Source organism: Lysobacter changpingensis (genome assembly GCF_017308985.1).
Taxonomy (GTDB): Bacteria; Pseudomonadota; Gammaproteobacteria; order Xanthomonadales; family Xanthomonadaceae; genus Lysobacter_J; species Lysobacter_J changpingensis.
The window spans coordinates 1-56,953 of sequence record NZ_JADWPE010000007.1 but is presented as its reverse complement, the minus strand read 5'-3'; the positions used below and the strand labels follow the sequence as shown (position 1 = coordinate 56,953).

The window sequence follows — 56,953 nt, the reverse complement described above, 5'->3', positions numbered from 1 at the left end:
GCCAGTTGCGCGCGCGCTTCCCCGACCTGCTGCTGCTGTGGGCGCCGCGCCATCCCGAACGCTTCCGTCCCGTCGCGGAGTTCGCGCGAACCGCGGGCTGGTCCGTGTCCACGCGCTCCCGCCAGCAGTGGCCGCAGGCCGACGATGCGGTCTTCGTCATCGACACGCTGGGCGAATTGATGAGCTTCTACGCCTGCGCCGACGTCGCCTTCGTTGGCGGCAGCCTGCAGGCGATCGGCGGGCACAACCTGCTCGAACCCGCGGCGACCGGCACCGCCATCGTCACCGGCCCGCACCTGCACAACTTCGTCGAGATCGCGCAGCGCCTGGAGGACGCCGGCGCACTGTGCGTCGCGCCGGACGCGGAGCACGTCGAGCGCGCGCTGGCCGAACTGCTGGGCAATCCACAGCGTCGGCAACGCATGACCGAGGCCGGTCGCGCGCTGGTGGAAACCGGTCGCGGGGCGCTCGCCCGCACGATCGAACTGCTCGCGCCGCTGCTTCCGCCGGCGACCTGAGTCCGCGGCTTCTTCCGATTCCTCCGATGGTGCGGGCCCGCGTGCGCCGGCACACTTCACGGCCCGTCAACGCCCGGTGATGCATCTGGCGACGGAGATCACCTGAAGGAGCAAGTGACGTGGGCCAGTCCTCCGGAAAGCACCTGCCGCATGGCATCGCGTCACTGGCGACGTCGGCGATCGCAATCGCGGCGACCTTCGCACTGTCTGCCTGCGCGACGAAGCCGGCGACGCAGACGGAGGCCCCATCGATGCTTCCGGCCGCGACGGCGCCTTCGATCGCCGAAGCCGTGCCGGAAATCCGCCCGGGGATACTGGCGGGCTATCTCGGGCGCGACCTGCCCAACAGCCTGAAACTGCTGCCCGCGCCGCCGGAGGAAGGTTCGCCGGCCTTCAAGCAGGACCAGGCGGTCAGCCGCGCGTCGCAGAAGCTGCGCGGCACCGCGCGCGACACGCTGGCGACCTTCGATGCGGATCTGGGCTTCCCGCACGTTGCGGGCGCTTTCTCGTGCGCGCTCGGGGTGCCGGTGTCGCAGCAGGGTTCGCCGCGGCTCTATCAACTGCTCCGCCGCACGGCGACCGACGCGGGGCTCGCCACGTATGCGGCGAAGGACCACTACAAGCGCACGCGGCCCTTCGTCTTCTACAAGGAAGGCACGTGCGCGCCGAAGGACGAGGCGGCGCTGCGCAACGATGGTTCGTATCCGTCCGGACATACCTCGATCGGCTGGATGTGGGCGCTGGTGCTGACGCAGATCGCGCCCGACCGCACCGACGCATTGCTTGCGCGCGGACGCGCATTCGGCGAGAGCCGCCTGGTGTGCAACGCGCACTGGCAGAGCGATGTCCTGGCCGGGCGCACGATCGCCTCCGGCACGTTCGCGAAGCTGCAGTCCAACGCCACCTTCCAGGCCGATGTCGCCGCCGCGACGCAGGAAGTGCAGTCGATGCGCGCCGCAGGACAGGCGCCTTCGGAAGATTGCGGCGCCGAAGCGGCGGCGCTGGGCATTCCGATCGACGGGCTGCTTTAAGACTTACACCACGCTACGTCCATCACTGGGCAGAGCGGGCAACTGCTTTTGGGAACGGTCGTTGCCATCCGTGGCGGTTCGTAGTCGGCGACCGAGCGCCTTGCCCGGCCATCCATGGCCGGGCGTTCGGCAGGCCACGCGGCAGCGCCGCGTAAGCGGCCTACCTCACCCCGGAACATCGCCCGGCGACAGCTGCGACTCGGTGTCCGCGGTGAGCAGGCGGTTCACGTCCTGCACGTCGGCGACGTCGAGCGTGCCGGCGGCCTGTTCCAGCAACAGGCGGCTCTGCAGGTGGTTGTAGCGCGCGCGGGCGAACTCGAGCTGCGCGGTGAACAGGTTGTTCTGGTTCTGCAGGACGTCCAGCACCGTGCGCGTACCGACTTCCAGGCCGACCTGCGACGCGTCGTACGCGGCCTGCGCCGAGACCAGCGCGAGGCGTCGCGCCTCGACTTCGCTGATGCTTGCCACCAGCGTCTGGTAGGCGTTGCGCGTGTTGCGCACGAGCAGGCGCTTCTGCTGTTCCAGCTCATCCTGCGCGACGTCGCGGCGCGCCAGCGCCTGGCGCACGCCCGACTGCGTGGCGCCGCCGGAGAAGATCGGCACCGACAGCGTCAGGCCGACCGACGGGCCGAAGGTGCGGCCGTCGATGTCGCGCGTGGCGTCCAGGATCTCGCGTTCGCCCCAGGTTTCGGAGTCGCCATAGGAACCGTTGAGGTACAGGCGCGGCCAGTGGCCGGCGCGCGCGGTCTCGACGTCGGCCTCGGTGGAGGCGACCTGCAGTTCCTTCGCGCGCAGGGCAGGGTTGTTCTCGATGGCGGTCTGCACCCAGCCGTCGGCGTCGCGCGATTCCGGAAGCGAGGGCTGGTAGTCCTTCGGCAGGCCACGCACGTTGCGGATCTGCTGGCCGGTGATTTCCGCCAGCGCCTGGTACGAATCCTCGACCGCGTTGCGGGCCAGGATCGTGTTGGCGCGCGCGCTGTCGTACTGGGCGCGGGCTTCGTGCACGTCGGTGATCGGCGCCAGGCCGACTTCCAGTCGCTTGGACGCGTAGTCGAACTGCTTCTTCAGCGCGGTTTCGGCGGCTTCGGCGGCGGCCAGCGATTCCAGCGCGATCAGCACGTTGAAATACGCTTCCGACGTACGCGTGATCAGGTCGTTGCCCGACGCGGCGAGCTGGAAATCCGCCGCCTGCGAGAGCGCCTTCGCGCTCTTGTGGCGGGTGAAGTTCGCGCGGTCGTAGACCATCTGGCTGAGGTTCACGCCGGTGCTGCGCGTGGTGCTCTCGGTGTCGCTGTCGCCGGTGTTGATGCCGCCGTCGGGATCGATCGACGTGTTGCCGCGCTGGTAGCTGCGACCCTTGGTGATCGAGGCCGAGCCGTCGATCTGCGGCAGCATCGCCGCGCGCGTCTGCACCGCGCCTTCGCGGATGGCCAGGCGGTTGGACTCGGCCGCCGCGAGTTGCGGATCGGCGGTACGTGCCAGCTCGTAGGTCTGCAGGAGGTCTTCGGCGGAGGCCGTGGCCGGCAACAGGGCCGACAGGCTCACGGCAGCGGCGAGGGCGATGACGAGCGGGCGGCGGATCATGCGATGTCCTTGTCCGTTTTGCGTTCTTGTTGAGCCGCCCGCGTTCTGCAGGCGTGTGGGGGGTACTGCGTCAGAACTTGAACGCCGGGGCGGGGGCCGCGCCGGCAAGATAGGGAAGATCGGTTTCGAACAACGATTGGATGCGCGGCGCGTTGACATCGTTGCGCACCAGCACCGCTTCCATCGCCGGCGAGCGACCGCGCACGATGAACATGCGGCCGTTCGGCTCCAGCCAGTCGATGAAACGCTGCGGGATGGTGTCCACCGCACCGGCGACCAGGATCGCGGTGAAGCGGCGATCGGTCGTCCAGGCGAAGGCGTCGGCGACGATGACGTGGGCGTTGTCCACGGCCTGCTCGGACAGCGCGGCGGTCGCGGCCTGCGCGAGGTCGGCGTGGCGCTCCAGCGCGACGACATCGCGCGCGAGGCGGCCTGCGCAGCCGGCCAGGTAACCCGTGCCGGCGCCGATCACGAGCACGTCGTCGGCCGGATCCAGCGCGAGCGCCTGCAGGGCGCGGCCCTGCAGCACCGGCTTCATCGTGAACTCGCCATGGCCCAGCGGCAGCGCCAGGTCGCCGTAGGCGAGATTGCGGTGCGCCACCGGCAGGAACGCCTCCCGCGGCAGCGCCGCCATCACGTCGAGCACGCGGCCGTCGAGCACGTCCCAGGGACGTACCTGCTGCTCGACCATCAATTCGCGTGCCTTGCTGTAATCCATGGGGGTGCTCATTACGTGACTCTCGCGCGGAAGACCGCGAATTGTACCGGGAATGCCGCTGCCGGCCGTCGCGGGCGCGGCGCACAGGATGGCGGCGCCCCCGGAAGCGACTGAGTGCCAGAAGTAACCAAGACCGATGTCATCGGCGCGACCGTCCTGCGCCGGCAGGTTTGCCCGGCGCGGCGTCCCGCACCTGGTAGGCGCGCAGGAACAGGTCCACCGCCGCGGCCAGGTGCGCCTGGATTTCCGCATCCGCCGGCCCCGGGCCGCCGAACACCAGGCAGGCGTGCGGCTCGCCCTTGAGCAGGCTGAAGAACTGTCCGGCGGCGCGTGCGACATCGGGCACTTCCAGCTCGCCGGCCTTGATGCGCCGCTGCAGCAGCGCCGCGAAATCGGCCTGCACGCGCATCGGGCCGGCCTCCCAGAACAGCTTCGGCAAACCGGAGTTCGACATCTGCGGGGAGCACAGCATGCGATGGCCGGCGATCGCCTCCGGAGCGGTCACCATCGAATAGAACGCGCGGGCGATGTCCATCAGCCGATCGCGCAACGGCGTGTCGGGCGAGGGCTCGAACAGCGAGGACGGCAGGGACAGATCGCAGTGCGATTCGACCGCGGCGAGGAACAGCGCGTCCTTGTCGCCGAAGTGGCTGTAGACGGTGAGCTTGGAGACGCCGGCTTCGGCCGCGATCTGGTCCATGCTCGCGCCGTCGAAGCCGTGCTGAGTAAACATTCTTTTCGCCGCCTCCAGGATGGCGGCGCGCTTGCCCATGTCCTTCGGACGGCCGGGGCCGGCCGGTTTCGCGGGAGCGCCCGCCTTGTCAGGAGCGGCCGGCGGGCTGGCGGCGCCCGTGCGGGGCGCGGCGGGCTGGCGTGAAGCGGTCATGCGGCAATACTAGACTAATCAGTTTGATATTTATACAGTACTCACAGGTACATTAATTAACCGCAGGGACCCCCGCAATGCGCAGTTCCCCTTCCATTGCGTTCCGACTCGCCGCATGGACGCTGCTCGGCTGTACTCCCTTCCTGATGGCCGCCTGCGGCCAGGGCGACGCGGTCGAGGAAGCGCCGCGCCCGGTGCTGGTGACCCGCCCGACCGCGTCCGACCACACCGCCAGCGCGTTCGCCGGCGAAGTCCGGGCGCGTGAGGAAAGCCCGCTGTCGTTCCGCGTCGGCGGCAAGCTCGTGCAGCGCAACGTCGATGTCGGCGACCACGTGCGCGCCGGGCAGGTGCTGGCGACGCTCGATCCCGGCGACCTCCAGGCCCAGGCCCGCGCCGCGCAGGCGCAACTCGCCGCCGCCGAGGCCGAACTCGGCCGTGCCCGCGCAGACCAGGCCCGTTTCGCGAAGCTCGCGAACGACCAGCTGGTGAGCCGTTCCACCCTCGACGCCCAGAACGCCGCCGCCACCGCCGCGCAGGGTCAGGTCAACGCCGCGCGCGCCGACCTGGAAGTCGCCCGCAACCAGGCCGCCTACTCGCAGTTGCGCGCCACGCGCGATGGCGTCATCGCCGCGCGCCAGGCCGAAGCGGGGCAGGTCGTCGCGGCGGGGCAGTCGGTGTTCACGCTCGCCGCCGACGGCGTGCGCGAAGTCGCCTTCGCATTGCCCGAAGGCATGATCGCGAACGTCCGCCCGGGACAGGCCGTGCAGGTCGAAGCCTGGTCGCGCCCCGGCCAGCGCTGGAACGGCCGCATCCGCGAGATCGCGCCGGCGGCCGATCCGGCATCCCGCACGTTCGCCGCGCGCGTGACCGTCGATGCGCCGGCCGGCGCGATCGACCTGGGCCAGAGCGCCCGCGTCTACCTGCCCACCAACGGCAACGGCTCGCTGAGCGTGCCGATCGCCGCGCTCCAGCGCGAGAACGGCAATGCCTCGGTGTTCGTCGTCGACGCGAAGACCTCGACGGCGAAGCTGCGCACGGTGCAGACCGGCGCGTTCGGCGAGGACCGCGTGCCGGTGAAGTCCGGCCTGCGGGCGGACGAATGGGTCGTCGCGGCCGGCGGACATCTGCTGCGCGACGGACAGAAGGTGCAGCCGGTCGACCGCGACAACCGTCCGGTCGCGGTCGCCCAAGCCGCCGCCGCGCGCTGAGGCCGCCATGCGCTTCAACCTTTCCGAATGGGCGCTGCGCCACCGCAGCCTCATCATCTACGCGATGCTGGTGATGGCCATCGCCGGCACGTTCTCGTACCTGCGGCTGGGCCGCAGCGAGGATCCCGCCTTCACGTTCAAGGTGATGGTGATCCGCACGCTGTGGCCGGGCGCGACCGCCGAGGAAGTCTCGCGCCAGGTCACCGAGCGCATCGAAAAGAAGCTGATGGAAACCGGCCAGTACGAGTTCATCCGCTCGTACTCGCGCGCCGGCGAATCGCAGGTGATCTTCGTCGCCCGCGATTCGCTGCGATCGAAGGACATCCCGCCGCTGTGGTACCAGGTGCGCAAGAAGATCGGCGACATCCAGCCGACGTTGCCCGGCGACGTCGTCGGACCGTTCTTCAACGACGAGTTCGGCGACACCTTCGGCAACATCTACGCGCTCACCGGCAAGGGTTTCGACTACGCCGTGCTGAAGGACTACGCCGAGCGCGTGCAGCTGCAACTGCAGAAGCAGCCCGACGTCGGCAAGATCGAGCTGTTCGGCGTGCAGGACGAGAAAGTCTGGATCGAACTGTCGAACGTGAAGCTCGCCACGCTCGGCATTCCCGCCGCCGCCGTGCAGCAGGCGTTGGACGAACAGAACGCGATGGTGCCCGCCGGCTTCTTCGAGACCGGGAGCACGCGCGTGCCGCTGCGCGTGGGCGGCAAGTTCAAGTCGGTCGACGAGATCCGCGAGTTCCCGATCCGCGTCGGCGACCGCACGTTCCGCCTGGCCGACGTGGCCGACGTGAAGCGCGGCTTCTCCGATCCGCCGGCGCCGCGCATGCGCTTCATGGGCGAGGACGCCATCGGTATCGGCGTGGCGATGAAGGAAGGCGGAGACATCCTCAAGCTCGGCAAGACGCTGGAGACGCAGTTCGCGCAGCTGCAGGAAACGCTGCCCGCCGGCATGCAGCTGCGCAAGGTCGCCGACCAGCCCGCCGCGGTCACCGAATCGGTCGGCGAGTTCGTGCGCGTGCTGTCCGAAGCCGTCGCGATCGTGCTGCTGGTGAGCTTCTTCTCGCTCGGCCTGCGCACCGGTTTCGTCGTCGCACTGTCGATTCCGCTGGTGCTTGCGATGACGTTCGCCACGATGGACCTGTTCGGCGTCGGCCTGCACAAGATCTCGCTCGGCGCGCTGGTGCTCGCGCTCGGCCTGCTCGTGGACGACGCGATCATCGCGGTGGAGATGATGGCCATCAAGATGGAGCAGGGCTTCAGTCGACTGAAGGCCGCCGCGTTCGCGTGGGATTCCACGGCGTTCCCGATGCTCACCGGCACGCTCATCACCGCCGCCGGCTTCCTGCCGATCGCGACCGCGAAGTCGAGCACGGGCGAATACACGCGTTCGTTGTTCGAAGTGGTGACCATCGCGCTGCTGGTGTCCTGGGTCGCGGCGGTTGCGTTCATTCCGTACCTCGGTGACAAGCTGCTGCCGGATTACGGGCACGCGGCCAAACCGCTGAAGCCGGGTTCGATCCCGTACCGCTGGCACGCGTTCCGCGAACGCATCGCCAGCCGCTTCCCGAAGCTGCACGACTACATCGCGCCCAAACCGCCCATCGACGGCCACGCGCACGATCCGTACGCGACGAAGTTCTACGTGCGGTTCCGCGAGTGGGTGACGTTCTGCGTGCGCCATCGCTGGCTGGTCATCGCGGTGACGGCGGGCGCGTTCGTGCTGTCGATCGTGATGTTCCGCTTCGTGCCGCAGCAGTTCTTCCCCGATTCCACGCGACCGGAACTCATGGTCGACATGGAACTGGCCGAAGGCAGTTCGCTGCGCGCGACCACCGAACAGGCGCAGCGCTTCGAAAAGATCCTCGCGCAGCGCAAGGACCTGGCGAACTTCGTCGCCTACGTCGGTACCGGTTCGCCGCGTTATTACCTGCCGCTCGACCAGCAGCTGCCGGCGGCGAACTTCGCACAGTTCGTGCTGACGCCGAAGGATCTGGAATCGCGCGAGGAGATCCGCAACTGGCTGATCGAAGACGTGTTCCAGCGTTTCCCGGAACTGCAGATGCGCGTGACGCGCCTGGAGAACGGGCCGCCGGTCGGCTATCCGGTGCAGTTCCGCGTGTCGGGCGAGCACATCGACCAGGTGCGCAAGATCGCCTACCAGGTGCGTGAGAAGATCCGCGAGAACCCGCACGTGGTGAACGTCAACCTGGACTGGGACGAGCCGAACAAGGTCGTGCGCCTGGTCGTCGACCAGGAGCGCGCCCGCGCGCTGGGCGTGAGTTCGGCGCGGCTGTCGCAGTTCCTGTCGAGTTCGCTGTCGGGCTCGCACGTCAGCACGTACCGCGAAGGCAACGAACTGATCGAGATGCTGCTGCGCGGCCCGACCGAGGAACGCCTGCGCCTGGACATGCTCGGCAGCCTGATGGTGCCGACCGAAAGCGGGAAGAGCGTGCCGCTCACGCAGATCGCCACGCTCGATTACGGCTTCGAGGAAGGCATCATCTGGCATCGCGACCGCCAGCCCACGATGACCGTGCGCGCCGACATCTACGACGGCACGCAGCCGGCGACGGTGACCGCACAGATCTCGCCGACGCTCGACGGCCTGCGTTCGATGCTGCCCTACGGCTACTCGATCGACATCGGCGGCAGCGTGGAGGACTCCGCGCGCGGCCAGAAGTCCATCGCCGCCGGCATGCCGCTGTTCGTGTTCGTCGTGTTCACGCTGCTGATGCTGCAGCTGCGCAGTTTCTCGCGCAGCTTCATGGTGCTGCTCACCGCGCCGCTGGGATTGATCGGCGTGACGCTGTTCCTGCTGGTGTTCCGCGTGCCGTTCGGCTTCGTCGCGATGCTGGGCACGATCGCGCTGGCCGGCATGATCATGCGCAACTCGGTGATCCTGGTGGACCAGATCGAACACGACATCGGCGAAGGCGCCGCACCGTGGCAGGCGATCGTCGAAGCGACGGTGCGGCGCTTCCGCCCGATCGTGCTGACCGCGCTCGCCGCGATCCTCGCGATGATCCCGCTGTCGCGCAGCGCGTTCTTCGGGCCGATGGCGGTGGCGATCATGGGCGGCCTGACCGTCGCCACGTTCCTCACGCTGCTGTTCCTGCCGGCGTTGTATGCGGCGTGGTTCCGGGTGAGGGCGCCGGAGACGGCGTGAATCCGGACATGAAAAGGGCGCCTCGCGGCGCCCCTTTCTTACTTCTTCGGCGCGACGCTCCACGGCGGAGGCGGCGCGGGGATCGGATGTTCCAGGTCGAACTCGATGCGCACCTCGCGGCCGGGCCGCGTGAGTTCGTAGACGAAGCGTTCGTGCGGTTCGATCTCCATCGCCCACACGTTCGAGACCGAAGACGCGCGGTCCTCGCGCTGGAACAACGCCTTCGATGCCGCATCGGCCGGGAATTCCTGCCGCTCCGACGTGCCGACGTCGACCGTGTCGCCGCCGTACTGGCTCAGCGCGCCTTCCGTGCCGTCCTGCAGGCGATGGTCGTGCTTGAGGCGCAGGCCGCTCGCGGTGCGGGTGAGCACCCAGGTGCGCGAACGGTCGCTGCCGACGTAGAACGGAATCCGGATGGTGTCGCGGCTGCATTCGCGCACGTGCATGATCAGCGCCTTGCCGGCGAGCGGATCGCCTTGCGTCGGCGGGCGATCCACCGCGATGCGACCGGCAAACGCCTGCCCGCACAGCCCGGCCACATGGTGGAAGAACGCGTCCTGCGGCGCCATGGCGTCGTCGTCGGGCGTGGAGGAACACGCCGCAAGGCAGGCGGCGAAGGCGATGGCAAGGGCAGGGCGTGGGCTCATGGGCGCCCACGCTAGCCCGAACCGCGTGAAGTCGGCAATGCGACCCTGGCCCAGTGCGGTTCAGTCGCGCATCACCACCGGCTGGCATTCCAGTTCGAGTTGCTCCAGCACCGCCGCCGCGGCCGCCTGCGTGGACACGCCGCGGCCGTCCACGGCGAGGTCGGCGGTGAACACGCCCGCCGCGAGCGCGCCATCGACCGCCTTCTCCACGCAGCGCGCCTCCGCTTCCAGGTCCAGCGAATGCCGCAGCAGCATCGCCGCGCTGAGGATCGTCGCGTACGGATTGGCGATGCCGCGGCCGGCGATGTCGGGCGCGGAGCCGTGGATCGGTTCGTACAGGCCGACGCGCCCCTCCCCGAGCGACGCCGACGGCAGCAGGCCGAGCGATCCGGCCAGCATCGACGCTTCATCGGTCAGGATGTCGCCGAACATGTTCTCGGTGACGATCACGTCGTACTCACGTGGTCGCGCGAGCAGGTGCATCGCCATCGAATCGACCAGCTGGTGTTCGAGTGCGATCTCGGGAAACTCGTCGCGGACGACGCGCGTGGCGACGTCGCGCCATAGCCGTGAGGTTTCCAGCACGTTGGCCTTGTCGACGGACGTCACGCGCCCGCGACGTCCGCGCGCGAGCATGCAGGCGCGACGCATCACGCGTTCGATCTCCTCGACGGTGTATTCGCACAGATCGCTGGCCGACGTCGCCGTGCGCTGCTTCTGGCCGAAATACACGCCACCGGTGAGCTCGCGCACGACCAGCAGGTCGACGCCGGTGAGCAGGTGCGGCTTGATCGGCGAGGCACCCAACGCCGCCGGATGCGGCTTCACCGGACGCAGGTTCGCGTACAGCCCCAGCGCCTTGCGGATCGCGAGCAGGCCCTGTTCCGGGCGCACTTTCGCGCCAGGATCGGACCACTTCGGTCCGCCGACCGCGCCGAGCAGCACCGCGTCGGCGCGACGCGCGGCGTCCAGCGTCCGCGCCGGCAACGGCTCGCCGGTGGCGTCGATGGCGGCGCCGCCGATCAGTTCCTGGGTGAAGCGAAAGGCGTGCCCGTAGCGCTGCCCGACGGCGCGCAGCACCTGCACCGCCGCATGAGTGACTTCCGGACCGATGCCATCGCCCGGCAGAACGAGGATTTCAGCTTGCATGACGGAACTCCCGGGTTTGCGATGCCTGCGCGTCGCGCGCGGATTCGAAGCGGGCGATCGCGTCGCCCTGTTTCAGCAGATAGCCCAGCTGGTCGACGCCTTCGAGCAGGCAGGTCTGCGCGAACGCATCGAGCGGGAACCGCACGACACGCCCATCGGGCAGCGTGAGGCTGCGCTGGGCCACGTCGATGCGGAGTTCGACGCCGGGCTGTTCCAGCAGGTCATCGACGATGCGTTCGTCGAGCACGATCGGAAGCAACCCGTTCTTCAGCGCGTTGCTGCGGAAGATGTCGGCGATCTCCGCGCTGATCACCGCGCGCAGGCCGAGGTCGGTCAGTGCCCACGGCGCGTGCTCGCGCGAGGAGCCGCAGCCGAAATTGCGGCCGGCGACGAGGATGCGGGCGCCCGCATTCTCCGCGCGATTGAACGGGAATTCCGGGTCCGGCGAGCCGTCGGCCAGCGTGCGCCAGTCGTTGAACGCGTGTTTTCCGAGGCCCTTGCGCTGTGTCGTGGTGAGGAAGCGTGCGGGAATGATCTGGTCGGTGTCGATGTTGCGTTCGCGCAGCACGATGGTGCGCGATACGACTTCGGTCAGCGGCTGCATCAGGCGGTCTCCAGCTCGGCGGCGGCGTGCGGCGCGGGCAGCGTGGTGAGGTAGGGGCGCGGGTCGGTGATCTCGCCGGCGACCGCGCAGGCGGCAGCGGTGGCCGGCGAGGCGAGCACGGTGCGCGCGCCCTTGCCCTGTCGGCCTTCGAAGTTCCGGTTGCTGGTGGAAACGGCCAGCTGGCCCGCGCCGACGATGTCGCCGTTCATCGCGATGCACATCGAACAGCCGGGCTCGCGCCACTCCGCGCCGGCCTCGCGCACGATGCGGTCGATGCCTTCGCGCTCCGCCTCGCGCTTGACCTGTTCGGAACCGGGCACGACCAGCATGCGCACGCGTGGATGCACCCGGCGTCCGCGCAACACGCCCGCCGCTTCGCGCAGATCGGACAGTCGCGAGTTGGTGCAGCTGCCGACGAACACCACGTCCACCGGCCGGCCGGCGACGGCGGCGTTCGCGTCCCAGCCCATGTAGTCGCGCGCCTTCGCTTCATCCGCATCGTCGCTTCCCGGAACGTGCGCGGACACGGCGGCGACCTGTCCCGGATGCGTGCCCCAGGTGACCGTGGGCTGGATGTCGCGTGCATCGATGCGCACTTCGCGATCGAACGTCGCGCCTTCGTCGGTGCGGAACGCCTTCCATCGCGCAACGGCCGCGTCGAACGCCTCGCCCTGCGGGACGCGCGGACGGCCGCGCAGATAGTCGAACGTGACATCGTCGGGCGCGATCAGGCCCGCGCGTGCGCCGGCTTCGATCGACATGTTGCACACCGTCATGCGCTGCTCCATCGACAGCGAACGGATGGCCGAACCGCGGTATTCGATGACGTGGCCCGTGCCGCCATTGACGCCGATCACGCCGATGACGTGCAGGATCAGGTCCTTCGCGCCGACACCAGGACCGAGTTCGCCATCGACCGTGATCGCCAGCGTCCTGGGCTTGCGCTGCAGCAGGCACTGCGTGGCGAGCACGTGGCCGACCTCGCTGGTGCCGATGCCGAAGGCGAGCGCGCCGAATGCGCCGTGCGTGGCCGTGTGGCTGTCGCCGCAGACGATGGTCTGGCCGGGTTGGGTCAGGCCGAGCTCCGGTCCCATCACGTGCACGATCCCGCGCTGCGGGCTGTCGTAATCGAACAGCTCCACGCCGAAGCGTGCGCAGTTCGCGCGCAGCGTGTCGACCTGCGCACGTGCTTCGTCGTTCACGTACGGACGCTGCCCGTTGGCAGTGACCGGCAACGTCGGTGTGGAGTGGTCGAGCGTGCCCTTGGTGCGGTCCGGACAACGCACCGGCAGACCGCGCGCGTCGAGTTCGGCGAAGGCCTGCGGCGAGGTCACTTCGTGGATCAGGTGCAGGTCGATGTAGAGGATCGCTGGCGCCGCCTCGGATTCGGGCGTGACGACATGGGCGTCCCACAGTTTGTCGAACAGGGTTTTCGGTTGGCTCGTCATTGACTTGGCTTTCTGGAATGAGGTCAGGCGATCGCAGCGGCGCGCGTGTCTGCGGCCTGCGCGCGCGTGCGCTGCAGGCGGTTGGCGATGTCGAGCCACGCGAGCGCGCTGGCTTCGAGGATGTCGGTGCTGGTGCCCGAGCCGGTGAACTCGCGCCCGTCCACGCGCGCGATCACTTGCGCCTGGCCCTGGGCGTCGTCGCCGGTGGTGACGTTGGAGACCTGGTAGCTGTCGATCTCCAGCGCGATGCCGGTGGCGCGCGCGAGCGCCGCGAACAGCGCATGCACGGGGCCATCGCCGACGGCAGCCTCGCTCACCGATGCGCCCTCGGCATCGACGAGTTGCACGCTGGCCGTCGGCAGGCTGTCCTGCGCGACGCCGGTGCTGACGTGGAAACGCGCCAGGCGGTGCCCGCGCGCCGCGCGTGCGTCGGCGCCGAGCACCAGCGCTTCCAGGTCGGCATCGAACACTTCGCGCTTCTTTTCGGCCAGCGACTTGAAGCCGGCGAAGACCGCGTTGAGCTGCGCTTCGGGCAGCGTGAAGCCCAGCGCCTGCAGGCGGTCGCTCAGCGCGGCGCGCCCGCTGTGGCGGCCCATCACCATCTGCGACTGCGCCCAGCCGACGTCTTCCGGTCGCATGATCTCGTACGTACCGCGATGCTTCAGCATGCCGTGCTGGTGGATGCCCGACTCGTGCGCGAAGGCGTTCTGCCCGACCACGGCCTTGTTCCGCTGCACCGCCATGCCGGTGATGCGCGAGAGCAGGCGCGAGGTGGGCACCAGGCGGCGCGTGTCGATGCGCGTGTGCGCGCCGTAGTACTCGCCGCGCACGCGCAGCGCCATCACCAGTTCTTCCAACGCGCAGTTGCCGGCGCGCTCGCCGATGCCGTTGATCGTGCATTCGACCTGTCGCGCGCCGCCTTCGATCGCGGCCAGCGAGTTCGCCACCGCCAGGCCGAGGTCGTTGTGGCAGTGCGCGCTGAACACCGCGTCCTTCGCGCCCGGCACGCCCGATTCGATCACGGACGCACGCAGGTATTCGAACAACGTGCGGATCTCGCTCGGCGTGGTGTAACCGACGGTGTCGGGAATGTTGAGCGTGCGCGCGCCAGCCTGCACCGCGGCAATGCAGACCTGCGCGAGGAAATCCGGCTCGGTGCGCAGCGCGTCCTCGGCGGAGAACTCGACGTCGTCCACGTGGTGCTTGGCCAGCTCGACCGCCATGACGGCACGTTCGATCACCTGCTCGCGCGTCAGCCCGAGCTTGTGTTCGCGATGCAGCGGGCTGGTGGAGATGAACACGTGGATGCGCGGATGCACGCTGCCGTCGAGTGCCCGCGCGCAGGCTTCGATGTCGCCGACGTGGCAGCGTGCCAGCGTCGCGACGGTTGCACCGCGAACCTCGCGCGCGATGGCGCGCACGGCGTCCATGTCGGCTTCCGAACTCGCCGGAAAGCCCGCTTCGATCACGTCGACACCCAGCTCGGCAAGCGCGTGCGCGAAGCGGAGCTTCTGCGGCGCGGTCATGCTGCAGCCGGGCGATTGCTCGCCGTCGCGCAGGCTGGTGTCGAAGATCCGTACTCGGGCGGCGGGGTCGTTCATGCGGTGAGCTCCTCGTGGTCGCGCGCGACGACGGCGGCGCGCGGCTTGGATGGGAAAGCGGGATTCAGGGTCGCGATGGCCGGCTCCAGCGCGGGTGCGGCGTCGCGATGACGGCGACGCGGGCGTCGCGGCGCGCGCGGGCGCACGTCGGACAGCAGTTGCGCGAGCACGACCGCGTCGACGTTTCCGCCGGACACGACCGCGCACTTGCGCTTGCCGGCGATGCGGCGGCCGGCAGCGAGCGCCAGCGCGCCTGCGCCTTCGGCGATGACGTGTTCTTCCAGCGCCAGGCGCACCAGCGTTTCGCGCAGTTCGGCTTCGCGCACGACGACCACGTCGTCGAGCAGTTCGGCGAGCAGCCGCTGCGTCAGGTGTCCGGGTTCCTTCACGCGCACGCCGTCGGCGAGCGTCGCCGCCGGGTCACGCGGGGTACGGTCGCCGCGCAATGCGCGCAGCATCGAATCCACGCCTTCGACCTGCGCACCGATCACGCGCACGCCCTGCGACTTGAGCGCGAGCGCCACGCCCGAGGCAAGGCCGCCGCCGCCGATCGGCACCAGTACGACGTCGGGCGCGAGCGCGGCCAGTTCCAGCCCGACCGTGCCCTGGCCGGCGATCACGTCGGGGTCGTCGAACGCGGACAGCACGCGATGGCCGTTTTGCGAAGCCAGTTCGGCGGCGAACGCCTTGGCTTCGTCGTAGGTGTCGCCGTGGAGACGCACCGTGGCGCCCCAGTGCGAGACGCCCGCGATCTTGGTCTGCGGCGCACCGCGCGGCATCACCGTGATCGCGTTGACGCCAAGGCGATACGCCGACCACGCCAGGCCCTGCGCGTGGTTGCCGGCGGAGGCGGCGATCACCGGTCGATGATCGCCGCGTTCGCGCGCGGCGAGCAGCGCGTTGAGCGCGCCGCGCACCTTGTACGAACCGGTGCGCTGCAGGTTCTCCAGCTTCAGCCAGCAGCCGAAGCGTTCGGCGTGATGCAGCGGCGTCGCCGGCAGGTAGCGACGCAGCCGCGCCTGTGCCGCGAGCACGTCGGCCGCGGTGACGCGTACGTCGGTGGGTACGTCGCCGTCCATGTCAGACGGCCGTCAGCCAGTGTGTGTACGACGACTCTTCGCCGCGAACGACGCGCCCGTACAGCGCCTGCAGCTCGCGCGTGATCGGGTTGTCGCCGAACTCGCGCCGGTCGAGCGCGCTGATCGGCGCGATCTCCGCCGCCGTGCCGCAGACGAAGACTTCGTCGGCATCCAGCAGTTCGTGATGCGTGACCGGGCGCGATTGCGCGCCGCTCAGCGCGATCACGCTGTCGCGCGTGATGCCGGGCAGCGCGTCGCGATGCGACACGGCCGTGACCTCACCGCCGCGCACCATGAACACGTTGGCGCCGGTGCACTCGACCACGTAACCGTCTTCGTCGACGAACAGCGCTTCGTCGAAGCCGCGCAGGCGCGATTCGCGCTTGGCTAGGATCGAGTTGATGTAGGCGCCGCACAGCTTCAGCGGCGGCAACGACGAAGCCGGATTGCGCTTCCACGGCGACACCGTCAGGCGCGAACGCTTGCCGTTGAGGTGCACGACGGTGGGCAGCGTCAGCACCATGAAGTGCTGGCTCAGGCCCGGCACATCCAGTCCGACGGTCACGCCGTCCGCGCCGTTGCCCAGCCACGTCAGCGGGCGCACGTACGCATCGCGATGCCCGTTGGCGCGCAGCGTCTGCAGCGTGGCGTCGAACGCGGCGTCGACGTCGAAGTCGATGCCCAGCAGGTCCGCGCCCTTGCGCATGCGCTCCAGGTGCTCGGGCAGGCGGAACACCGCCGCGCCATCGCGCGTGGCGTAGCTGCGGATGCCTTCGAACACGCCGGTGCCGTAGTGCATCGCGTGCGTGGTCAGCGGCGCGTGCGGCGTATCGGCGGCGGTCAGTTCGCCATCGAACCACAGCAGTGGCATGCCCGGACGGCGCGCGTCGTCGCGCAGCTCGATGGGCTTGCCCGCGGGTTGTCGCGAGGCGACGGCTTCGGGTGCGATCACCGACATGGCGACACCTCCACCGCGAGGCAGTCGTAGAGCTTCTCGAGCTGATGCTGCAGGTTGGCTTCGTCGCGTTCGCCTTCGACGGTCAGCCGCAGGTACCAGCGGTCGCCATCGGCCTGCGCTTCGCCATCGACGGCGAGCGGGCGGAAACCGCGGCGTTCGGCCGCGCCCAGTACCCGCGACAGCGCGCCTTCGGCCTGACGGAGCGTGAGATCAAGCTGGTATCGCATGACGGGGATCCTCGGTGGGGGTGGGTTCGTTCGACGCGCCGGCGTCAAGCTCCGGATCGAGCATCTGCGCGTTGTTGTGGTTGGGCGGAACCAGCGGCCACACGTTCGCGGCCTGGTCGATGGCGACGTGCAGCAGCGCCGGGCCGTCGGTGGCGAGCAGCGCCTGCAGGGAGGCTTCGACGGATTCGGCGCGATCGACGTGCAGCGCCTGCACGCCGAACGCCGCCGCGACCGCGCCGAAGTCGGGGTTGTCGGACAGGTCGATCTCGGAATAGCGCCGGTCGAAGAACAGCTCCTGCCACTGGCGCACCATGCCGAGCGCCTGGTTGTCGAGCAGCACGATCTTCACCGGCAGGCCGTAGCGTCGCAGCGTCGCCAGCTCCTGCACGTTCATCAGGAACGAACCGTCGCCGCTGACGCACACGACCGACGCGTCGGGCGATTGCAGTTGCGCGCCGATCGCCGCCGGCAGGCCGAAGCCCATCGCACCGAGCGCGCCGCTGGTGAGGTGCTGGCGCGGCGTGCCGAAGCGCCAGTGCTGCGCGACCCACATCTGGTGCTGGCCGACGTCGCAGGCGACGATCGCGTTGGGCGACAGTTCCGACAGGCGCTTCAGCAGCGACGGTGCGTACACGGTGTCGCCCGGCGCGTCGTAGCGCGCGGCGAATTCGTGCATGCGTTGCTGGCAGATCGCGCGCCATTCGCGCCGCGCCGCGCCGTTGCGACCGTGCAGGTGCGCGGCGCAGGGCAGGGTGAGCGCGGTCAGCGTGCGGCGTATGTCGCCGCACACGGCGGCATCGGCGTGGCGCAGCTTGCCGATCTCGCACGCGTCCAGGTCCATGTGGACGACGCGGGCGTTCGGCGCGAACTCCGCCAGCTTGCCGGTGGCGCGATCGTCGAAGCGCGCGCCGACGACGATCAGCAGATCGCTTTCTTGCACCGCCAGGTTCGCCGCGCGGCTGCCGTGCATGCCGAGCATGCCGAGGTTCAGCGCATGGTTCGACGGCAGCGCGCCCAGGCCCTTCAGCGTCAGCACGGTCGGGATCTGCGTGGCGTCGACGAACGTGCGGAACGCCTGCACCGCATCGCCCAGCGCGATGCCACCGCCGCCGTACACGACGGGCTTCTTCGCCTGCGAGATCATCGCGAGCGCCGCGTGCAGCGAGGCGTCCTTCGGCGCGGGCACGTCGTCGATTTCCGCCGGCACGTGCAGCGGAAGATGCGATGCGTCGCCGACCTGCACGTCCTTCGGCAGGTCGATCAGCACCGGCCCCGGGCGGCCCGAGCGAGCGATACGGAACGCCTCGGCGACGACGTTCGGCAGCTCGTCCACGCGACGCAGCAGGAAGCTGTGCTTCACGATCGGCATCGTCATGCCGAACACGTCCAGTTCCTGGAACGCGTCGGTGCCCATCAGCGGCGTGGCGACCTGCCCGGTGATGATCACCATCGGCACCGAGTCGAGCATCGCGTCGGCGATGCCGGTGACCAGGTTCGATGCGCCCGGACCGGACGTCGCCACGCATACGCCCACGCGCCCGCTGGCCCGCGCATACCCGTTCGCCGCGAAGGCCGCGCCCTGTTCGTGGCGGACGAGCACGTGCCTGAGCTGCGATCCGTGCAGCGCATCGTAGAAGGGCATGATCGCGCCGCCCGGGTAGCCGAAGAGCGTATCGACGCCTTCGGCCGCCAGGGCCTGCACCAGCCAGCGGGCACCGTTCATCACGCGGCCTCTGTCTGCGCCTGGCGCTTTTCGGTGGCGGCAGACGCGGCCTGCGGCGCGGTCGAAAGCCACTTCATGTTCGCGCGAAGCTTCTTGCCGACCGCTTCGATCGGATGCGTCAGGTCGCCTTCCTTCAGCGCCTTGTAGTTCGCGTTGCCCGCGGCGTATTCGGCGATCCACTGGCGCGCGAACGTGCCGTCCTGGATTTCGGTGAGGATCTTCCTCATCTGTGCGCGCGTGTTGTCGTCGACCACGTAGGTGCCGCGCGTGAGCGCGCCGTACTGCGCGGTTTCGCTGATGAACTCGTGCATGCGCGTGATGCCGCCCTCGTAGAACAGGTCGACGATCAGCTTCAGCTCGTGCAGGCACTCGTAATACGCGACTTCCGGCTGGTAGCCGGCTTCGACCAGCGTTTCCCAGCCCGCCTGCACCAGCTTGGTCGCGCCGCCGCAGAGCACGGCCTGCTCGCCGAACAGGTCGGTTTCGGTTTCTTCCTTGAACGTGGTGCGGATCGCGTTCTGGCGCGCGCCGCCGATGCCGGCGCAGTAGGTCAGCGCGAGCTGCTCGGCGTTCCCGCTCTTGTCCTGGTAGACGGCATAGACCGACGGGACGCCGCGGCCGATCTCGTATTCGCGACGCACCAGCGCGCCCGGGCCCTTCGGCGCGACGAGCACGACGTCCAGGTCCTCGCGCGGCGTGATCTGCCCGTAATGCACGTTGAAACCGTGCGCGAACAGCAGGCACGCGCCCTGCGCGATGTTGGGTTCGATCACTTCGCCATAGAGCTGCGGCTGCACCATGTCGGGCGTAAGCACGGCGACGAGTTCGGCGTCCTTCACCGCCTCGCTTGGCGACTTCACGGTGAAGCCGTCGGCCTTCGCCTTGATCTCGGTCGGGCCGCCCGGACGCAGGCCGACGGTGACGTCGAAGCCGGAATCGCGCAGGTTCAAGGCATGCGCGCGGCCCTGGCTGCCGTAACCGACGATGGCGACGCGGGGTTTTTGCTGGGTGGTCATGATCGTGTCCGTAGTGGATGGAGGGCGGTGCGGAGGGTCAGGCGAGGAACAGTTCCTTCGTTTCTTCGGGCGTCACGGGCGCTTCCTCGATGAATTGCACGGGGATGTCGCGCGACTTCGCGCGGGCCGCATCGAGCGGGCCGGGCGCCGTGACCGCGCCGCGCGAGGCCGAACTCACCTGCGCGGCGTACTTCGCGAGCACGCCCGTGGCGACGCGCGGCGCAATGCGAGCGGTGGGGCGCGTGCGCAGGTCGGCGTCGACGTCGATGCGGCGCGTCTTCACGTCGATGCGCACGCGATCGCCGTCGCGCAGGTTCGCGATGGGCCCGCCGCGCGCGGCTTCGGGCGAGATGTGGCCGACCATGAAGCCGTGCGTCGCGCCGCTGAAGCGGCCGTCGGTGATCAGCGCGACGTCGTTGCCCAGGCCCTGGCCGACGAGCGCGGCCGTCACGGCGAGCATCTCGCGCATGCCGGGGCCGCCCGCGGGGCCTTCGAAGCGGATGACGACGACGTCGCCCGCGCGGATCTGGCGCGCCTGCACGGCGTTGAACGCGGCTTCTTCCGAATCGAAGACGCGCGCGGTGCCTTCGAAGTGTTCGATGCCGTGGCCGGCGAGCTTGAGGATGCAGCCTTCCGGCGCGAGATCGCCGTAGAGGATCGAATAGCCGCCGCGCGGCTTGAACGGATCCGACACCGGGCGCACCACGTCCTGCGCGCCCGGCGCGGGCACGTCATCGAGTTCGGCGAAGAAGCTGCGGCCGGTGACGGTCGGGATGTCCTCGATCAGGCCCGCGGCACGCAGTTCGCGCGCGACCAGCGCCGCGCCGCCCATCTCGAACATTTCCGCAGCGGTATAGCGGCCGCCGGGCTTGAGGTCGGCGATCACCGGCGTGCGCGCGGCGGCTTCGAATTCCTCCAGGTCGAACGCGACGCCGGCTTCGTGCGCGATCGCCAGCAGGTGCAGTGCGGCGTTCGTCGAACCCGCGGTGGCCGAGACCGCGCACGCAGCGTTGCGCAGCGCTGCGGGAGAGAGGATCTCGCGCGGTCCCGGACCACCGTTGCGCAAACGCTGCATCGCCAGCGCGCCGCAGGCCCGCGCGGCGGCGGGCTTGTCGGCATGCACGGCGGGAATGTCGTTGAGTTGCAACGGCGACAGGCCGAGAAAGGTCAGCACCATCGCCATCGTGTTCGCGGTGAATTGCCCGCCGCACGCGCCCGCGCCGGGGCAGGCGTGCGACTCGATGCGATGCAGCTCGGCATCGTCGATGCGGCCGGCCGAATGCGCGCCGACGGCCTCGAACACGTCCTGGATCGTCAATGCTTTTTGTGAAGAGTCCGCACATGGATGTGCGGGTTTTTGCGAGGGACTCGCACATTTGCCCGGCAGGATCGTGCCGCCGTAGAGGATCACGGTCGGGATATCGAGCCGCGCCGCCGCCATCGCCGCTGCCGGGATCGTCTTGTCGCAGCCGACGAGCAGCACCATCGCATCGAGGCAGTGGCCATTCACGGCGAGCTCGATCGAATCGGCGATGGTCTCGCGCGAGGGCAGTGAGGCGCGCATGCCGTCCGAGCCCATCGCGATGCCGTCGGTGACCGCAATCGTGTTGAATTCGATGGGCGTGCCGCCGTTCTCGATCACGCCCGCGCGTACGTGCTGCGCGAGGTCGCGCAGCGTGTAGTTGCACGGCGAGACGTCCGACCAGGTGTGCACGACCGCGACCAGCGGCTTGGCGATCGCCTCGTCGCTCAACCCGGTCGCGCGCAGCATGGCGCGTGCGGGAGCGCGTGCGGGGCCCTGCTTGATGGCGTTGCTTCTCACGAACGGCGATCTCCTGGCTGGACGTTCCGCAGGGCGAAAACAAAAACCCCGCGCCGTTTCGGGCGCGGGGTCTTGGGTATCGACCTGGGTGTGTGGTTCCTACTTACACAAACCCGTACTCCGCGCTGGCAAGCCCGGTAATAAGTACGAGTACAAGAATGAGCGAGGCCGCGATGGGCGCGGCCTTCATCAGAAGTGCGATGGCGATGCGACGCGCGTCAGCCTGCGACGCGGCGTCGGCGGAGCGTTGGCCCCGGCCCGATGCGGTCTGCAAGTGGTTGCTGCGCTGCGTCATGGGATCGAGAGAAACACGGCCGGAATGGCCGTGTCAACAGTTTCTTTCGTAACTGCGAAAAAGTGTGGCCGGCGCCTCGTGGCGACGGCCGAATGGTTACGCATGCAACTGCGTCACGCACGAAGCTCGTCGCGAAGGGCTGCGTAGTCGGCCGGCAGCGCCCGTGCGGACGCGGGCCATGACAGGCATTGCGCGAGCGCGGCCGGAACCTCGACCGCATGTCCGATGAGCGGCTCGACGATGGTGTCGAACTTCGCCGGATGCGCGGTGGCCACCACCGCCCAGGGCCGCGTGTCGCCGGTTTCGCGAAGGCCTTCGAGCACGTGCAGGCCCGCCGCGGTATGCGGGTCGGCGACGACGCCGTGGCGCTCGGGCGCGTGCCGGACCACGTCGGTGATCGTCGCATCGTCGACGGAATGCGCGTTCACGCGGGCACGCAGTTCGTCGTCGCTCGCATGCCAGTAGCGCAGCCGCTCGAAATTGCTCGGCGCGCCCACGTCCATCGCGTTGGCGAGCGTCGCCTTCGTCGCGCGCGGCACGTATGCACCGCCGGCGAAATAGCGCGGCAGCACATCGTTGGCATTGCACGCCAGCACGAGTTCACCGACGGGAAGTCCCATCCGCCGCGCGAGCAGCGCCGCGCAGGCGTTGCCAAGGTTGCCCGTGGGCACGATCAGGTTGAGCGGCTGGCCGTGTTCGCGATGGAAATGCAACGCGGCGTGCGCGTAATAGGCGATCTGCGGCAGCAGCCGGCCAAGGCTGATGCTGTTGGCGGAACTCAGCGACACCTCGTGACGCAGTGCTTCGTCCGACAGCGCCTGCTTCGCCAGTCGCTGGCAATCGTCGAACGTGCCCTGCACGCGGAACGTGCGGACGTTGTCGCCCCAGCATTCCAGCCCGTGCGCCTGGCGCGGCGACACGCGGCCTTCGGGATAGAGGATGACAACGTTGAAGCCGTCGCGCCGATGGAACGCCGACGCGACGGCCGCGCCGGTGTCGCCGGAAGTCGCAACCACGATCGTTGTCGGTGGCGCATCGGCCGGCCGCAGCCGCGACAAGGCCTCGGCGAGAAAGCGTGCCGCGTAATCCTTGAACGCGGCCGTGGGGCCGTGGAAAAGTTCGAGCAGATGATCGCTTTCGCCCTTCATCGTGCGCAGCGGTGCGTCGAACGCGTAGGCGTGCGCGCAGATCGCGTCGAGTTCATCGCGCAAACGGGAATCGGCGAAGTACGGCGACAGGATTCGCTGCGCCGTTCGCGCGAGCGATTCGCCCGGCGCGATGCCGGCGCCATCGGGAATGCGTTCGGGCACGTACAGGCCGCCGTCTGGCGCAAGGCCCGCGACGAGTGCGCGATCGATCGGTGTAAGCGGCGCCGTTCCGCGGGTGCTGAGGAAGTTCATGCCGTCGTGCCCGCGTGCGAAGTGGCTTCGATCACGTCCGCCCTGGGCCCCGCAACCGGCGTCACGTACGCGCGCGATGCATAGCCCGCATCGGCGAACGCGGCCTGCATCGACGGTGCGGCGGCGATGGCCTGTTCGCGCGAGGCGAACCACGCGAACGTGCTCGGTCCCGCGCCGGAGATGCTCGCGCCGAGCGCGCCGCGGTCGAGCGCCGCGGCCTTGGCTTCATTGAAGCCCGGAATCAGCGGGGCGCGGCGCGGTTCGACCAGCAGATCGTGCAGGCCCTCGCGCAGCAGTTCCGCCTCGCCGCGTTGCAGACCGGTGAGGAACAGCGCGAGATGCGCGCTCTGCTCGACGATGTCGTGCAGCGGATACGGTTCGGCGAGCACCGCACGCGCGCGGCGCGTTTCCAGCACCTGGTCCGGATGCACGACGACCGCATGCAGCCACGCGGGCACGTCGAGCGGAATCATACGCGTGGCCGTCGCCATGACCACGCCTCCGAGCAGCATGGGCGCGACGTTGTCGCCATGACGACTGCCGCTGGAGACGTATTCGCCGTCGAGCGCGAACTCGTACAGCGCCTCGCGCGGAAGCGGCGCGTCGAGCACCGCGTTCGCCGCGACCAGCGCCGCGACGCACGAGGCGGCCGATCCGCCGAGGCCGGAGCCGAGCGGAATCCCTTTCTCCAATTCCAGTTCGAAGCCGTGCGCGAGGCCGAGCTTCGAACGCAACGCGATCAGCGCCTGTCCCGCGGTGTTGCGTTCGGCCTGCAGCGGCAGCGTTTCCGCGCCGGCCACGTCGCCGCGGATCGCGACGATGCGCACCGCGGGTTCGTCCACGCGTCGCACGATGGCGACGTCGCGCACGCCGTCGATGGAGTGGCCGAGCAGGTCGAAGCCCACGCCGATGTTGCCCACGCTTCCCGGCGCGAAGGCGCGCGCGACGCGCGGGCGTGACTGCTGTGCGTCCGTCTCCACGCTCATGCGTGCGCCTCCGCACGCGTTTCGGCCAGCGGCAGCGACAACGGCGGCGATGCGCCGAGCGACTGCGCGATCGCCAGCACGTCGCCGAACACGCCGGCGGCGGTGACGTCGGGGCCGGCGCCGGGGCCCTGCACGACGAGGGGATTCTCGGCATAGCGCCGCGTGCGGAACTGCACCAGGTTGTCGGTCAGGCGCGTGTGGCAGCAGGCGTGTTCGGCCGGCAGCGCGACCACGCCCACGCGCGCGAGGCCATCGCGATCGAGCTGCGCCAGATGCCGCAGGAAACGTGCTTCGCGCGCGGCCTCGCGCTGGCGCGCGAGCATCGGCTCGTCCATCTCCGAAAGCCGCGCGAGGAACTCCTCGCGTCCCACTTCGCGCAGTGCCGGCGGCACCAGGTTCTCCACGTCCACATCCTCCAGCGACAGCGCACGACCGGCCTCGCGCGCCAGGATCACGAGTTTTCGCGCGACATCCAGGCCGGACAGGTCGTCGCGCGGATCCGGTTCGGTGTAGCCCAGCGCCTGCGCCTCGCGGACGAGTTGCGAGAACGGCACCGTCCCGTCGAACCGGTTGAACAGCCACGCCAGTGTGCCCGAGAGCATGCCGTCGATGCCGTGCAGCTCGTCGCCCGTGTCGAGCAGGTTGCGCAGCGTGAGCATCACCGGAAGGCCGGCGCCGACGGTCGCCTCGTAGCGGAAGCGCCCGCCGCCGCGACGGCTGGCGTCCTGGATGGCGGCGTAATGATCCCACGCGCCGCTGCCGGCCTGCTTGTTCGGCGTGACCACGTGGATGCCGCGCGCAAGCCAGCGCGGGTATTGCGCGGCCACGCGCGGGCTCGCGCTGCAGTCGACGATCAGCGCGTGCGGCAGGTGTTCGCCGCGAACGTGGTCGGCGAAGCGCTCCAGGTCCAGCGGCTGCGCGGCGCCGCCTTCCAGTCGCGCGGCGGCATCGGCCGGTTCGACGCCGCGTTCGTCCAGCACCATCGCGCGGCTGTTGGCGATGGCGCGCAGGCGCAGGTCGATGCCCGAACGCCGCCGCAACGAAGGCAACGCGGCCGACATCTGCACCAGCAGCGCGCTGCCGACCTGGCCGGGGCCGATCACACCGACCGACAGCGACTGCGGCGACAACCAGAACGCCGCATGCGCGGCGCGCAATGCGCGCGTGGCATCGGCCGCGCCGATCGCGACGGAGAGGTTGCGCTCACCCGCACCCTGCGCGATGGCTCGCGCATTGACGCGCGCCTGCGCAAGGCCGCCGAGCAGTCGCGCGGCGACGCCGGGCGTGCCGACCATCCCGTCGCCCACCGCCGCGAGCACGGCGATGTCGCGAGTCAGGGTCACGCCCTGCGCCTGTCCGTCGGCGATGGCGTCGGCGAATGCGGATGCTGCGGCATCGCGCGCGCGTTCGGCCTGGTCGGCGCGCAGGACGCAGCAGATCGAGTGTTCGGACGAGCCCTGCGAGATCATCGTCACCGACACGCCCGCGCCGCGGAGCGCGCCGAACAGGCGCTCGGCCGCGCCCGGCACGCCGACCATGCCGTTGCCGACGAGTTCGACGATGGCGAGATCGCGCACCAGGCTCAGGCCCTTCACCGGCGCGCCATCGCGACCGCTGTCGGGGGCGATCAGCGTGCCGGGCGCCTCGGGCCGCTTCGTGTTGCGGATCCACAGCGGGATGCCGCGTTCCTGCACCGGCGCCATCGTCTGCGGATGCAGCACCTTCGCGCCGAAGTACGCGAGCTCGCAGGCTTCGGCGTAGGACATCGAGGGCAGGCACACGGCTTCGGGCACCAGGCGCGGATCGGCGGAGAGCACGCCGTCCACGTCAGTCCAGATCGTCAGCGCTTCGGCGTCGAACAGGTTGGCGAAGATCGCGGCGGAGTAGTCGCTGCCGTTACGCCCAAGCGTCGTCGCGTGGCCCTGCGCATCGCGCGCGACGAAGCCGGTGATCACGACGTTGCCGTCGTTGCGCATGCGCCAGTCGGCCAGTCGCGCGCGGCTTTCGCGCCAGTCCACCGCCATGCCCATTTCGCCCGCATGGACGACGAGCACGTCGCGCGCGTCGAGGCGTCGCCACGATGCGGCCTCGCCGCCGAGCGCGGCGTGCATCAGGCGGGAAGACAGCAGTTCGCCGAAGCCGGGCAGGCCGGCCGCGAACGCGTGAGCATCGGGTGCGCCGGCGGCGATGGCGTCGAGATCGCGGCGCAGCGTTTCGAACTCGGCCGCGAGCGCGTCGCCGAGCGCGAAGCGGCCGTCGGGATCGAGCGCGGCGGCGGCGATCGCGTGGCGTTCGTGCAGCGCGTCCACCGACGGGCGCCAGGGCTCGCCGCGACGCGCGGCGTCGAGCAGCGCGATCACCGCATCGGTGACGCCCTGCATCGCCGACACGACGACGATGCGGGTGCGGGTGCGGGCGGGATCGTCCACCAGCGCGGCGGCGGCGCGGTAGAGCGGGGCATCGGCAAGGCTGCTGCCGCCGAACTTATGCACGTGGCACGGCGGAGCGGGTGGGTGGGACGCATCGGCGGGCGACATCGGGGCGGGCTCCTGTGGGGCTCCGCGAACCGTCGGGGTGCCAGGCCTGCGCACCCGGGCGGGGTGCGGAGGCGTGGTCTTCAGATCACCTGGACACGCCCGTCCGCACCCGCAAGCGAGTGGTACCGGTACCGGTGGTAATCGCAACGAACGAGGCCGCCCTCGCCGCACCGGTCGGTGCGGTCGTCAGGGTCGGCGTCGGCGTGTTGCGATGCGTCATGAGCCGAGAAGATCACGCGGTTTCGGGGGCTGTCAACAGTTACGTACGCAACGGCCGGAGCGGCCCGGCCGGGGAGGCAGAGCGGAAAGCGGCGTTCGCTATCCCGTTGCGGGCCCGGCCGTTGGACCCGCCCGTCGCCGCGTGTTCAAATGCACGCCGAAGCGGGGGTACCGGCGTCATCGCCGGTTGAGAAAGACCCTTCGAACCTGACGCGGTTGAGACCGCCGTAGGGAAGCTTCGCCGGATGCGACGACCGTTCGCAATCCGTCGCTGCCCGCTTCGTCCCGGCTCGCAAGAGCGCACCACAGGACGAACCCAATGAATGCAGTCCCCACCGAGTTGATCCAGAAGGCCGAACAGCTGTCGGCCGACGTCACCCGCCCGATCCCGGGCTCGCACAAGATCCACGTCGAAGGCTCGCGCCCCGACATCCGCGTGCCGATGCGCGAGATCGCGCTGGCGAAGACGCCGACGATGTTCGGCGGCGAGGACAACGCGCCGCTCGCGGTGTACGACACGTCCGGTGCGTACACCGATGCGAACGCGCACATCGACCTTGCTCGCGGGCTCGTTCCGCTGCGCGCGCAGTGGATCGCCGAACGCGGCGACACCGAAGTGCTGTCCGCGCTCTCCTCGGAATTCGGACGCAAGCGCGAGCACGATCCCAAGCTCGATGCCGTGCGCTTCCGCAATCGCCCGCAGCCGCGTCGTGCGCTGTCCGGCGCCAACGTCACGCAGATGCACTACGCCCGGCGCGGCATCGTCACGCCGGAAATGGAGTTCATCGCGATCCGTGAGAACCAGCGTCTGGAGCAGATCCGCGAGGCGCACCTGCTGCGCCAGCACGCAGGCGAAACCTTCGGCGCGAACATCCAGAAGATCATCACCCCGGAATTCGTGCGCGATGAAGTGGCGCGCGGCCGCGCGATCATCCCCAACAACATCAACCATCCCGAAAGCGAGCCGATGATCATCGGCCGCAACTTCCTCACCAAGGTCAACGCGAACATCGGCAATTCCGCGGTGTCGTCGGGCATCGCCGAGGAAGTGGAGAAGCTGGTGTGGTCGATCCGCTGGGGCGCCGACACGGTGATGGACCTGTCCACCGGCAAGCACATCCATGAAACGCGTGAGTGGATCATCCGCAATTCGCCGGTGCCGATCGGCACGGTGCCGATCTACCAGGCGCTGGAGAAGGTCGACGGTCGTGCGGAAGAACTCAACTGGGAGATCTTCCGCGACACGCTGATCGAACAGGCCGAACAGGGCGTGGATTACTTCACCATCCACGCCGGCGTGCTGCTGCGCTACGTTCCTCTTACCGCAGGTCGCGTAACCGGCATCGTCTCGCGCGGCGGTTCGATCCTCGCCAAGTGGTGCCTGGCGCACCACAAGGAAAACTTCCTCTACACGCATTTCGAAGAGATCTGCGAAATCATGAAGGCCTACGACGTGGCCTTCTCGCTGGGCGACGGGCTGCGCCCGGGCTCGATCGCCGACGCGAACGACGCGGCGCAGTTCGGCGAACTCGAAACGCTGGGCGAACTGACCAAGATCGCGTGGAAGCACGACGTGCAGACCATGATCGAAGGCCCCGGCCATGTGCCGATGCAGCTGATCAAGGAAAACATGGACAAGCAGCTGCGCGAGTGCGGCGAGGCGCCGTTCTACACGCTCGGCCCGCTGACCACCGACATCGCGCCGGGTTACGACCACATCACCAGCGCCATCGGTGCGGCGATGATCGGCTGGTTCGGCACGGCGATGCTCTGCTACGTCACGCCGAAGGAACACCTGGGCCTGCCGAACAAGCATGACGTGCGCGAAGGCCTGATGGCCTACAGGATCGCGGCGCATGCGGCGGATCTGGCCAAGGGCCATCCGGGCGCGCAGGCGCGCGACAACGCGATGAGCAAGGCGCGTTTCGAATTCCGCTGGGAGGACCAGTTCAACCTCGGCCTCGATCCGGAGCGCGCACGCGAGTACCACGACGAGACCCTGCCGAAGGACGCGCACAAGGTCGCGCATTTCTGTTCGATGTGCGGCCCGCACTTCTGCTCGATGAAGATCACCCAGGACGTGCGCGATTACGCGAAGGAACACGGCGTCGACGAAGAGGCCGCGCTGGCCGAAGGCATGGCGGAGAAGTCCGCGGAGTTCCGCGCGCAGGGTGCGCAGGTCTACCGGAAGGCATAGGAACGAGCGGAGAGGAACGGGAACGAGTGGGGGCGTCCTCGTTTCTCGTTCCTGCTCACTCGTTCCCCGCCTTCGGCTAGGCTTTGCGGCGACCCACCCGAAGGATCGCGACCCATGGCGGAAAACCGTATCGGCCTGTTGCGCTGGCGCGTGCAGGCGCGCCGGCATCCGTCGGCGTTCCTGCTCGCGGCGCAGTTGTTGAGCCTGGTGCTGTATCCGCTGTTCGACGAGATGCGCGGCGGGCGCGTGCTGTTCGGCGCGCTCGGCGTGGTGGTGCTGATGCTGGCCGTGTGGGTGGTCAACCGCAGCCCGGCGAAGGTGTGGGTCGCATGGCTGCTGGCCGCGCCGGCGCTGGCGCTGTCGGTGCTATCGGTGCTGCTGGGCCACGACACGCTGCTGGTGGTGTCCTCGGCGCTGGAAGCGCTGGTGTACCTGTATGCCGCGGGAAGCCTGATCGCCTACATGCTCGGCGACCATCGCGTGACCGCGGACGAACTCTTCGCCGCAGGCGCGACGTTCACGCTGCTCGCCTGGGGCTTCGCCTATGCGTATTTCGTCTGCCAGGCGTGGTATCCGGGGAGTTTCACCGGCGCCCTGCGGCCGGGTGAACCGCGCACGTGGCTGGAACTGCTGTTCCTGAGCTTCACCACGCTGTCGGCCACCGGGCTGGGCGACATCCTCCCGCTGTCGTCGCCGGCGCGCGTGCTGGTGATGCTGGAGCAGTTCGCGGGCGTGGCGTACATCGCCGTGGTCGTGTCCCGCCTGGTGGGGCTGACGATGCTCCGGTACGGGCCGAGGTAACACGCACGGCCTGCGATCGCGGTGCGAAGCACGCGTGCAACGAAAACCGTGTAAAAGGGCACCAGCCAGAGGGGCGGCTGGAATGCGGTCCGGGGTACCGCCGAAAAAAGATTCGCGCCGGTTGGCGCGAATGCTGGAACGGTACGTTCTGTAATACGTCGGCGAGAGAGGGCCTGAAGCCACCCCCGTGTAAACGGGAGTAAGCCTGCGGACGTTAGAATGAGCGGGCAAGCTTTGCTTTCCCCGTCAGGTCCGGCCTCTTTGCCGGGTTTGCCGATTAGTCCTCATCGACACGTTCGGCACATGACGGCCGTTCAGCTTGCCGAGCACCATCTCCGGATTCATGCAAAGACCCTCCGAACCCTCCACCTCGCCTCTGCCGTCCGAACGACTGCGCGTGGGCGAGTGCGTGGTCGACGTGCCGCTGCGCGAGATCCGCGCGCCGGGCAAGCGTCGCCCGCTGCGCATCACGCCCAAGTCGATGGGCGTGCTGCTGGTACTGGTGGAGCAGGCCGGCCGCGTGGTGAGCCGCGATGCGCTGATGACCGAAGTCTGGCCGGACACGCTGCCGACCAACGACGTGGTCACCCAGGCGATCACGCAGCTGCGCAAGGCGTTCGACGACGAGCGCGGCAATCCGCGCTACATCGAGACCATCGCGAAGAACGGCTACCGCCTGCTCGCGCCGATCGAGTGGGTGTACACCGGCGAGCCGGTCGCCAGCGCGGAAGTCGTCGCGAGCGACGAACGCTGGGCCGATCCGACCCGCACGACCGCCAAGTACCCGGCGATCGCCGGCGCCGATCCGAGCGAGCCGCTGGCGCCGGTGCCGTTTCCCGAAACCTCCACGCCGCGCGGCACGTGGACGTCGATCGTCGCCGTGGTCTTCGCCGTCGCGCTGCTGGTCGCGGGCCTGGTGGCCTGGGCGCTGGTGCGCACGCCGGCGCCCCCGCCGGGTGCGGGTCCGGCGGTCGCGGTGTCCGGAATGCAGGGACTGCGCAGCGAGCGTCCGTACCGCCTGATCACCTCGGCGCCGGGCTTCGAACTTTCGCCGGCGCTGTCGCCCGATGCGGGACTCGTGGCGTACGTCGCCATTCCCGACGGACAGCGCGGCACGGCGATCATGGTGCAGACCACCGAGCAGACCCAGCCGCGCCAGCTCACGCGTCCGCCGGAAGGTGCCGACGATACCGCGCCCGCGTGGTCGCCGGACGGACGCTGGGTCGCCTTCATGCGGCTGAGCGCGAACGGCTGCAGCATCCGCCTGGTCACGCCCAACGCGCGTGCCGAGCATGAAGTCGGCGCGTGCGATCGGCGCAATCCGCCGAGCTTCGATTGGACGCCCGACAGCAACGGCCTGATCTTCGGCGGCATGAGCAACGGGCAGGGCAGTGCCGGCCTGCGCGTGCTCGATCTGGACAGCGGGCAGTGGCGTTCGATCGACTACCCGCACGATCCCGAGCAGCTGGACACCGACCCGCGCTATTCGCCGGACGGACGCTGGATCGTGTTCGTGCGCAACGCGCCGCTCGGCGATTTCTGGCGAATCCCGGCGCAGGGCGGCAACGCCGAGCGCCTGAGCCGCCTGCGTGCCGACATGCGCGGCTGGGACTGGTCGCCGAGCGGGCGCGGGCTGCTCTTCAGTGCGATGGTCGACGGCGAGTACCGACTGTTCCGGCTCGACACCGACACCGGATATGCGCGGCCGGTCGGGCTCGACGATGCCCAGGCGCCCGTCGCGGCCCGGTCGCGGCGGGCGATCGCGTTCGTGCAGCGCCGGCCATACTTCGGCCTGTACCGCGTGCAGCTCGCCAGCGGCGAGGGTCCGGGCCGGGTGCACGTGGTCGAACCGCTGTTCGCCTCGTCCTCGCGCGACCTGCTACCGGCGATCGCCCCGGATGGCCGGCAGCTGGCGTTCGTGTCCGATCGCTCCGGCAGCAACGGGCTGTGGGTCGGCGACGTCCGCCAGCCCGACACGTTGCGGATGATGGGCGGCGTGCGCCCGGGCACCCGCTACGCGCCGGCCTGGTCGCCCGATTCGCGCCGCCTGCTTGCGACCGGCACGGACGAGCGCGGCCGTGGCGTGGTGCAGGAAGTGATGGCGGCCAGCGGCCAGGTGGCGACATTGCCGGTGCCCGACGCCGACCCGCTGCAGGCGCAGTACGCGGCCGAACCGAACCGCCTGTTCGTCCTGGCCGCGGGCGAGGACGGCGTCCCGCAGTTGCGCCTGTACGACCGGTCGAGCCGCCCTTGGCGATCGCTGGGACGGATCGATGGCGTCTCCCATTTCGAGGTGGACGCCGCCCGCAACCGCATCGTGTTCACCCGGCTGACCGAGGCCGGGCTGTGGGAGGCGGGGCCGGAGCTCACCGCCGCCTCGATCCGCCGGGTCAGCGCCACCGAGCCCACGGCCGACCGCTATCGCATGTGGACGGTGACCCCGGCGGGCGAGGTCCGGTACCTCGAACGCCTCCAGGGCTGCGCCGCCAGCCTGCGCCGGATCGTCCCCGACGCCGCCGCTCCGCCGCGCTGCCTGGACCAGCTCCGGCGCTCGGCGGTGAACGGATTCAGCCTCGGCGGGCCGCGCGGTGAGGTGGCCTATCTGGCCCTGGTCGACTGGGATGGGGCTGATATCGGTTACATGGAGCTTCCGAAGGAAAACCGCGAGGTCGTGCCCGGCTGGATCAAGTAATTGATCCTTTTGGGGAAAGTGCTTTCGGAAGTCCTTCGGTTTTGCATTCGTTGCGATTTCGGATAACTCTCCACCAACTTTCCTGATGTGAAGGCGGTGTGTACGGCAAATCCATTGACCATTCTCGGCACATGAGGTGGACCAATGGAGCAAGTGCAATGGGCGGACCGCGGGCAGCTTCTGCAGCTCGACACGCCTGAGGGCGCGGTTCAGGGCGGTTGCATCGGCGTCTCGCGGCTGGGCAGCGCCCAGGTCTCGGGGGGCTTCTCGTTCTGGCTGCAGCTGCATGGCAGCTCGTGGGTCGAGGCGAAGGAAGGCAAGTTCCGGCTGCGCAGCGGCGACTGGATCGCCTTCGAGAAGGATTCCAAGCCGACCGTGCAGGCCGACCGCTTCGGCGTCTGCATCGGCCTGACCCTGTCGGGCGACGCGCTGCGGGAGATGACCCGCTTCGCCGATCGCGGCCTGTATGCCGGCCGTGGCCAGATGACCCGACACGACGCCCGCATCGGCCTGCGCCTGTGGCGCGAGGCGGCCGCCCGTCTTTCGGAAAACCCGGGCGCGGCGTTCGATGCCGCGCTGCTGCGCCCGATCCTGCTGCACCTGGCGGGCGTCCAGCGCGACCTGGCCGCGCGCATCCCGCGTTGCCCGGGCCGCTCGCGCAGCCGCAAGCGCCAGGTGTTCGGCCGCCTCCAGCGCGCCCGCCTGTACCTGGAAGGCAACTGCGACCGCGTGGTCCGCATCAGCGAACTGGCCGAGCTGACCAGCTTCTCCAGCTGGTACTTCTCCAAGACCTTCCACAGTCTTTATGAGGAGAGCCCGCAGGCCGCCTCGGCGCGCATGCGCCTGGAGCACGCGGCGGACCTGCTCACCAGCACGTCGATGATGATCGGCGAGGTCGCCGCCGCCAGCGGCTTCGACAACTGCTGCAGCTTCGCGCGTGCGTTCCGCGCGCGGTTCGGCGTGTCGGCCACACGTTACCGCGCCGCCGCCGCGCGCGAGGAGGCGGGCAAGACCCAGTCCGCCACGCGCAAGTCGCTGGAACGCAAGTCGCTGGCGACCAGCGGCTGAGCGGCTCCATCGTTCGACAAGGAACGGCCGGCGCGATGCCGGCCGTTCGCGTTGGCGGGAAATCTGAGAACGTCGTCGCGACTTGACGCGCAGCGCACTCCGAACGTGCGTTCGCGAACACAACGGATGTGAAGGTCGCGTTCGTCGCGGGCAGAGTCGGCAAAGTCTCTCAGCACCCCCTGCAAAGCTATTGCGCTCCCCAGAACTTAAGTTTGATCGGCGTTTTAACACGCCCATAACAGATATCTGGAGAGAGATAGATGAACCATCGCAATATGCGCACCGCGATGCGCGTCGGCATGCTGCCGGCCGGTATCGCGATCGCACTGGCGCCGGCGTTTGCCGTCGCGCAGGAAGGTGGCGAGCAGCAGGCGACCACCCTCGATCGCATCGAAGTGACCGGCTCGCGCATCAAGCGCGCCGACGTCGAGACTTCGCAGCCGATCTTCACGCTGAGCCGCGCCGAGATCCAGAAGCAGGGCGTGACCTCGGTGGCCGATGTGCTGCAGCGCATCTCCACCAACGGCGCCGCGCTGAACACCACGTTCAACAACGGCGGTGACGGCTCGGCCGGCATCAGCCTGCGCAACCTCGGCGAAGGCCGCACCCTGGTGCTGGTCAACGGCCGTCGCTGGACCCAGGGCCTGGGCGGCAGCGTCGACCTGAACACCATCCCGGCGGCGATGATCGAGCGCGTGGAAGTCCTGAAGGACGGCGCCTCGACCATCTACGGTTCGGACGCGATCGCGGGCGTGGTCAACATCATCACCCGTAGCAACTTCGAAGGTGCCGAAGCCGGCGCCTACATCGGCCAGTACTCGCAGGGCGACGGCACGCGCGAGGCCTACGACTTCACCATCGGCACCGGCAACGATCGCGGCAACGTGATGATCGGCGCGTCGTACGTGAAGGAAGATGCCGTGATGGCCGGCGACCGTTCGATCTCGGCCGGTGGTCCTCCGTTCTTCGGCGGCCAGTCGGGCACGGGCTTCCCGGGTTCGTTCGTCGATCCCACCAGCGACACGCGTTACATCCTGGACGGCAACGGCCAGCCGGTCGAGTACGTCTCGTCGGTGCACGGCTACAACACCGCGCCGGACAACTACCTGCTGACCCCGCAGGAGCGCACCTCGCTGTTCGCCCAGGCGAACTACGACATCACCGACAACTTCCGCTTCAAGACCGAGATGCTCTACAACGAGCGCATCTCGGAGCAGCTGCTCGCGGCGATGCCGGTCACCGGCCTGACCCTGAGCGCCGACAGCTACTACAACCCGACCAACCCGGACGGCCTGTACGGCAACGTCCTGGGCGGCACGGCGCGTGACCTGATCGGCGTCAACCGCCGCTTCCAGGAGTCGGGTGGCCGTTCGTTCAACCAGAACGTCAAGAACTGGCACTTCTACGGCGGCTTCGAAGGCTACTTCGAGATCGGCGACCGTACCTTCGACTGGGATACCGGTTACCGCTACGACCGCACCGACGAGAACGACCTGACCTACGGTCTGTTCAACCTGGCCAACCTTGAAAGCGCCTACGGCCCGTCGTTCCTCGACACCGACGGCGTCGTCAAGTGCGGCACGCCGGGCGACGTGATCGCCGGTTGCGTGCCGGTCAACGCCCTGGGCCCGAACGGTGCGATCTCGCCGGAGGCCATCGACTACACCGCCTTCACCGCGCACGACTCCAGCCGCGTCACCTCGAAGAGCTACTACGCCAACATCAGCGGCGACATCGTCGACCTGCCGGCTGGCGCGCTCGCCTTCGCGGCAGGTTATGAGCACCGCACCGAGAGCGGCCAGTACGATCCCGACGCGTTCATCGCGGCGGGCCTGAGCACCGGCAACGGCTCCAAGCCGACCTCCGGTTCCTACAAGCTCGATGAGTACTACCTCGAGCTGGCGGTTCCGGTGCTGGCCGACCTGCCGGGCGCCAAGCTGCTCGACTTCTCGCTGGCCACCCGTTACTCGGACTTCAGCAACTTCGGTAACACGCTGAACAGCAAGTTCGGTTTCCGCTGGAAGCCGATCGACGACCTGATGGTCCGTGGTAACTGGTCCGAGGGCTTCCGCGCTCCGACGATCAACAACCTGTACGCCGGTGACTCCGACTCGTTCGAGAGCTACATCGACCCGTGCTCCACGCACTCGGGTCTGCGCACCGGTCAGGTCGCGGCGCTGTGCGACGCGCAGGGTGTTCCGACGGACTTCGAGCAGCCGGGCGATGGTTCGTCGCGCCAGACGCTCGAGCCGTTCACCTGGTCGTCGAACGAGCAGCTGCAGCCGGAAACGTCGACGACCCGCACGCTGGGCTTCGTCTACAACCCGAGCTGGCTGGAAGGCTTCGACATCTCGCTGGACTGGTGGAAGATCGAGATCGAGAACGCCATCAGCCGTCCGGAAGCGCAGTTCATCCTGGACAAGTGCTACGCCGGTACGCCGGGCGAGCAGGCGATCTACTGCGGCCTGTTCTCGCGCGATCCGAACTACCCGGGCGACAACTACATCATCACGCAGCTCGAGATGCCTCTGCTGAACCTGGCCGAGTACACCGTCGAGGGCTGGGACATGACCGTGAACTACAAGTTCCCGGAAACGTCCTTCGGTAAGTTCGCGATCACCTGGGACAGCACCTACACCTCGAACTGGGCGACCAAGGCCACGGCGGACTCCATCGAGGAGCAGCGCCAGGGCCTGTACCTGCCGCAGGATCCGTACTGGCGCATCAAGTCCAACATGTACCTGGACTGGACGCTGGGTGACTGGGGCGCGACCTGGGGCATGCGCTACAAGTCCGGCCTGGACGAGAGCTGCCCGTACGCGGGTGGCAGCGCTGACGCCGAGGCTTACTGCTCGGATCCGGGTCGCGTGACGGCCGATGGTCCGGCTCCGCGCAACTACCTGGGCGCCGTGACCTATCACGACGTGCAGGTGCGCTACAACACGCCGTGGAACGCGACCGTCTCGGTCGGTGCCAACAACGTGTTCGACAAGGAACCGCCGCTGTCGCTGCGCGCTCCGTACAACCAGTTCGATCCGCAGTACGACCTGCCGGGTGCTTACTACTACATCCAGTACCGTCAGCGCTTCTGATCGACCGCTGTACGCAACAACGCACCACCGCTACGGCCCCGAAAGGGGCCGTAGTTCTTTCCGGCGCCCGGTGGCGCGCGCTGTGCCGGATCTGGCGCGAAGCGGCTTCGCCGGTACGATGGCGGGATTCCTCCGAGCCGAGTCCCGATGAAACTGCAGGTCCCGTTCATCCAGCTGCCCCTGACGTTCGACGCCGCCGCCCTGGAGGCGGAGATCGCCGCGCTCGGCGACGGGCCCTGGAAGCCGCATCCGCAGGGATTCGCGGGCAATTCGATGCTGCCGCTGGTGGCCGCCCATGGCGATCCGGACAACGGGGCCTTCGCCGGCCCGATGCGGCCCACACCGGAACTGCTGCGCTGCCCGTACCTGACGCAGGTGCTCGCCAGCCTCGGCGCGACCGTGGGGCGCAGCCGGCTGATGCGCCTGTCGGGCCATGCCGAAGTCACCCGCCACGCCGACCAGGGCTATTACTGGGCCGAGCGCGTGCGCGTGCACATTCCGGTCGTCACGCAGCCGACCGTGCAGTTCGAATGCGACAGGGCCGTGATCAACATGGCTGCTGGCGAATGCTGGATCTTCGACACCTGGCGCCAGCACCGCGTGCTCAACGACGCGGTGGAATCGCGCGTGCACCTGGTCGTGGACACCGTCGGCGGCGGGCGCTTCTGGGAGATGGTCAACCGCGGGCGCCCGCACGACGCGCCGCGCGCCGGATGGCAGACCGTGCACATCGCGCCGAAGGCGGGCGACGTCGCGCCGTTCGCCTGCGAACGCGTCAACGTGCCCACGGTGATGAGCCCGTGGGAACTCAACGATCACCTCGGCCTGCTGCTCGCCGACGCGGTGCCGCATCCGAACCTGCCGCAGGTGCGGCAGATCGCGATGCGTTTCTCGCGGCAATGGCAGGGCCTGTGGTTCGAGTTCGGCGACCGCGAGGAAGGGCGCGCGCGTTACGCCGCGACCCTGCAGCGCTTCATCGAGGACATCCGCGGCCCGAGCCAGCCGATGGTGCTGAAGAACGAACTGCGCTGGTTCAACGCGCTGATGACCATCGTGTGCAAGTTCGCCGTCGCGGGCGAGGGTGCGCCGATGCCGGCGACGGCCGCGCGGCAGCGCGAAGTGGGCGACAACGCCTGACGAAAAAGGCCGCCCGGAGGCGGCCTTTTCCTGCGCTCGGGAAGCGGACGCCGATCAGAAGTTCGGCTTCTGCTCTTCCGCGTTGTAGCGCGCGATCGCGTCGTTGAGGATCGCCTTGGCTTCGGCGGCGCCGCCCCAGCCTTCGATCTTCACCCACTTGCCCTTCTCCAGGTCCTTGTAGTGCTCGAAGAAGTGGCCGATGCGTTCGAGCCAGTGCTTGGACACCTGTTCGATGTCGCTGATGTGCGAGTAGCCGCCGAAGATCTTCGGCACCGGCACGGCGATCAGCTTCTCGTCCGAACCCGCCTCGTCGCTCATCTTCAGCACGCCGACCGGCACGCAGCGGATCACCGAACCCGGCACCAGCGGCAGCGGGAGGATCACCAGCACGTCGGCCGGATCGCCGTCGCCGCACAGCGTGTGCGGGACGTAGCCGTAGTTGCACGGATAGCGCATCGGCGTGGACAGGATGCGGTCGACGAAGATCGCGCCCGAAGCCTTGTCGACCTCGTACTTGACCGGCTCGGCGTCCTTCGGGATTTCGATGATGACGTTGATCTCATCCGGCGGGTTCTTGCCGGTGGGGACGAGGTCCAGACCCATGCGGTACTCCAGCTGCGTAAGGCCCAGCCGGATCGGCGGGGCGGGTGATTCGGGAAAGCGGCCCGGCATTTTACGCGGCCGGCTGTTGCGGCGCAGCAGGCGTTGGTCCGCGGGGCACGGTCCGGGGCGGTCTTCGCGGCATGGCGGTCCGCTTCCGGCCCGGAAGTGACTTCCGGGCATGGGTCGGCGGGCCGGCCACCCGTACGCTTCGGGCTCGCGATTCAGGGAGAGGGGCGATGAAGGAAGCGATCACGGGTGCCGCCGTCCTGCTGTTGTGCGGCCTGGCGTTCGCGGGAGAGCCGCCGACCGGGCCGTCGGACGTGCGCTGGAACCCGGGAGCCGAGGACTGCGCAACCTCGACGCAGCCCCCGTTGCAGGTGCACCGCCTGGACGCGGCGACGTTCGTGCTGCGCCAGAACCCCTGCGCCAGCTTCGAGGCGAACCTGATGTACCTGCTGGTCGGCGACGAGCGCGCGCTGCTGATCGACAGCGGCGCGATCGCCGATCCCGCAAGCATGCCGCTGGCATCCACCGTGATGGCGCTGCTGCCGCAGCGCGCCGGCGTCCGCCTGCCGCTGCTCGTGGCGCACACGCACAGCCATCGCGACCATCGCGAAGGGGATGCGCAGTTCGCGTCGTTGCCGGGCGTGGAGATCGCGCCGCCCGACGAGCAGGGCGTGCGTCGCCGTTACGGCTTCAGGCAATGGCCGGATGGCGTGGCGCAACTCGATCTGGGCGGACGCATCGTGCACGTGCTGCCGGCGCCGGGGCACAACGACAATCACATCGTCTTCCATGACGAGCGCACCCGCGCGCTGTTCACCGGCGACTTCCTCCTGCCGGGCCGTCTCACCGTCGACGATGCCCACGCCTTCGAGGCAAGCGCACAACGCGTCGCCGCGTTCGTGCGCGATCGCCCCGTGTCGCAGGTGCTGGGCGGGCATGTCGAACTCGATGTCGACGGCAATCTGTATCCGCACGGCGCGACCTTCCATCCGCGCGAGCGCGACATGGCACTGACGAAAGCCGACGCACTCGCGTTGCCCGCCGCGCTGGCCGACTTCAACGGCATTTACGCGACGCACGCGAACTTCGTGATTACGAACCCGAAGCGCAACCTGGCGTTGCTGGCCGGCGCCGTCGTGCTGGTGCTGGCGCTTGCGATCTGGGGCGTCGTGCGCCTGCTTCGGCGCCGGCGCGCAGCGCGCGCATCGGCCTGAAGGAAACACAGCGGCCCTCCGGCCGCCGTGCGATGTTCCCGTGCGAACGGTGCCGTTACAGCAATGGCACCAGCAGCAGCGCCACGATGTTGATGATCTTGATCAGCGGGTTGATCGCCGGGCCCGCCGTGTCCTTGTACGGATCGCCGACGGTGTCGCCGGTCACCGCCGCCTTGTGCGCGTCGGAGCCCTTGCCGCCGAAGTTGCCGTCCTCGATGTACTTCTTGGCGTTGTCCCACGCGCCGCCGCCGGTGGTCATCGAGATGGCCACGAACAGGCCGGTCACGATGGTGCCGATGAGCAGGCCGCCCAGCGCCGTCGGCCCCAGCAGCAGGCCGACGACGATCGGGACGATCACCGGCAGCAGCGAGGGCACGATCATTTCCTTGATCGCCGAGCGGGTGAGCATGTCGACGGCCTTGTCGTACTCCGGCTTGCCCGTGCCTTCCATGATCCCGGGGATCTGGCGGAACTGGCGTCGTACTTCCTCCACCACCGCGCCGGCCGCGCGGCCGACGGCTTCCATCGCCATCGCGCCGAACAGGTACGGGATCAGGCCGCCGATCAGCAGGCCGATGATCACGTAGTGATCGGACAGGTCGAACGCGAAGGAACGCCCCGGATTGGCCGCCGTCAGGTTGTGCGTATAGTCGGCGAACAGCACCAGCGCCGCGAGCGCCGCCGAGCCGATCGCGTAACCCTTCGTCACCGCCTTGGTCGTGTTGCCCACGGCGTCGAGCGGATCGGTCACGTTGCGCACTTCCGGCGGAAGCTCCGCCATTTCGGCGATGCCGCCAGCGTTGTCGGTGATCGGGCCGTACGCATCGAGCGCGACGATCATGCCGGCCATCGACAGCATCGCCGTGGCGGCGATCGCGATGCCGTACAGGCCCGCGAGATAAAACGCGAGCCAGATCGCGACGCACACCGCGATCACCGGCAGCGCGGTCGACTTCATCGACACGCCCAGGCCCGCGATGATGTTGGTGCCGTGGCCGGTGGTGGACGCGGCAGCGACGTGACGCACGGGCTTGTACTGCGTGCCGGTGTAGTACTCGGTGATCCACACGATCGCGCCGGTCAGCGCCAGGCCGATCAGCGCGCAGCCGTAGAGGTTCATCGCGCCGTGCGTGTTGTCGCCCATGAGCTGCGTGGTGATCGGGTAGAACGCGATCGCCGCGAGCACCGCCGACACGATCACGCCCTTGTACAGCGCGCCCATGATCGAGCCGCCAGCCTTCACCTTCACGAAGAAGGCGCCGATGATCGAGGCGATGATCGACACGCCGCCGAGCACCAGCGGATAGAGCACCGCGTTGCGTCCGGCTTCGGCGAGCATCAGGCCGCCGAGCAGCATCGTCGCGATCACGGTGACGGCGTAGGTTTCGAACAGGTCCGCCGCCATGCCCGCGCAGTCGCCGACGTTGTCGCCGACGTTGTCGGCGATCACCGCCGGGTTGCGCGGATCGTCTTCGGGAATGCCCGCTTCGACCTTGCCGACCAGATCCGCGCCGACGTCCGCACCCTTGGTGAAGATGCCGCCGCCCAGTCGCGCGAAGATCGAGATCAGCGACGAACCGAACGCCAGGCCGACCAGCGCGTGCAGCGCGTGTTCGGTGGTGTAGCCCATGCGCTGCAGCACGAGGTAGTAGCCGGCCACGCCAAGCAGACCGAGGCCGACCACGAGCATGCCGGTGATCGCGCCGCCGCGGAACGCGACGTCCATCGCCTGGCTCATGCCCTTGCGCGCGGCTTCCGCCGTGCGCACGTTCGCGCGCACCGACACGTTCATGCCGATGTAGCCGGCCGCGCCCGAGAGCACCGCGCCGAGCAGGAAGCCCACCGCCGTGGCCCAGCCGAGGAAGAAGCCGATGAGGACGAACAGCACGACGCCTGCGATCGCGATCGTCGTGTATTGCCGGTTGAGGTAGGCGCGCGCGCCTTCCTGGATCGCGCCGGCGATCTGCTGCATTCGTTCGTTGCCGGCGGGTTGTGCGCCGATCCAGCGCGCGGAGATGATCCCGTAGAGGATCGCGATGACGGCGCATACCAGCGCCAGAACCAAACCGTACTGCTCCAGCATGAATCCCTCCCCAAAGAAGTGGAAACACCAGGAAACCGAGTACCGCTTTTCGGATTTGTAGGCTGCGCGGGTCGTGGGCCACCGCGACAACGTCCCGACTATCGCACAGGCCCCCGGCCGGACGCACGCTGTAGACGCAGCATTCAGCGCCTGCGTGCCAGCCTGCGCTCCCCGTCACGTAAAAGTCGTCCCGCTGCCATGCGAATGCTGCCGCTTCTTCTCCTTGCGTTCACGCTGCCGGTGCTGGCGGCCCCGCCCAAGGCCGGTCCGAACGCCGACCCGAAGCCGGAAATCGCGCGCGGCCCGGTGCAGGCGCAGGCGCAGAACGCCGTCCACACGCTGCGCTAGATTCCCGAAGCCTGCGCGCGGCTGGAAGGCATGTTCACCGGCCAGCCGAACGATCCGTACACCTTCGCCGTCGTGCGCATTTCCCCGCAGTGCCAGCCGCGCGCGCGTTTCGTCGATGCGGCGAAGGCGAAGCCGGCGGAGAACGGATGGGTGCTCAACGACGTTATCCGCGTGCCGAACGCCGCGTGCCCATCGCAACAGGCGGTCGTGCACGTGTGGCGCAAGCCGGTCGACAAGACGCCCAGGCTCGACGGCCAGGGCCAGCAGCGGATCTATCTGGAGGAGCAGTCGCAAAAGGCGAAGGCGGGCCAGCTCGACGCCATCCCGATGTATGCGGCGCAGATGGAAGTCGAAGGCGCGGCCTGCGGGCGCTGACCGGTTGGGGAATCGTAGAACGACAAAGGGGCCCGCAAGGGCCCCTTCGCGTATCGATCAACGCAAGCCGTTACTTCGCGGGCTTGAGCTTGTTCGACATCGACAGGAACGTCGCTTCGTCGGAGGGCGACAGGTTCGGCCGGCCCGCAACGATGCCCATGCCGATGGACGCCTGCACGTAATAGGTCTCGCCGGCTTCGATTTCCATCGTCAGCACGTCCTTGGTTTCGCCGTGCACGTTGTACTCGTGCTTGCCCGGCTCGACCGTCGCGACGAAGTACTTGCCGCTGCGCAGCTTGCCCAGCTCGGTTTCGCCTTCGCGGACCTTGAAGCCGATGGCGCCGCCGACGAACTTGGATTCGCGGAAGAACACGATCTGGCCCTTGTCCTGCGGCGCGGCGGCGATGAGTGTGTTCGCGGCCGGCGCGGCGCTGGTCGCGGCGGCCGGAGCGTCGGCCACGGTATCGGCGGCGAACGCGAGGACCGGCGACATCAGCACGGCGACCGCGAGGGCACGGGAAAACATGTGACGCATGTGGATCACTCCTTGGGATCGGACACCGCGGTGTCCTGTGTGGTCGGGTGTGGGGATGGGGTGGGCGGCGCCGCCATGTCCTGCGCGTGCGGCTCGGCAGGCTGTGTTGCGATCCGAGCAGGATCGATGTCCCGCGCGAGCTTCGCGTGCGCGCGGGTGCCGGGCGGGATCTCGATCTCGCGGCCGTGCACGAACATCGCGAAGGGCCCCGCAACGAAGGAGGTCGCCAGCGCCGCGGCGGCCTTGTCCTTGCCGCGTGCGCTGAGCTTCATCGCACGCAGGGGCAGGGTGCCGTCGGCGAGTTCGAGATGGCGCGCGGCGAGGAGGAGTTCCCCCGGCTTTCCGCCGGCGCGGGACGAGGACGCGTGGATCACCTCGCCGATGCCGGTCGTGCCGGCCGGGACGATCACGGTGCCGTCGAACATCAGCGGTTCGGCCAGCGCGATCCGGAACCGGTCGCCATTGCGATGGCGCTCGGAGCTCACGGCTTCGAGCAGTTCGATCTCGACGGGCTGGCCCGCGCACAACTGCACGCAATCCGGGAGTGTCGCGGAGGACGGGGTTGCCGCGGCGGATTCCGTCATCGAGGCCGGATCCGGCGCCGGAAGCGATTGCGCGCGTGCGCTGCCGATGGCCAGCGCGGCCATCAGCATCCATGACGAACGGTGCATCCCACTGCCCCCCGCAGCTGGCGTGCGGCAAGGCTAGTGGATGCGTGTCATTCGGCCAAGGGGGGAAGTTTCCTGGCGACCAGCGTGTTCTTCAGCGACACGTACTTGGGCAGCCCATCGCGTCCGTACGGCGGCGGCGCCTCGCCGCGGATCAGCGGTTCGAGGTAACGCCGCGCCTGCGCGGTGATGCCGTAGCCGTCCTTGCGGATGAAGTCCGCCGGCATCTTCTTCTCGTGGTTCGCGACCTTCGACAGCGGGGCGGCTTCGACCTTCCAGCGATACGGCGCGTCCGACGTGCGCACGATCACAGGCATCACCGAATTCATGCCCTTGAGCGCGAACTCCACCGCCTTGCGGCCGACGGCCTGGGCCTGGTCGAGGTCGGTCTTGGACGCGAGGTGGCGTGCCGATCGCTGCAGGTAATCCGGCAGCGCCCAGTGCACTTTGTAGCCGAGCGCGTCCTTGACGCGGCCCGCCAGGAACGACGCCACGCCGCCGAGCTGCGTGTGGCCGAAGGAATCCTTGCCGCCGCCCGCGTCGGCGACGAACCGGCCGTCGGCGGTCTGGATGCCTTCGCTGGCGACGACGACGCAGTAGCCGACGCGTTCGACCGTGGCTTTCACCTTCGCGAAGAAATCCGCCTCGTCATACGGGCGTTCGGGAAAAAGGATCAGGTGCGGGGCGGCGTCCTCGCCTTCGCCGGCCAGGCCCGCCGAGGCCGCGATCCAGCCCGCATGCCGGCCCATCGCCTCGTAGACGAACACCTTCGTGGACGTGTCGGCCATCGCGGCGACGTCGAGCGCGCATTCGCGCACCGACACCGCGGTGAACTTGGCGACCGAGCCAAAACCCGGGCAGCAATCGGTGACGGCCAGATCGTTGTCGACCGTCTTCGGCACGCCGACGCAGGTGAGCGGGTAGTCGAACTCCGCCGCGAGCTGCGACACCTTCAGCGCGGTATCGGCCGAATCGTTGCCGCCGTTGTAGAGGAACCAGCGCACGTCGTGCGCGCGGAAGACCTCGAGCAGACGCTCGTAGCGGGCGCGGTCCTGCTCCAGCGATTTCAGCTTCACCCGGCACGAACCGAAGGCGCCGCCCGGGGTATGCGCGAGTCGGCGGATCGCCAGCGCCGATTCCTTCGAGGTGTCGATCAGCTCCTCGCGCAGCACGCCGAGGATGCCGTTGCGACCGGCGAGCACGCGGACCTTGCGGGCCCGCGCGGCGTGGATCACCGCGGAGGCGGTGGCGTTGATGACGGCGGTGACGCCGCCCGACTGCGCGTAAAGCAGGGTTCCGGAGGGCATGTGCGATTCCAGGTCCGTGGTCGGATCGGGTGAGGGGGGCCGGGCAGGATGCGGTAAAGTGGCCGCACCATGTGCCCGCCGGGCAGGGCGCTGCGAGTGTAGCGCCGGCCGGCGGGAGGCGGACGGGGCCTGACCCGTGTCCGCCGGCCCTTCGGCCGCACCATTTTCCCGTTCTAGGAGTGATGTTGATGCGATTGGTACTTCTGGGCGCGCCCGGCTCCGGCAAGGGCACGCAGGCCGCGCGCCTCAAGGAGCATCTGCAGGTCCCGCACATTTCCACCGGCGACCTGCTGCGCGCCGAAGTGGCCGCGGGCAGCAAGCTGGGCCTGGAGGCGAAGGAGATCATGGCCTCGGGCAACCTCGTCAGCGACGAGATCCTGCTCGGCATGCTCGAAGACCGCTTCTCGCGCGACGACACGAAGGGCGGCTTCATCCTCGACGGCTATCCGCGCAACCTCGCGCAGGCCGCGGCGCTGGACCGGCTGTTGCAGCGCATCGGCCAGCCGATGGATTACGCCGTGCAGCTGGAAGTGCCGACCGAGATGCTGGTCGAGCGCATCGCCGGCCGCGCCAAGGCCGAAGGTCGCGCCGACGACAGCCCGGAGTCGGTGCGCACGCGCCTGAAGGTCTACAACGACCAGACCGCGCCGGTGGTCGATTTCTACCGCCAGCACGGACAGCTGACCGTGGTGGACGGCGTGGGGTCGCTGGATGAGGTGTTCACGCGGATCGTCGAAGCGCTGCAGCCGGCGAAAGAGGTCGGGTGAAGCAGGCCGCTTGCGCGGCACTGCTTCAGCGGTGAACTCCGCGATGTATGGGGTGAGGACGACCGCCCATGCGCTTCGACCGGCGCGACCGGCCGCCTTCCTCACCCCTCGGCCTCTCCCGCAGGCGGGAGAGGGGGAGTGATGGCCGCGCGGTGCCATCTTCGTTGACGCTGTTGCGAACGTTCGGGAAGTCTCGATCTTGAAGATTCATATTCTGGGCATCGCCGGCACTTTCATGGGCGGCGTCGCCGCGCTCGCGCGCGAACTCGGGCATGAGGTCGAAGGCAGCGACCAGGCGGTGTATCCGCCGATGTCCACGCAGCTGGAAAGCCTCGGCATCGCGCTGAAGCAGGGCTACACGCCCGAACACATCGGCGCCGATTGCGAACAGATCGTCGTGGGCAACGCGCTCTCGCGCGGCAACGCGGCGGTGGAGCAGGTGCTCGACGACGGACGGCGCTACACCTCCGGCGCGCAATGGCTCAGCGAGAACCTGCTGCCCGGTCGCGACACGCTCGCCGTCGCCGGCACGCACGGCAAGACCACCACCACCACCATCCTCACCTTCCTGCTGCAGGCGGCCGGGCGCGAGCCGGGCTTCCTGATCGGCGGCGTCGCCGAGGACTTCGGCGTGTCCGCGCGCGTCGGCGCGGGGCGCGAATTCGTGGTCGAGGCCGACGAGTACGACACGGCGTTCTTCGACAAACGCAGCAAGTTCGTGCACTACCGCCCGCTGGTGGCGATCCTCAACAACCTCGAGTACGACCACGCCGACGTCTTCCCGGACGTGGCCGCGATCCAGCGCCAGTTCCATCATCTGGTGCGCACCGTGCCGCGCCGTGGACGGTTGATCGTCAACGGCGAGGACAGGCATCTGGCCGAAGTGCTGGCGATGGGCTGCTGGACGCCGGTGGAAACCTTCGGCCTCGACGCCAGCCTGCTGCCCGCCGCCACCGGCGAGGGCAGCCATGGCGATCGCGCCGACGATCGCACCGCCGCGCGCGCCGCGTTCGACTGGACCGCGCGCCTGATCGCGCAGGACGGCAGCCATTTCGCGGTCGTGCATCGCGGCATCGAACTGGGCGAAGTGCGCTGGCCGCTGCTCGGCCGCCACAACGCGATGAACGCGCTGGCCGCGCTTGCCGCGGCGAATGCAGTGGGCGTGGACGTGTCCGGCATCCTGGCGTCGCTCGCGGATTTCCGCAGCGTGAAGCGCCGGCTGGAAGTCATCGGCCAGGCACAGGGCGTCACCGTTTACGACGATTTCGCGCACCACCCGACGGCGATCGCGACGACGCTCGCCGGCCTGCGCGCGAAGGTCGGCGATGCGCGGATCGTGGTCGCGATGGAGCCGCGCAGCAATTCGATGCGCCTGGGCGCGCATGCCGATGCGCTGGCACCGTCGCTCGACCTCGCGGACACGGTGGTGTTCCTGCATCGTCCGGAACTCGCGTGGGACGCGGGCAAGGTCGTGTCCGCGCTGCGCAACGAAGGCATCGCCGTGCCGGATGCGGACGCGCTGATCGCCGTCCTGCGCGAACGCGTGCGCGAGGGCGACCACGTCGTGTTCATGTCCAACGGCGGCTTCGACGGTGCGCCGCGCCGCTTCCTGGCCGCGCTGAAGGAAACGGCCGCGCGCTGACGCGCGGCACGCCTTCGCATCGCGGGCACCCGTCCGGTCCTACACTGCGCGCGATGTCCGACGACGCCGAGCTGCAACCGCTGGGGCTGTTTCCGCTGCACACCGTGCTCGTCCCGGGCGCGGCGCTCGGGCTGCGCGTGTTCGAACCGCGCTACCTCGACCTGGTCCGCGATTGCAGCCGCAACGGCAAGGGCTTCGGCGTGTGCCTGATCATCGACGGCGAGGAAGCCGGCGCGCCGGCGAGCGCCGCGGCGTACGGTACCGAGGCGGTGATCGAGGATTTCGGCCGTGGCGACGACGGCCTGCTCACCTTGCAGGTGCGCGGCACGCGGCGGTTCCACGCTCGGCGCGTGCGCGTGCGCGACAACGGCCTGCAGGTCGCCGACGTGCGCTGGTGCGACGCCGATCCCGACGACCCGCTGCGCCCGGAGCACAGCCTGCTCGGCAAGCTGCTGGAGCAGATCGTGGAAAAGATCGGCGGCGAGCATGCGAAGGCGCCGCACTCGCGCTTCGACGATGCGGCCTGGGTCGGGTGGCGCCTGGCGGAACTGCTGCCGCTGGACAACGCGCAGCGGCAGGTGCTGCTGCAGACCGACGATCCGCACGCGCGGCTGGATCGCCTGCTCGCGTTACTTCCCTGACGCCTCGCCCGCAGGCGTCGTGCGCACGCGCAGCACCGGCGTGTCGCCGTGCGGATGCGGGGCTTCGATGCGCTCCAGGTCTTTCAGCGCCTCGCGCACCAGGGCGTGCGCGCGCCCGTCGTCGTTGACCGGCAGCCACAGCGCGGCCACGGCCAGCGGCTTGTTCAGGCGCAGCGTCTGGCTGGTGCCGATCCACAGCGGCGTGCCGTCGTCGAGCAGCACCGGCGCGCGCCACAGGCGCAGCACGAATTCCTCGTCCTCGCGCGCGCCCGGATGCACCATCAGCAACGTTTCGGCCTGTGCATCGAGCGTGGCGGGCAGCACCGGCTGGTCGCCCGCGGCGGCATCGTCGTCGAGCAGGCCGAGCGTCGCGATCCAGTCGGCCTGCGATTGCACGCGCCAGCCGCGCGCCTGCAGGCGTTCGCGCACCGGATCCAGCGGCCCGGCGATCTGCACGTCCAGCGGCCAGCGACGGCGCTCGTCGCGCTCGTTGCGCTGCGCGGGCAGCGTGCTCCAGCCCTCGCGCCACCATCCCTCGTCGTCCATGACCGTGGTCGGCGTGGCCGCGTCGAAGCGGGCCAGCAGCGTGTCGGCCGTGCGTGGGGCGTGCCACAGCGCGGCGACGGTGAAGGTGCCGTAGAACAGCCACGCCAGCGGGCGCATCCAGAACGAGCGCTGCACGTGCCGGCGATACGCGATGCCCAGCGCCAGCAGCCACAGCACGCCGAACAGCGTGCCGCCGACCAGGTCGCTGGGCCAGTGCGCGCCCAGGTACAGGCGCGCGAAGGCGACGACGGTGGTGATCACGCCGGCGAGCAGGTACGGCCACACGCGCGTGCGGCCGGGCAGTTCGCGCGCGATCAGCACCGCGAAGAAGCCGAAGACGATGGTGCACATCGTCACCGCCACCGACGGGAAGCCGAAGCCCGCCGGCGCGGTCGGCGGGCGCGGCATGTCGATCGCCGCTTCCAGCAGCGACGTGAACACCAGGCCGAACACGATCGCCGCGGCGAAATGCGCCGCGGCCATCCAGCGCTTGCGCCACAGCAGGTACGCCAGCGCGACCAGCACGGCCGGGCCCAGCACGGAGGCATCGCCGATGCACGCCAGCGCCGCCATCAGGCGATCGGCGAGGGGGTTGCGCAGGCTCCACATGAAGTCGTGGATCGTGTGGTCGAGCGCCAGCGGCCCGCCGCTGGCGAGCAGCGAGGCCACCAGCGTGAACCATGCCCAGCTGATCGCCAGCAGGCACACCGCGAGCATCAGCAGCGACGGGGATTCCGGCCGGTTCGGATCGATCAGCGCTGCCGCGTACGGCCCGAGCCGCGGATGCTGGCGCGTCCAGCGCAGGGCGCGGGCGAGCAGGGTGTCGGCGTGGTCGGCGAACCATCGCCACGTGTACAGCACGATGGCCCAGACCAGCGCGATGGCGACCACGAGCGCACCAAGCACCAGCGCGAGGCGATCCGCGACCGCGGCCACCGCGTCGTACGAACGCCCCAGCACCCAGCCCGGCGCGAGGAACAGCGCCGACCAGGCGATGCACGCGACGAGGCTCGGCAGGGCGTAGCGCCGCAGCGGCATGTGCAGCATGCCGGCGATCGCCGGCACGAAGGGACGCACCGCGCCCACGAAGCGCGCGATGAAGATGCTCTTCACGCCATGCCGGCGGAACATCGCCTCACCGCGGTCCAGCCATTGCGGATACCGCGAGAACGGCCATCGCGAACGCAACTGCGGTCCCCACCGGTGGCCGACCCAGTAGCTCAGGGCGTCGCCGATGAACGCGCCGAGCGTCGCGCACGCCAGCGCGTACGGGCCGTTGATGTGCCCCAGCCCCACCAGCGCGCCGACCGCGAACAGCAGCGGCAGCGCCGGCACGACGATACCCAGCAGGACCACGGCATCGCAGAACGCGATGAGGAAGATGGCGGCGCCGGCGGCGACGGGGTGTTCCGCGATCCATGCGGTCGCGCTTTCGATCCAGGCCGGTTCCATCGGAGGATTATAGGCAGCGCCTCCATGACGACGCGATGGCGGGAGTCACCGTGACCAACGGCCGTGGCCGCCGGGATCGGGGCGTCGGGGCATGCACATTCGAGGCGCGCCGCCGTCATTCCGTACACTGGCGCGATGTCCGAAACCCTCCATGCGACCGGAACCCCGGCCGTCGAAGTGCAGGCGCTCAAGGCCGACAGCTTCGGCCGCATCGCCCTGATGCGCGATGCGCGCGGCCTGTTCGTGCGCCGCGACCTGCGCCACGTGCCGGCATGGCTGCGGCTTCCGGCGTGGTGGCTGGCCCGGCGCGAAGCCCGCGCGCTGCAGCGCGTGGACGGCCTGCCGGACGTGCCGCAGCTGCTGCGCTGGGACGGACGGCGGCTGGATCGCAGCTACCTCGACGGCGCGGCGATGTACCAGCGTCCGCCACACGGCGACGTGGCGTACTTCCGGCGCGCGCGTCGCCTGCTGCAGCAGTTGCATCGACGCGGGCTCGCGCACAACGACCTGGCGAAGGAAGCCAACTGGCTCGTGCTGGCCGATGGGCGCCCGGGGATCATCGACTTCCAGCTCGCCACGCGCGGCGAGCCGCGTTCGCGCTGGATGCGGCTGCTCGCCCGCGAGGACCTGCGCCATCTGCTCAAGCACAAGCGCACCTATTGCCCGCACGCGCTCACGCCGGTGGAGCGGCGCGTGCTCAAGCGGCATTCGTGGCTTCGCGAGGCGTGGTTCGCCACCGGCAAGCCGGTCTACCGGTTCGTAACGCGCCGCCTGCTGAAATGGGAAGACAACGAAGGCCAGGGCCCGAAACCCTGACCGGCCGGTCGCGGTCTGCCGGCATAATCCGGCGCACCTGGCGGCGCGCCCCGACGGCGCGCCCCGACGATAAGGAGGACGCGCCATGCGCACCCTGTCCGGAAAGACGCTCTTCATCACCGGCGCCTCGCGCGGCATCGGTCGCGCCATCGCCCTGCGCGCCGCACGCGATGGCGCCAACGTCGCCATCGTCGCGAAGTCGGCGGTGCCCAATCCCAAGCTGCCCGGCACGATCCACACGGTCGCCGAGGAAGTCGAAGCGGCGGGCGGCAAGGCATTGCCGATCCGATGCGATATCCGTGAGGAAGAGGAAGTGCGCTCGGCCGTGGCTGCAACCGTCGACGCGTTCGGCGGCATCGACATCCTGGTCAACAATGCCAGCGCGATCTGGCTGCGCGGCACGCTCGACACGCCGATGAAGCGCTACGACCTGATGCAGGAGGTCAACGCCCGCGGCACGTTCCTGTGTTCGCAGGCCTGCCTTCCGCATCTGCTGAAGGCCGCCGATCCGCACATCCTCTCGCTCGCGCCGCCGCTGAACCTCGACCCGAAATGGTGGGCGCCGCACACCGCCTACACGCTGGCGAAGATGGGCATGAGCTTCGTGACGCTGGGGCTGGCGGCCGAATTCGGCCCGCAGGGCGTGGCGGTGAATGCGCTGTGGCCGCGCACCGTGATCGCCACCGACGCGATCAACATGATCCCCGGCGTCCGCCCCGAGTTGTGCCGCACGCCGGAAATCGTCGCCGACGCTGCGCACATCGTGCTTTGCCGGCCGTCGGACGATTACTTCGGCCATTTCCTGATCGACGACGACGTGCTGTTCGCCGCCGGCATCACCGATTTCAGCCGCTATGCCGTGGACCCGAACGTCGAGCACCTGCTGCCCGACCTGTTCCTCACCGAGTCGCAGCTGGCGCGAAAACCGCGCTGACGTTCAACCGGTAGGCGACAACAGCGCCGTGCCGCAATGCCGGCAGAAACGCGCGGCGGGATCGTGGCCTTCGAGGCCGCAGCCCTTGCAGCCGCGGCGGTCGAGATGGCCTGCTTCGTGGCTCGCTTCGCGCAGGCTGCTGGCCAGTTCCGCCGTATAGATGCCGGTGGGCACGGCGATGATGCTGTAGCCGATCAGGATCAGCAGCGAGGTGATGAAGCGCCCGAGCGTGGTCTGCGGCGCGATGTCGCCGAAGCCGACGGTCGCCATCGTCACCACCGCCCAGTACATGCTGGTGGGAATGCTCGCGAAGCCGTGCTCCGGGCCTTCGACCACGTACATCAGCGCGCCGAAGATCACCGTGATGGTGAGCACCGCGCACACGAATACGAAGATCTTGCGCCGGCTGCGCCACAGCGCGCCCATCAGCACGCCGCCTTCCTCGACGTAGTTCGTCAGCTTGAGGATGCGGAACAGCCGCAGCATGCGCAGGATGCGCAGCACCAGCAGGCTCTGGCTGCCCGGCAACACCAGCGACAGGTACGTCGGCAGGATCGACGCCAGGTCCACCAGTCCCCACAGGCTCAACGCGTAACGCCACCGGTTGCGCACCACCGACAGGCGCAAGGCGTATTCGGCGGTGAACAGCAGCGTGAAGCACCATTCCAGCGCGTAGAGCACGGTCGCGTGCCGCGCGTGGATGCGCGGCACGCTGTCGAGCATGATGACGACGACGCTCGTCAGGATCGCCGCGATCAGCCAAAGGTCGAAGTTGCGCGAGCGCCGCGTGTCGTGACGGAACACGATGTCGAACCAGCGGCGGCGCCAGCCGGACTCGGTGGCGGGCTGGAGCTGCGGATCCATCAGCAGGGGCATGGGCGTCCTCCTGCGGGCGATTGTGCGGAGCGGCTCGTGCAGGCGACGCAAACCTCCTGCCGTGATCTTCCCGGCGCGCTGGGCTTCGAAGGCGAGGAAGTCGACCGTTGGCGAAGGCGCCGCGACGGCCGGGATCAGCGACAATGTCGCATTCCGTCTCCCACCCGACTGCCATGACCGCCTCGTCCGACCTGTTCTCGCTCTCCGAACGCTACTACCTGCCGGTCTACCGGCCGCGCCGGATCGTGCTCGACCACGGTCGCGGCGCGCGCGTGTGGGATCGCGAGGGCCGCGAATACGTGGATTTCGGCGCAGGCATCGCGGTGAACGCGCTCGGCCACGCGCATCCGGCGCTGGTCGCGGCACTGACCGAACAGGCCGGCAAGCTCTGGCACACCAGCAACGTGTTCGTCAGCGAGCCGCCGCTGCGCCTGGCGGAGGAACTCGTCACCGCCTCGCGTTTCGCGCAGCGCGTGTTCTTCTGCAATTCCGGCGCCGAAGCGAACGAGGCGGCGATCAAGCTCGCGCGCAAGTGGGCCGCATCGCAGGGCCGCGCGGCCGAACAGCGCGGCATCCTCACCTTCCGCGGCAGCTTTCACGGGCGAACGCTCGCGACCGTCACGGCGGGCGCGCAGCCGAAGTACCACGAGGGCTTCGAGCCGCTGCCGCCGGGTTTCGTCTACAGCGATTTCAACGATCTCGCCGCGGCCGAAGCGGCGATGGCGTCCGGCAACGTGTGTGCGGTGCTGGTCGAGCCGGTGCAGGGCGAGGGCGGTGTGACGCCGGCGACGGCGGACTTCCTGCTCGGCCTGCGCGCGCTGTGCGACCGCTTCGGCGCGCTGCTCATGCTGGATGAGATCCAGTGCGGCATGGGCCGCACCGGCCATCTGTTCGCATGTCATGCATACGGCGTCACGCCCGACGTGGTGACGCTGGCGAAGGCGCTGGGCAGCGGCTTCCCGATCGGCGCGATGCTGGTCGGCGAGAAGGCCGCCGAGACCATGCAGTTCGGCACGCACGGCACGACCTTCGGCGGCAATCCGCTCGCGGCGGCAGTGGCGCGAGCGGCGCTGGCGGAATTGTCGTCGCCGCAGTTGCTGGCGAACGTAACGCGCCAGTCGCTCGCGATTCGCGATGCGCTGGCGGACATCGATGCGGAACTGGGGCTGTTCTCCGAAGTCCGCGGCGCCGGCCTGATGCTCGGCGCGCAGCTGCGCGAGGCCCACGCAGGCAAGGCGGGCGCGATCCTCGACGTGTGCGTCGAACACGGCCTGTTGCTGCTCCAGGCCGGCCCCGATGTGCTGCGTTTCGTGCCGGCGCTGAACATCAGCGACGAGGATGTCGCCGAAGGTCTGCAGCGGTTGCGCTCGGCGCTGCGGGCGTTTCTCGCCGGCTGATACGTTCTGCCGACATCCCCGCGTGTGTGCGGGGATGTCGCTTTGAAGCCGTTACGCGACCTCTGCGAAAGAAGCGCGCGCCGCCTCGACGGTATGCGCGATTTCCGCCTCGCCATGCGCGCTCGACACGAATCCGGCCTCGAACGCGGACGGCGCCAGGTACACGCCGCGCCCCAGCATCGCGTGGAAGAAGCGGTTGAAGCGCGCGGTGTCCGACGCCTTCGCATCCTCGAACGTTTCCACCGGTCCTTCGCGGAAATACAGGCCGAACATGCCCGGCGCGCGCGTCGTGGTGAACGCGATGCCCGCTTCGCTCGCGGCGGCTTCCAGGCCATCGCACAGCATGTGCGTGCGGCGCTCCAGCTCGGTGTGGAAACCCGGCACCTGGATCAGGTCCAGCGTCGCCAGGCCCGCGGCCATCGCCACCGGGTTACCACTGAGCGTGCCGGCCTGGTAGATCGGGCCGCTCGGCGCGACCTGTTCCATGAGATCGCGACGACCGCCGTACGCGCCCACCGGCATGCCGCCGCCGATAATCTTGCCGAACGTCGACAGGTCGGGCGTGATGCCGTAGCGCGCCTGCGCGCCGCCGAGCGCGACGCGGAAGCCGGTCATCACCTCGTCGAAGATCAGCAGCGCGCCGTGCTTCGTGCACAGCTCGCGCAGGTGCTGGAGGTAGCCGTCGCGCGGCAGGATGCAGTTCGCATTGCCGACGATCGGTTCGATGATGAGGCCGGCGATTTCGCCGCCGACTTCGTCGAACAGCTTCGTGGCGGCGTCGAAATCGTTGTATGGAATCGTCAGCGTCAGGTCCGCCAGCGCGGAGGGAACGCCCGGCGAATTCGGCAGGCCCAGCGTCATCACGCCGCTGCCGGCCTTCACCAGGAAGCTGTCGCCGTGCCCGTGATAGCAGCCTTCGAACTTGACGATGCGGTTGCGCCCGGTGGCGCCGCGCGCGACGCGGATCGCCGACAGCGTCGCTTCGGTGCCGGAATTCACCATGCGCACCATTTCGCAGCTGGGCACGATCCTGGTGATGCGCTCGGCCATCGTCACTTCCAGCGCGTTGGGGACGCCGAAACTGAGGCCATTGCGCATGGTTTCCGCGACTGCGGCGAGCACTTGCGGATGCCCGTGGCCGGCGATCATCGGGCCCCACGAGCCGACGTAATCGACATAGCGGTTGCCGTCGACGTCGACGATGTAGGCGCCTTCCGCACTCTGCGCGAAGAACGGCTCGCCTCCGACCGACTTGAACGCGCGGACCGGCGAGTTCACGCCGCCGGGGATGAGTTCGCGGGCGCGGGAAAACAGGGCGTGCGATCGTTCTTGGTTCATGGCGTGGGAATGTCCGTCTGAAGGGAGGAATGCGCGCGGCGCGCATCGAAGCAGTCGAGATAGGCGCGCACCGCGGTCGCGGGATCGGGTGCGTCGAACACGCCGGAAATCACGGCGAGCAGGTCGGCACCCGCATCGACGAGCGGGCGTGCATTGTCCGGCGTGATGCCGCCGATCGCCACGCGCGGCAGGCCGAGCGGTGCGCTGTCGTGCAACAGATCGGGCGTCGCCCGTCGCGCGTTGGGCTTGGTCGGCGAGGGGAAGAACGCGCCGAAGGCGATGTAGCTCGCGCCGGCCGCGGCGGCGTGTCGTGCGAGGGCGAGGTCGTCGTAGCACGACGCGCCGAGGATGGCGGTTTCGCCCAGCGCCGCGCGCGCGGCCGTGAGTTCGCCGTCGTCCTCGCCCAGATGCGCGCCGTCGGCGCCGATCGCCGCGGCCAGGCGCCAGTCGTCGTTCACGATCAACGGCACGCCGCGGCAGCGGCATAGCGGCAGCAATTCGCGGGCCTGGGCCTCGCGCAACGCGGCGTCGGCGGCCTTGTTGCGGTACTGCAGCCAGGTGGCGCCGGCCGCGAGGACCGTCTCCACGCGCGCCAGCAGGCGTGCGGTGTCGTTCTCGTCCGGCGTGATGGCGTAGAGGCCGCGCGGCGGCCGGGGCGGATTCATGCGGGAAGCTTCCGTGTGCGCGGACGCGGTGGGACAATGCGCGTTCCGCAAAGACCCGCATTATCCGCCCATGTCCGAGACCGCCGCGACCACCACGTTCCGCACCTGGATGTGCGTCGTCTGCGGCTTCATCTACGACGAAGCCAAGGGCCTGCCGGAAGAGGGCATCGCCCCGGGCACCCGCTGGGAAGACGTGCCGGACACCTGGACGTGCCCGGATTGCGGCGTCACCAAGGACGATTTCGAGATGATGCCGCTCTGAGGCGGCTTTCCAGGCCGATTCTCCGGCCGGATCAGGGGCTCGCGAGCCCGGGGCCGAACGTCAGCTCCGTTCCGTCTTCCAGCTTCAGCCGCGCGGCTTCGCCGGCGTTGAGTTCCAGCACGTAGCGCGCGGGCGCGTCGCTCGGGTACGGCGGGCAGCCGTCGCCCAGCGAGCACGGCGGCACGTCGCGCTGCTGCGAGACCAGTCTGCGGGCGGAATCGAAGTAGAGGATGTCCAGGGGGATCTTCGTGTTCTTCATCCAGTAGGCGAGCGGCTCCTGGCGCTCGTGGATGAACAGCATTCCGTGGTCTTTCGCCATTTCGTCGCGGAACATGAGACCGCGGGCCCGCTCGGCATCGTCGTCGGCCACTTCCACGGAATAGCGCTGACCTCCCACCTCGACCCACGGCGCGTCCGCGCCGGTGGCGCAGCCGGACAGGGCGAGGCCGCAGCAGGCGAGCAGCAGTCGGAAGGCGGTCATACGGGGCTCCGGGGCGGCGTGAAGAAGGGAGAGCGGAACATCCGGCAGCGCCCTGCGCGAGTCAATAGATGAAGTTCGACGAACCCCCTTCCCAAAGCCCGAACACGTGTGCACAATGCGCGCCCCGCCGAGGTGAATCACTGACGCGGGGCGCGGTTGAAGCGGCGGATTTCGAGGGGCGG

The 56,953-nt window shown here is 69.1% G+C and carries 46 protein-coding genes, 1 pseudogene and 1 riboswitch (1 of these 48 cut by a window edge); of the genes and pseudogenes, 19 read left to right on the top strand and 28 right to left on the bottom strand.

The genetic code is table 11. The features are described from left to right. Both waaA and I4U41_RS16010 read left to right on the top strand, forming a co-directional pair. Window positions 1–518: the 3' end of a lipid IV(A) 3-deoxy-D-manno-octulosonic acid transferase gene (waaA, locus tag I4U41_RS16015; protein ID WP_206862431.1), read on the top strand. The gene continues 778 nt to the left of window position 1, outside the view; only the last 518 of its 1,296 coding nucleotides appear in the window; its start codon lies beyond the left edge, outside the window; it ends in the stop codon at window positions 516–518. 119 nt (window positions 519–637) lie between these two features. Continuing rightward, the gene (locus tag I4U41_RS16010; RefSeq protein WP_320415213.1) at window positions 638–1,549 is read left to right on the top strand and encodes an acid phosphatase; all 912 of its coding nucleotides are present in this window, start codon (window positions 638–640) and stop codon (window positions 1,547–1,549) included. 165 nt (window positions 1,550–1,714) lie between these two features. On the opposite strand, the gene I4U41_RS16005 is transcribed toward I4U41_RS16010, so the two are convergent. The 3 genes from I4U41_RS16005 to I4U41_RS15995 all read right to left on the bottom strand — a co-directional run bounded on the left by I4U41_RS16005 (window position 1,715) and on the right by I4U41_RS15995 (window position 4,737). Beyond that, on the bottom strand, window positions 1,715–3,133 hold the full coding sequence (locus I4U41_RS16005; protein WP_206862179.1) for a TolC family outer membrane protein: 1,419 nt from the start codon (window positions 3,131–3,133) through the stop codon (window positions 1,715–1,717). Between the two features lie 70 nt (window positions 3,134–3,203). Beyond that, on the bottom strand, window positions 3,204–3,863 hold the full coding sequence (locus I4U41_RS16000; RefSeq protein ID WP_242525296.1) for a protein-L-isoaspartate O-methyltransferase family protein: 660 nt from the start codon (window positions 3,861–3,863) through the stop codon (window positions 3,204–3,206). Window positions 3,864–3,990: 127 nt separating this feature from the next. Beyond that, the gene (locus I4U41_RS15995) at window positions 3,991–4,737 is read right to left on the bottom strand and encodes a TetR/AcrR family transcriptional regulator (protein WP_206862178.1); all 747 of its coding nucleotides are present in this window, start codon (window positions 4,735–4,737) and stop codon (window positions 3,991–3,993) included. A gap of 146 nt (window positions 4,738–4,883) precedes the next feature. Here I4U41_RS15995 and I4U41_RS15990 point away from each other — a divergent pair, with 146 nt between their 5' ends. Together I4U41_RS15990 and I4U41_RS15985 are read left to right on the top strand one after the other, a co-directional pair. Beyond that, complete coding sequence (locus tag I4U41_RS15990; protein ID WP_206862428.1) at window positions 4,884–5,945, top strand: efflux RND transporter periplasmic adaptor subunit; 1,062 nt, start codon at window positions 4,884–4,886, stop codon at window positions 5,943–5,945. A gap of 7 nt (window positions 5,946–5,952) precedes the next feature. Beyond that, window positions 5,953–9,117 (top strand): efflux RND transporter permease subunit, encoded by a 3,165-nt coding sequence (locus I4U41_RS15985; RefSeq protein ID WP_206862177.1) that lies wholly within the window; start codon window positions 5,953–5,955, stop codon window positions 9,115–9,117. 38 nt (window positions 9,118–9,155) lie between these two features. Here I4U41_RS15985 and I4U41_RS15980 read toward each other — a convergent pair whose 3' ends face one another. The 15 genes from I4U41_RS15980 to thrA form a co-directional block, all read right to left on the bottom strand. Continuing rightward, window positions 9,156–9,764 carry a hypothetical protein gene (locus I4U41_RS15980; RefSeq protein ID WP_206862176.1) on the bottom strand — a complete coding sequence of 203 codons (609 nt, stop codon included), beginning with the start codon at window positions 9,762–9,764 and terminating at the stop codon, window positions 9,156–9,158. Between the two features lie 60 nt (window positions 9,765–9,824). Then, on the bottom strand, window positions 9,825–10,913 hold the full coding sequence (gene leuB, locus I4U41_RS15975; protein WP_206862175.1) for a 3-isopropylmalate dehydrogenase: 1,089 nt from the start codon (window positions 10,911–10,913) through the stop codon (window positions 9,825–9,827). Further along, entirely contained in the window at window positions 10,903–11,517 is a 615-nt protein-coding gene (leuD, locus tag I4U41_RS15970; protein WP_206862174.1) for a 3-isopropylmalate dehydratase small subunit, read from the bottom strand. The genes leuB and leuD overlap by 11 nt, the downstream gene beginning before the upstream one ends. Then, window positions 11,517–12,965: a 3-isopropylmalate dehydratase large subunit gene (gene leuC, locus I4U41_RS15965; protein WP_206862173.1), complete on the bottom strand. Its 1,449-nt coding sequence runs from the start codon at window positions 12,963–12,965 to the stop codon at window positions 11,517–11,519. Before leuC ends, leuD begins: the two co-directional genes overlap by 1 nt. 23 nt (window positions 12,966–12,988) lie before the next feature. Then, the gene (locus I4U41_RS15960) at window positions 12,989–14,566 is read right to left on the bottom strand and encodes a 2-isopropylmalate synthase (protein ID WP_206862172.1); all 1,578 of its coding nucleotides are present in this window, start codon (window positions 14,564–14,566) and stop codon (window positions 12,989–12,991) included. Then, entirely contained in the window at window positions 14,563–15,645 is a 1,083-nt protein-coding gene (locus I4U41_RS15955) for a threonine dehydratase (protein WP_206862171.1), read from the bottom strand. Before I4U41_RS15955 ends, I4U41_RS15960 begins: the two co-directional genes overlap by 4 nt. A 1-nt stretch (window position 15,646) precedes the next feature. After that, a complete protein-coding gene (locus I4U41_RS15950; RefSeq protein ID WP_206862170.1) occupies window positions 15,647–16,603 on the bottom strand; it encodes an aminotransferase class IV in 957 nt (318 codons plus the stop codon). Next, complete coding sequence (locus tag I4U41_RS15945; protein WP_115844200.1) at window positions 16,594–16,830, bottom strand: ACT domain-containing protein; 237 nt, start codon at window positions 16,828–16,830, stop codon at window positions 16,594–16,596. Before I4U41_RS15945 ends, I4U41_RS15950 begins: the two co-directional genes overlap by 10 nt. Beyond that, complete coding sequence (gene ilvG, locus I4U41_RS15940) at window positions 16,814–18,553, bottom strand: acetolactate synthase 2 catalytic subunit (protein ID WP_206862169.1); 1,740 nt, start codon at window positions 18,551–18,553, stop codon at window positions 16,814–16,816. Before ilvG ends, I4U41_RS15945 begins: the two co-directional genes overlap by 17 nt. After that, entirely contained in the window at window positions 18,553–19,569 is a 1,017-nt protein-coding gene (gene ilvC / locus I4U41_RS15935) for a ketol-acid reductoisomerase (protein WP_206862168.1), read from the bottom strand. Before ilvC ends, ilvG begins: the two co-directional genes overlap by 1 nt. A gap of 37 nt (window positions 19,570–19,606) precedes the next feature. Next, window positions 19,607–21,391, bottom strand: coding sequence for a dihydroxy-acid dehydratase (gene ilvD / locus I4U41_RS15930; protein ID WP_206862167.1), 1,785 nt, complete (start codon window positions 21,389–21,391; stop codon window positions 19,607–19,609). A gap of 103 nt (window positions 21,392–21,494) precedes the next feature. After that, on the bottom strand, window positions 21,495–21,686 hold the full coding sequence (locus tag I4U41_RS15925; protein ID WP_206862166.1) for a hypothetical protein: 192 nt from the start codon (window positions 21,684–21,686) through the stop codon (window positions 21,495–21,497). 113 nt (window positions 21,687–21,799) lie between these two features. Further along, entirely contained in the window at window positions 21,800–23,086 is a 1,287-nt protein-coding gene (gene thrC, locus I4U41_RS15920; RefSeq protein ID WP_206862165.1) for a threonine synthase, read from the bottom strand. Continuing rightward, the gene (locus I4U41_RS15915; protein ID WP_206862164.1) at window positions 23,083–24,072 is read right to left on the bottom strand and encodes a homoserine kinase; all 990 of its coding nucleotides are present in this window, start codon (window positions 24,070–24,072) and stop codon (window positions 23,083–23,085) included. Before I4U41_RS15915 ends, thrC begins: the two co-directional genes overlap by 4 nt. Then, a complete protein-coding gene (thrA, locus tag I4U41_RS15910) occupies window positions 24,069–26,609 on the bottom strand; it encodes a bifunctional aspartate kinase/homoserine dehydrogenase I (RefSeq protein ID WP_206862163.1) in 2,541 nt (846 codons plus the stop codon). The genes I4U41_RS15915 and thrA overlap by 4 nt, the downstream gene beginning before the upstream one ends. A 373-nt stretch (window positions 26,610–26,982) precedes the next feature. Then, window positions 26,983–27,080, top strand: a riboswitch (TPP riboswitch). A gap of 67 nt (window positions 27,081–27,147) precedes the next feature. On the opposite strand from thrA, the gene thiC reads away from it, so the two are divergent. The 6 genes from thiC (at window position 27,148) to I4U41_RS15880 (ending at window position 37,815) form a co-directional block, all read left to right on the top strand. After that, window positions 27,148–29,025 (top strand): phosphomethylpyrimidine synthase ThiC, encoded by a 1,878-nt coding sequence (gene thiC, locus I4U41_RS15905; protein ID WP_206862162.1) that lies wholly within the window; start codon window positions 27,148–27,150, stop codon window positions 29,023–29,025. Window positions 29,026–29,139: 114 nt separating this feature from the next. Beyond that, a complete protein-coding gene (locus I4U41_RS15900) occupies window positions 29,140–29,826 on the top strand; it encodes a potassium channel family protein (RefSeq protein WP_206862161.1) in 687 nt (228 codons plus the stop codon). 343 nt (window positions 29,827–30,169) lie between these two features. Further along, window positions 30,170–32,518, top strand: coding sequence for a winged helix-turn-helix domain-containing protein (locus I4U41_RS15895; RefSeq protein WP_206862160.1), 2,349 nt, complete (start codon window positions 30,170–30,172; stop codon window positions 32,516–32,518). Between the two features lie 144 nt (window positions 32,519–32,662). Further along, window positions 32,663–33,586 carry a helix-turn-helix domain-containing protein gene (locus tag I4U41_RS15890; protein ID WP_206862159.1) on the top strand — a complete coding sequence of 308 codons (924 nt, stop codon included), beginning with the start codon at window positions 32,663–32,665 and terminating at the stop codon, window positions 33,584–33,586. Between the two features lie 287 nt (window positions 33,587–33,873). After that, the gene (locus I4U41_RS15885) at window positions 33,874–36,678 is read left to right on the top strand and encodes a TonB-dependent receptor plug domain-containing protein (RefSeq protein WP_242525318.1); all 2,805 of its coding nucleotides are present in this window, start codon (window positions 33,874–33,876) and stop codon (window positions 36,676–36,678) included. Between the two features lie 147 nt (window positions 36,679–36,825). After that, window positions 36,826–37,815: an aspartyl/asparaginyl beta-hydroxylase domain-containing protein gene (locus tag I4U41_RS15880; protein WP_206862157.1), complete on the top strand. Its 990-nt coding sequence runs from the start codon at window positions 36,826–36,828 to the stop codon at window positions 37,813–37,815. Window positions 37,816–37,869: 54 nt separating this feature from the next. On the opposite strand, the gene ppa is transcribed toward I4U41_RS15880, so the two are convergent. Further along, window positions 37,870–38,418 carry an inorganic diphosphatase gene (ppa, locus tag I4U41_RS15875; RefSeq protein ID WP_206862156.1) on the bottom strand — a complete coding sequence of 183 codons (549 nt, stop codon included), beginning with the start codon at window positions 38,416–38,418 and terminating at the stop codon, window positions 37,870–37,872. Between the two features lie 236 nt (window positions 38,419–38,654). On the opposite strand from ppa, the gene I4U41_RS15870 reads away from it, so the two are divergent. Continuing rightward, on the top strand, window positions 38,655–39,638 hold the full coding sequence (locus tag I4U41_RS15870; RefSeq protein ID WP_206862155.1) for an MBL fold metallo-hydrolase: 984 nt from the start codon (window positions 38,655–38,657) through the stop codon (window positions 39,636–39,638). 55 nt (window positions 39,639–39,693) lie between these two features. Here I4U41_RS15870 and I4U41_RS15865 read toward each other — a convergent pair whose 3' ends face one another. Further along, the gene (locus I4U41_RS15865; protein WP_206862154.1) at window positions 39,694–41,721 is read right to left on the bottom strand and encodes a sodium-translocating pyrophosphatase; all 2,028 of its coding nucleotides are present in this window, start codon (window positions 41,719–41,721) and stop codon (window positions 39,694–39,696) included. 204 nt (window positions 41,722–41,925) lie between these two features. Here I4U41_RS15865 and I4U41_RS15860 point away from each other — a divergent pair. Further along, a pseudogene (locus tag I4U41_RS15860) lies at window positions 41,926–42,444 on the top strand (hypothetical protein). Between the two features lie 70 nt (window positions 42,445–42,514). On the opposite strand, the gene I4U41_RS15855 reads toward I4U41_RS15860, so the two are convergent. From I4U41_RS15855 to I4U41_RS15845, 3 genes are all read right to left on the bottom strand, one after another. Beyond that, a complete protein-coding gene (locus tag I4U41_RS15855) occupies window positions 42,515–42,979 on the bottom strand; it encodes a DUF2846 domain-containing protein (RefSeq protein WP_206862153.1) in 465 nt (154 codons plus the stop codon). Window positions 42,980–42,984: 5 nt separating this feature from the next. After that, window positions 42,985–43,626, bottom strand: coding sequence for a hypothetical protein (locus tag I4U41_RS15850; RefSeq protein WP_206862152.1), 642 nt, complete (start codon window positions 43,624–43,626; stop codon window positions 42,985–42,987). 71 nt (window positions 43,627–43,697) lie between these two features. Further along, window positions 43,698–44,954 (bottom strand): 6-phosphofructokinase, encoded by a 1,257-nt coding sequence (locus I4U41_RS15845; protein WP_206862151.1) that lies wholly within the window; start codon window positions 44,952–44,954, stop codon window positions 43,698–43,700. Window positions 44,955–45,142: 188 nt separating this feature from the next. Between I4U41_RS15845 and I4U41_RS15840 the strand changes: the two genes are divergently transcribed. The 3 genes from I4U41_RS15840 (at window position 45,143) to I4U41_RS15830 (ending at window position 48,004) form a co-directional block, all read left to right on the top strand. Next, window positions 45,143–45,721, top strand: a complete 579-nt coding sequence (locus I4U41_RS15840) for an adenylate kinase (RefSeq protein WP_206862150.1) — start codon at window positions 45,143–45,145, stop codon at window positions 45,719–45,721. A 235-nt stretch (window positions 45,722–45,956) separates the two neighbouring features. Next, window positions 45,957–47,363, top strand: coding sequence for a Mur ligase family protein (locus I4U41_RS15835; RefSeq protein WP_242525317.1), 1,407 nt, complete (start codon window positions 45,957–45,959; stop codon window positions 47,361–47,363). Between the two features lie 53 nt (window positions 47,364–47,416). Next, entirely contained in the window at window positions 47,417–48,004 is a 588-nt protein-coding gene (locus tag I4U41_RS15830; protein ID WP_206862149.1) for an LON peptidase substrate-binding domain-containing protein, read from the top strand. Here I4U41_RS15830 and I4U41_RS15825 read toward each other — a convergent pair. Next, window positions 47,993–50,002 carry a bifunctional DedA family/phosphatase PAP2 family protein gene (locus I4U41_RS15825; protein WP_206862148.1) on the bottom strand — a complete coding sequence of 670 codons (2,010 nt, stop codon included), beginning with the start codon at window positions 50,000–50,002 and terminating at the stop codon, window positions 47,993–47,995. The two genes, I4U41_RS15830 and I4U41_RS15825, sit on opposite strands and share 12 nt — an antisense overlap. Before the next feature lie 135 nt (window positions 50,003–50,137). Here I4U41_RS15825 and I4U41_RS15820 point away from each other — a divergent pair, with 135 nt between their 5' ends. Both I4U41_RS15820 and I4U41_RS15815 read left to right on the top strand, forming a co-directional pair. Beyond that, a complete protein-coding gene (locus I4U41_RS15820; protein ID WP_206862147.1) occupies window positions 50,138–50,818 on the top strand; it encodes a protein kinase family protein in 681 nt (226 codons plus the stop codon). Between the two features lie 85 nt (window positions 50,819–50,903). Beyond that, window positions 50,904–51,752, top strand: coding sequence for an SDR family oxidoreductase (locus tag I4U41_RS15815; RefSeq protein ID WP_206862146.1), 849 nt, complete (start codon window positions 50,904–50,906; stop codon window positions 51,750–51,752). 3 nt (window positions 51,753–51,755) lie between these two features. On the opposite strand, the gene I4U41_RS15810 is transcribed toward I4U41_RS15815, so the two are convergent. Continuing rightward, window positions 51,756–52,628 (bottom strand): ion transporter, encoded by an 873-nt coding sequence (locus tag I4U41_RS15810; RefSeq protein ID WP_206862145.1) that lies wholly within the window; start codon window positions 52,626–52,628, stop codon window positions 51,756–51,758. A gap of 173 nt (window positions 52,629–52,801) precedes the next feature. On the opposite strand from I4U41_RS15810, the gene I4U41_RS15805 reads away from it, so the two are divergent. Next, complete coding sequence (locus tag I4U41_RS15805) at window positions 52,802–54,025, top strand: acetylornithine/succinyldiaminopimelate transaminase (RefSeq protein WP_206862144.1); 1,224 nt, start codon at window positions 52,802–52,804, stop codon at window positions 54,023–54,025. A gap of 51 nt (window positions 54,026–54,076) precedes the next feature. Here I4U41_RS15805 and hemL read toward each other — a convergent pair whose 3' ends face one another. Beyond that, window positions 54,077–55,363 carry a glutamate-1-semialdehyde 2,1-aminomutase gene (gene hemL / locus I4U41_RS15800; RefSeq protein ID WP_206862143.1) on the bottom strand — a complete coding sequence of 429 codons (1,287 nt, stop codon included), beginning with the start codon at window positions 55,361–55,363 and terminating at the stop codon, window positions 54,077–54,079. After that, a complete protein-coding gene (thiE, locus tag I4U41_RS15795; RefSeq protein ID WP_206862142.1) occupies window positions 55,360–56,028 on the bottom strand; it encodes a thiamine phosphate synthase in 669 nt (222 codons plus the stop codon). The genes hemL and thiE overlap by 4 nt, the downstream gene beginning before the upstream one ends. A 70-nt stretch (window positions 56,029–56,098) precedes the next feature. Between thiE and I4U41_RS15790 the strand changes: the two genes are divergently transcribed. Further along, the gene (locus I4U41_RS15790) at window positions 56,099–56,290 is read left to right on the top strand and encodes a rubredoxin (protein WP_206862141.1); all 192 of its coding nucleotides are present in this window, start codon (window positions 56,099–56,101) and stop codon (window positions 56,288–56,290) included. 31 nt (window positions 56,291–56,321) lie between these two features. Here the strand turns inward: I4U41_RS15790 and I4U41_RS15785 are convergent, their stop codons facing one another. Continuing rightward, a complete protein-coding gene (locus I4U41_RS15785) occupies window positions 56,322–56,771 on the bottom strand; it encodes a DUF192 domain-containing protein (RefSeq protein ID WP_206862140.1) in 450 nt (149 codons plus the stop codon). Window positions 56,772–56,953: the final 182 nt, after the last annotated feature.

Excerpts from the sequence above, each read along its gene's own strand:
- thrA (WP_206862163.1), bottom strand. The coding sequence starts at position 26,609 with ATGTCGCCCGCCGATGCGTCCCACCCACCCGCTCCGCCGTGCCACGTG.
- I4U41_RS15915 (WP_206862164.1), bottom strand. The coding sequence starts at position 24,072 with ATGAGCGTGGAGACGGACGCACAGCAGTCACGCCCGCGCGTCGCGCGC.
- I4U41_RS15885 (WP_242525318.1), top strand. The coding sequence starts at position 33,874 with ATGCGCGTCGGCATGCTGCCGGCCGGTATCGCGATCGCACTGGCGCCG.
- I4U41_RS15980 (WP_206862176.1), bottom strand. The coding sequence starts at position 9,764 with ATGAGCCCACGCCCTGCCCTTGCCATCGCCTTCGCCGCCTGCCTTGCG.
- leuD (WP_206862174.1), bottom strand. The coding sequence starts at position 11,517 with ATGCAGCCGCTGACCGAAGTCGTATCGCGCACCATCGTGCTGCGCGAA.
- I4U41_RS15790 (WP_206862141.1), top strand. The coding sequence starts at position 56,099 with ATGTCCGAGACCGCCGCGACCACCACGTTCCGCACCTGGATGTGCGTC.
- I4U41_RS15925 (WP_206862166.1), bottom strand. The coding sequence starts at position 21,686 with ATGACGCAGCGCAGCAACCACTTGCAGACCGCATCGGGCCGGGGCCAA.
- I4U41_RS15845 (WP_206862151.1), bottom strand. The coding sequence starts at position 44,954 with ATGCCCTCCGGAACCCTGCTTTACGCGCAGTCGGGCGGCGTCACCGCC.
- I4U41_RS15825 (WP_206862148.1), bottom strand. The coding sequence starts at position 50,002 with ATGGAACCGGCCTGGATCGAAAGCGCGACCGCATGGATCGCGGAACAC.
- I4U41_RS15900 (WP_206862161.1), top strand. The coding sequence starts at position 29,140 with ATGGCGGAAAACCGTATCGGCCTGTTGCGCTGGCGCGTGCAGGCGCGC.
- I4U41_RS15850 (WP_206862152.1), bottom strand. The coding sequence starts at position 43,626 with ATGGCCGCGCTGGCCATCGGCAGCGCACGCGCGCAATCGCTTCCGGCG.
- I4U41_RS16000 (WP_242525296.1), bottom strand. The coding sequence starts at position 3,863 with ATGAGCACCCCCATGGATTACAGCAAGGCACGCGAATTGATGGTCGAG.
- I4U41_RS15960 (WP_206862172.1), bottom strand. The coding sequence starts at position 14,566 with ATGAACGACCCCGCCGCCCGAGTACGGATCTTCGACACCAGCCTGCGC.
- I4U41_RS15950 (WP_206862170.1), bottom strand. The coding sequence starts at position 16,603 with ATGTCGGTGATCGCACCCGAAGCCGTCGCCTCGCGACAACCCGCGGGC.
- I4U41_RS15990 (WP_206862428.1), top strand. The coding sequence starts at position 4,884 with ATGGCCGCCTGCGGCCAGGGCGACGCGGTCGAGGAAGCGCCGCGCCCG.
- leuB (WP_206862175.1), bottom strand. The coding sequence starts at position 10,913 with ATGCAAGCTGAAATCCTCGTTCTGCCGGGCGATGGCATCGGTCCGGAA.
- I4U41_RS15855 (WP_206862153.1), bottom strand. The coding sequence starts at position 42,979 with ATGCGTCACATGTTTTCCCGTGCCCTCGCGGTCGCCGTGCTGATGTCG.
- ilvC (WP_206862168.1), bottom strand. The coding sequence starts at position 19,569 with ATGACCACCCAGCAAAAACCCCGCGTCGCCATCGTCGGTTACGGCAGC.
- I4U41_RS15830 (WP_206862149.1), top strand. The coding sequence starts at position 47,417 with ATGTCCGACGACGCCGAGCTGCAACCGCTGGGGCTGTTTCCGCTGCAC.
- I4U41_RS15945 (WP_115844200.1), bottom strand. The coding sequence starts at position 16,830 with ATGCGATACCAGCTTGATCTCACGCTCCGTCAGGCCGAAGGCGCGCTG.
- thiC (WP_206862162.1), top strand. The coding sequence starts at position 27,148 with ATGAATGCAGTCCCCACCGAGTTGATCCAGAAGGCCGAACAGCTGTCG.
- ppa (WP_206862156.1), bottom strand. The coding sequence starts at position 38,418 with ATGGGTCTGGACCTCGTCCCCACCGGCAAGAACCCGCCGGATGAGATC.
- I4U41_RS15785 (WP_206862140.1), bottom strand. The coding sequence starts at position 56,771 with ATGACCGCCTTCCGACTGCTGCTCGCCTGCTGCGGCCTCGCCCTGTCC.
- I4U41_RS15810 (WP_206862145.1), bottom strand. The coding sequence starts at position 52,628 with ATGCCCCTGCTGATGGATCCGCAGCTCCAGCCCGCCACCGAGTCCGGC.
- I4U41_RS15865 (WP_206862154.1), bottom strand. The coding sequence starts at position 41,721 with ATGCTGGAGCAGTACGGTTTGGTTCTGGCGCTGGTATGCGCCGTCATC.
- I4U41_RS15835 (WP_242525317.1), top strand. The coding sequence starts at position 45,957 with ATGGGCGGCGTCGCCGCGCTCGCGCGCGAACTCGGGCATGAGGTCGAA.
- hemL (WP_206862143.1), bottom strand. The coding sequence starts at position 55,363 with ATGAACCAAGAACGATCGCACGCCCTGTTTTCCCGCGCCCGCGAACTC.
- I4U41_RS15890 (WP_206862159.1), top strand. The coding sequence starts at position 32,663 with ATGGAGCAAGTGCAATGGGCGGACCGCGGGCAGCTTCTGCAGCTCGAC.
- I4U41_RS15870 (WP_206862155.1), top strand. The coding sequence starts at position 38,655 with ATGAAGGAAGCGATCACGGGTGCCGCCGTCCTGCTGTTGTGCGGCCTG.
- I4U41_RS15840 (WP_206862150.1), top strand. The coding sequence starts at position 45,143 with ATGCGATTGGTACTTCTGGGCGCGCCCGGCTCCGGCAAGGGCACGCAG.
- thiE (WP_206862142.1), bottom strand. The coding sequence starts at position 56,028 with ATGAATCCGCCCCGGCCGCCGCGCGGCCTCTACGCCATCACGCCGGAC.
- I4U41_RS15955 (WP_206862171.1), bottom strand. The coding sequence starts at position 15,645 with ATGGACGGCGACGTACCCACCGACGTACGCGTCACCGCGGCCGACGTG.
- ilvG (WP_206862169.1), bottom strand. The coding sequence starts at position 18,553 with ATGAACGGTGCCCGCTGGCTGGTGCAGGCCCTGGCGGCCGAAGGCGTC.
- I4U41_RS15895 (WP_206862160.1), top strand. The coding sequence starts at position 30,170 with ATGCAAAGACCCTCCGAACCCTCCACCTCGCCTCTGCCGTCCGAACGA.
- I4U41_RS15995 (WP_206862178.1), bottom strand. The coding sequence starts at position 4,737 with ATGACCGCTTCACGCCAGCCCGCCGCGCCCCGCACGGGCGCCGCCAGC.
- I4U41_RS15805 (WP_206862144.1), top strand. The coding sequence starts at position 52,802 with ATGACCGCCTCGTCCGACCTGTTCTCGCTCTCCGAACGCTACTACCTG.
- thrC (WP_206862165.1), bottom strand. The coding sequence starts at position 23,086 with ATGAACTTCCTCAGCACCCGCGGAACGGCGCCGCTTACACCGATCGAT.
- I4U41_RS16005 (WP_206862179.1), bottom strand. The coding sequence starts at position 3,133 with ATGATCCGCCGCCCGCTCGTCATCGCCCTCGCCGCTGCCGTGAGCCTG.
- I4U41_RS15880 (WP_206862157.1), top strand. The coding sequence starts at position 36,826 with ATGAAACTGCAGGTCCCGTTCATCCAGCTGCCCCTGACGTTCGACGCC.
- I4U41_RS15815 (WP_206862146.1), top strand. The coding sequence starts at position 50,904 with ATGCGCACCCTGTCCGGAAAGACGCTCTTCATCACCGGCGCCTCGCGC.
- leuC (WP_206862173.1), bottom strand. The coding sequence starts at position 12,965 with ATGACGAGCCAACCGAAAACCCTGTTCGACAAACTGTGGGACGCCCAT.
- I4U41_RS15820 (WP_206862147.1), top strand. The coding sequence starts at position 50,138 with ATGTCCGAAACCCTCCATGCGACCGGAACCCCGGCCGTCGAAGTGCAG.
- I4U41_RS15985 (WP_206862177.1), top strand. The coding sequence starts at position 5,953 with ATGCGCTTCAACCTTTCCGAATGGGCGCTGCGCCACCGCAGCCTCATC.